This window comes from Brevibacterium sp. OS20, from assembly GCF_056837565.1.
On the sequence record NZ_CM166367.1, the window covers coordinates 1 to 57532 of the forward strand.

Here is a 57532-nt window from a genome sequence, read left to right on the forward strand (position 1 = left end):
GTGTCGAATTCCAAGAATGAGCTCATCAGCCGCTGGCACACGGTGGTCTCAAACCTGGAAAAGGACCCGGGCCTCTCGTCGCACCAGAAGGGTTTCCTCTCCCTCGCCGTGCCGAAGGCCCTCGTCGACAATGCCCTCATCCTTCTCGCCGTGCGCGAAGAACACACCCGCCGCACCATCGAGACTCGACTGCTCGGCCCCCTGACCAGGGAGTTCTCCAAGGTCCTCGGGTTCGAAGTGACGTTCGGATTCGTCGTCGATCCCGAACTCGACGTGCCGATCCGCTTCGAAGAACTCATCGGAGAGCCGACACCGGGAACTCAGGTTCCCATCGATCCGGCCACCTCCTCCTCGGCGACGGAATCGCCGGAACCCATCCCCACCGAGGCGGCCGAACCGGTCCGACCGGTCCCCGCCGATCATTCGACGCCCGAATCCGCCCAGCCGAGTCAGGGCCAGCCGGCCGCGCAGACCTCGGACACCCAGTTGCCGCAGGCGCAGGCATCGGCACCGCCGGCAACGCAGACGCCCGCCTCGCAGCCGCAGGCTCCCGCCGATTCCGGGATGACCGACCGTGAGATGAAGATCGCCGAGGCGACCGCCGCCCCGATGGGCCCGCCCGTCGATGCTCCCGGCGTCGCTCAGCTCAATCCGAAGTACACCTTCGACACATTCGTCATCGGCGCTTCCAACAGGTTCGCCCATGCAGCGGCCTTCGCTGTCGCCGAGGCACCGGCCAAGGCCTACAATCCTCTGTTCATCTATGGGGACTCGGGATTGGGCAAGACCCATCTGCTCCATGCGATCGGCTACTACGCGACTCAGCTGTTCCCGGAGATCCGAGTGAAGTACGTCTCCAGCGAAGAGTTCGTCAACGACTTCATCAATACGATCGGCTCATCGAAAACCTCGAATGCTCTGCGTCCGGCATTCCAGCGCCGCTACCGTGAGGTCGACATCCTCATGATCGACGACATCCAGTTCCTGCAGGGCAAGGATGCGACCGTCGAAGAGTTCTTCCATACGTTCAACGCTCTGCACAATGAGGCCAAACAGGTCGTCATCACCTCCGATCAGCCGCCGAAGATGCTCAAGGGCTTCGAAGAGCGGCTGCGCTCCCGATTCGAATGGGGTCTGCTCACGGACGTGCAGCCGCCGGATATGGAGACTCGGTTCGCGATTCTGCGCCGCAAGGCCGCAGCCGAGCAGCTCGATGTTCCCGACGATGTCCTCGAATACATCGCCTCCCGTGTGTCCTCGAACATCCGCGAACTCGAAGGCGCTCTCATCCGGGTCACGGCATTCGCCAACCTCAACGATCAGCAGATCGACGTCTCCTTGGCCGAGACCGTGCTCAAGGACTTCATCACCCCCGATGACACCCCTGCGGTCACGGCCGCGGACATCATGGGCCAGACCGCTGCCTACTTCAGCCTCACCCTCGATGACCTGTGCGGAACCTCCCGGTCCAGGACGCTGACGACGGCCAGGCAGATCGCCATGTACCTGTGCCGCGAGCTCACCGACCTCTCCCTGCCGAAGATCGGACAGGCGTTCGGTGGACGCGATCACACCACCGTGATGCACGCGAACAAGAAGATTCGAACTCAGATGGCCGAACGACGGGCCGTCTACACCCAGGTCACCGAACTCACAAACCGCATTAAACAACAGCACCGCCTATAGAAGACGTCATACACATCTGTGGATAACCCTGGGGACAATTGCTCACAGCTTGGGGACAGAACGGTGGACAGAACTGCTCCACGGGTGGAAAGATGTGAACTACATGCTTGTGTTTACCCAAGCGCCCACCGACGCCTCGGTCACGGTGCACATGGCATCCACAAGCCCATAATGGCTCAGAACCCTTGATTACTCTGGGGTAAGCGGCACTTGTCCACAGTGTCCACATGTGCTGATACTTCTACCAAGTGAATTCAACTCTTAAGAGGGCGACCGCCACCGACTGCTGCGGTGGATGAGCTTCGAGCTCACGAGCTCGAGGTCGAGAGAGTCATGGACCTGCAGAATATTCGAACACAGGATCTCGGCTGATTCTCGAATGCGAGATTCGCTCGCTGAGCACCCCTGGCATCCCTTTTCGGCCGCCACTCCTGAGGTGGGCACAAATCGGATAGGCTGTGTAAAGTTTTCCGAGCAGTATCGAGCCTGTGACTCGCAACCCGGAATCTCGTGCCAGATGCCCAGTGCAGGTCGGGTGGCCACCCCGAAGGAGTAAAGTGAACGCGGAAGCATCCCCCTTGAAGTTCAAAGTCAATCGCGACGTTCTCGCTGACGCTGTTGCCTGGGCGACCAAGACTCTGCCCAACCGTCCTTCCGCTCCGGTCCTCACCGGCATCCTCATCACCGCCGAAGCCGGCGGCACAGTGCGTCTCGCCGTCTTCGACTACGAAGTCTCATCCCGCGTCGAGATCGTTGCCGACGTCGCCTCCGCAGGAACGGTCCTCGTCTCCGGGCGTCTGCTCGCCGACATCTCCAAGGCTCTGCCGAACCAAGAGGTCACTCTCGAACAGATCGATGCGAAAGTCGACGTGACCTGCGGATCCTCGCGCTTCTCACTCATGACGATGCCTGTGGCCGAATACCCCGCGCTGCCGCAGATCCCCGACGACTCGGGCACCGTTTCGGCCGGTGAGTTCCAGAACGCCGTCTCACAGGTCACGATCGCGACCTCGAAAGACGACACCCTGCCGATCCTCACCAGCGTGAGAGTCGAGATCGAGGGCGAGAAGGTCACGATGCTCGCCACCGACCGCTATCGTCTGGCCGTTCGCGAATTCACCTGGAACCCGGGACGCCCCGACGTCTCGGCCGTGGCTCTGCTGCGCGGACGCACGCTCTCCGATGTCTCGAAGTCCCTCGGCGGCGATGTCACGATCGGCCTGAGCACCGATGCCGGCAAGGACCTCATCTCCTTCACCTCGGCGGGTCGAGTCACCACCTCGCTGCTCATCGAGGGCGAGTACCCGAAGGTCCGGTCGCTGTTCCCGGATTCGGTGCCGATCCATGCCATCGTCGAGACCGCCGTGCTGCGCGAAGCCGTTCGCCGCGTCTCACTCGTGGCAGAACGCAACACACCGCTGCGCTTCGAGGTCACCGACGGCATGCTCACCCTCCACGCCGGCACCGGTGACGACGCTCAGGCCTCCGAAGCCGTCGAAGCCACCCTCCAGGGCGACGAGATCACCGTCGGCTTCAACCCGCACTACATCGCCGAAGGTCTCGCCGCTGTCGAGAGCCCGTACGTGAACTTCTCCTTCACGCAGCCGATGAAGCCGGTCATCATCTCCGGGCAGAAGGAACTCGACGGTCCTGCCGACGAGTCCTATCGCTATCTGCTCATGCCCACGCGCATCTGAATGTGGATATCCCGACTCTCCCTGCGTGACTATCGGTCGTATCCGGAACTCGACCTCGAGTTCTCACCCGGAGTCACCACATTCGTGGCCGACAATGGGACCGGGAAGACCAATATCGTCGAGGCGATCGGGTACCTCGCTCATCAGCGCTCCCATCGGGTGGCCTTCGACGCTCCGCTCGTCCACGAGGGGCGACCGGCTGCGACGGTGTCCGCACTGGTCAACCGGGATCAGCGGCATGCCACCGTCGAGGTGACTATCCAGGCCAAGGGTGCCAACCGGGCCCGGGTCAACCGCAATGCGGTGAAGCTCAAGGACATCCTCGGCCTCGTCTCCTGCGTCGTCTTCGCTCCCGAGGATCTCAGTCTGGTCCGCGGTGAACCGGCCGAACGCCGGTCGTGGATCGACACGCTCGTCGTGGCGCGAAATCCGCGCTTCGCTTCGATCATCACGGACTTCGAACGGGCACTCAAACAGCGCAATGCTCTGCTCAAACGGCTCCGCGAGGACCGCGATCCCGGCCTCGAGGCGACACTCGACATCTGGAATATGGCCTACGCGGACTCCGCTGCCGAACTCGTCTTCGGGCGACAGCGGATCCTCGCCGATATCGTCGAGCCGCTGCAGACGAACTTCGCCTATATCGCAGCCGATGCCCGACTGGAACGGCAAGGCGCCCACATCGCCTACGATTCGCGCATCGACTACTCGCAGGCAGCATCCGCTGCCGACTGCAAGGAGCTGCTGCTGGCGGCCCTCGATCGTCGCCGCACGACTGAGATCGAGCGCGGACTGACCCTGCACGGACCCGGTCGCGATGATCTGTCCCTGATGATCGGAACCCATCCGGCAAAAGGCTATGCCTCTCACGGAGAGACCTGGTCGCTGGCGTTGGCCATGCAGCTGGCAGGGTGGGATCTGCTCTCCGCCGATGCCGGAAGCGCCGCTGAACAGCCGATCCTCGTCCTCGATGACGTCTTCGCCGAACTCGACACCGGTCGGCGTCAGCGTCTGGCGTCCAGAGTGACATCGGCCGAACAGGTCTTCATCACCGCGGCCGTCGACTCCGATCTGCCCGATGGTCTCGAAGGAATCCGGATCGACCAGTCCCGACTTCTGCAGAGCGGCGCATCATGAGCGGCATCGACCGGGACTACTCCACTCCCGTCGCCGCACTCGAAGCTCTCGACCGAGTCCGACGGATGGAGGTCACCGAAGCGAAGTTCGTCCGCAGCCGTCGCCGTTCCCGCCTGCGCGGCGAAGCCGTCTACTCCGGATCGGGTCGTGACGGCCGTGACCCGAAGACCGTGTCATCCGTGCTCGGGTCGCTCATCACGGACCGCGGCTGGTCGTCCTCACTCGACATCGGCAAGGTGCTCGGCCGGTGGCCCGACCTCGTCGGACCCCAGGTGGCCCAGCACGCGACGCCCGTCGACTTCTCTCCTCCCCTGCTCGTCATCGCCGCAGACTCGACGACCTGGGCGACCCAGCTGCGGGTGCTCAAACCGACGATCCTGCGCAGACTCGAGGAAGGGCTGGGTTCGGCGACGATCACCGAGATCGAGATCAAGGGGCCACAGGGACGCAGCTTCAAACGCGGTCGACGATCGGTGGCCGGCCGCGGACCCCGGGACACATTCGGGTGAAGTGGGCAGCCGCCTCGGCGAAATTCCGGGAAGAATCCCTGTATTTCTGAGAAGAACACAGAGGGCCTTAAACGGCCATAGCCGCTACCTCACCTGTCCGGGGGTACATCTGCGGCACGAAAATTCGGGAAATATGCCTTCACAGGCCGCTTACGGGCATTTCAGCGTGCGGCGCGGTAGAATGGGGAGCTGATAGCGACCATCCGAGCAAGGAGTCATATGACGACCGAGGATCAGCCTCATTATGATGCCGGCGACATCACTGTTCTCGAGGGTCTCGAGGCAGTCCGGAAACGGCCCGGCATGTACATCGGTTCGACCTCGGAACGTGGTCTCCACCACCTCGTTCAGGAGATCGTCGACAACTCGGTCGACGAGGCGATGGCCGGCTACTGCGATCATATCGAGGTCACCATCCTCGCCGACGGAGGCGTCCGTGTCGCCGATGACGGCCGTGGAATGCCGGTGGCGATGCACCCGACGGAAGGCAAGCCGACCGTCGAGGTGATCCTCACGATCCTCCACGCCGGCGGTAAGTTCGGCGGCGGCGGATACGCCGTGGCAGGCGGTCTCCACGGCGTGGGTTCGACCGTCGTCAACGCACTGTCCGAACGACTCGAGGTCGAGGTCAGGCGCGACGGCTACGTGTGGACGATGGACTTCGACCGTGGTGTGCCCAACGGCGAACTGCAGCGCGGCGAAGCCACCGATGAGACGGGCACGACCGTGACCTTCTGGCCGGACGGCTCGATCTTCGAGACCACGGACTTCTCCTACGAGTACCTCCGTGCGCGCTTCCAGCAGATGGCCTTCCTCAACAAGGGCCTGAAGATCAGCCTCACCGATGAGCGCCACAACGAAGTCGATGACGACGATGTCCAGATCGACGAGGACGAGGCGACCGAGTGGAAGCCGCGCACCGTCACCTACGAGTACGCGAACGGTCTGCTCGACTATGTCGAGTACCTCAACTCGACGAAGAAGGCCGATCTTGTCCACCCTGATGTCATCGTCTTCGAAGCCGAAGAGGGCGAACAGACTCTCGCGCTCGAGATCGCGATGCAGTGGACGACGTCGTACAACGAGTCCGTCCACACCTATGCAAACGTCATCAACACCCATGAGGGCGGCACTCACGAAGAGGGCTTCCGCACGGCTCTGACCTCGCTGGTCAACGCGTATGCGAAGGAACAGAAGCTGCTGCGCGACAAGGACCCGAACCTCACCGGCGATGACATCCGCGAGGGACTCACGGCCGTCATCTCCGTCAAGCTCGGCGATCCCCAGTTCGAGGGTCAGACGAAGACGAAGCTCGGCAACTCCGAGGTCAAGGGCTTCGTCCAGCGCGTGGTCCGCGACGAACTCGGGCACTGGTTCGAGTCGAACCCGGCCCAGGCCAAGGACGTCGTGCGCAAGGCGCTGCAGGCCTCCCAGGCCCGCTTGGCCGCTCGCAAGGCGCGTGAGGCCACTCGCCGCAAGGGACTGCTCGAGTCCTCGGGCATGCCCGGCAAGCTCAAGGACTGCCAGTCGAAGGATCCGACGATCTCGGAAGTCTTCATCGTCGAGGGTGACTCGGCCGGCGGCTCGGCGACTCAGGGCCGCAATCCGAACACTCAGGCGATCCTGCCGCTGCGCGGAAAGATCCTCAACGTCGAAAAGGCTCGACTCGACCGTGCGCTGGGCAACAACGAGGTCCAGGCGATGATCACGGCCTTCGGCACCGGCATCGGTGAGGAGTTCGATCTCGAGAAGCTGCGCTATCACAAGATCGTCCTCATGGCCGACGCCGATGTCGACGGTCAGCACATCACGACCCTGCTGCTGACGCTGATCTTCCGGTACATGAAGCCGCTCATCGAGCACGGCTACGTCTACCTCGCCACCCCGCCGCTCTATCGCATCAAGTGGTCGAACGCCCCGCACCAGTTCGCCTACACCGATAAGGAACGCGACGGACTGCTCGAGACCGGGCGGGCCGCCGGCAAGCGACTGCCCAAGGATCTCGCGATCCAGCGCTACAAGGGTCTGGGCGAGATGAACTACGAGGAGCTGTGGGAGACGACGATGGATCCCGACCACCGGCTGCTCAAGCAGGTGTCGCTCGACGATGCGATCGTCGCCGACGAGATCTTCACCGTCCTCATGGGCGATGACGTGGATTCGCGTCGCCGCTTCATCCAGGAGAACGCGAAGGACGTCCGCTTCCTCGATATCTGATCGTCCGTCCTCACCGGGGCAGCCGCCTCGGTGAGGGTGGGAGACCGGATGCACCGCCCCCATTCTTTGCACGCACCAATCGCCGCCGCACACGGCTGAGATCCAGCCGGACACGGTTCGAACACAAGGGAAGAGCCCACATTGGCCGACGAGAACGATATCGGAACAGAAATCAACCGGATCGAACAGGTTGATCTCAACCTCGAGATGCAGAGGTCGTACCTCGATTACGCGATGAGCGTGATCGTCGGACGTGCCCTGCCCGACGTCCGTGACGGACTCAAGCCCGTCCACCGCCGCGTGCTCTACGCGATGTTCGACGGCGGGTACCGCCCCGACCGCAACTTCTCCAAGTGCTCGCGCGTCGTCGGCGACGTGATGGGCCAGTACCATCCGCACGGTGACACGGCGATCTACGATGCCATGGTCCGCCTCGTGCAGCCGTGGACGATGCGCTACCCGCTCGTGGCCGGTCAGGGCAACTTCGGCTCCCCGGGCGACGACGGAGCGGCCGCACCGCGTTATACCGAGTGCAAGATGGCGCCCCTGGCCATGGAGATGGTCCGGGACATCGAAGAAGGCACCGTCGACTTCCAGGACAACTACGACGGCCGCAACCAGGAACCCATGGTCCTGCCCTCCAGGTTCCCGAACCTGCTGGTCAACGGCTCGGCAGGCATCGCCGTGGGTATGGCCACGAACATTCCTCCCCACAACCTGCGTGAGGTCGCCCAGGGCGCACAGTGGCTGCTGTCCCACCCGGAGGCGAGCAAGGAAGAGGCGCTCGAGGCCCTCCTCGGCATCGTCAAGGGACCCGACTTCCCGATGGGTGCGACGGTCCTCGGTCGCAAGGGCATCGAGGACACCTACCGCACCGGTCGCGGATCGATCACCCAGCGCGCCGTCGTCGAAGTCGAAGAGATCCAGGGCCGGACCTGCCTCGTCGTCACTCAGCTGCCGTACATGGTCAACCCGGACACCCTGGCTGCGAAGATCGCCTCCTACGTCAAGGACGGCAAGGTCGCCGGCATCGCCGATCTGCGCGACGAGTCCTCGGGCCGCACCGGTCAGCGCCTGGTCATCGTGCTCAAGCGCGATGCCGTGGCCAAGGTCGTGCTCAACAACCTGTACAAGCACACGTCGCTGCAGGAGAACTTCTCCGCGAACATGCTGGCCCTCGTCGACAGCGTGCCGCGCACACTGAGCATCGACTCCTTCCTGCGTCTGTGGGTCAAGCACCAGATCGAAGTGATCGTCCGTCGCACGCAGTTCCGTCTGCGCAAGGCCGAAGAACGCGCGCATATCCTGCGCGGCTACCTCAAGGCCCTCGACGCCCTCGACGAGGTCATCGCCCTGATCCGCCGCTCCCCGTCCTCGGACGAGGCGCGGAGCGGACTGATGGAGCTGCTCGAGGTCGACGAACTCCAGGCCAATGCGATCCTCGACCTGCAGCTGCGCCGACTGGCCGCACTGGAGCGACTGAAGATCCAGGAAGAGGCCGAGAAGATCGAGCAGCAGATCGCCGAGTACAACCACATCCTGGCAACCCCGGCTCGCCAGCGTGAGATCGTGTCCGAGGAACTCGACGAGATCGTCGAGCGCTACGGTGACGATCGCCGGACGAAGATCCTCGCCGGATTCGACGGAGACGTGTCCATGGAGGACCTCATCCCCGAGGAAGAGGTCGTCGTCACGATCACCCGCGGCGGTTACGCGAAGCGGACCCAGACCCACCTCTACCGGGCCCAGCACCGTGGCGGCAAGGGCATCAAGGGCGCGGCACTGCGCGGCGACGACGTCGTCGAACAGTTCTTCGTCACCTCGACCCACAACTGGCTGCTGTTCTTCACGAACACCGGTCGCGTGTACCGGGCGAAGGCCTATGAGCTGCCCGAAGGCTCACGGGACGCCAAGGGCCAGCACGTAGCGAACCTGCTCGCCCTCCAACCAGGTGAGACGATCGCACAGGTGCTGTCGATCCGGGACTACGAAGTAGCCGACTTCCTCATCCTCGCCACCCGTTCCGGTGTGGTGAAGAAGACCCGCCTGAGCGAGTACGACTCGAACCGCACCGGCGGTGTCATCGCCATCAACCTGCGCGAATACAAGGGTCAGCCCGATGAGTTGGTCTCGGCCCGCATCGTCGGTGCCGAGGATCACCTGCTGCTGATCTCGCGCAAGGGCATGTCGATCCGCTTCGCCGCCGATGACGAGTCGATCCGTCCCCTGGGCCGAGTCACTGGTGGCGTCACAGGTATGAAGTTCAAGGACGACGACGAGCTGCTCACGATGGACGTCGTTCGGCCGGACACCTACGTCTTCGTCGTCACGGAAGCCGGGTTCGCCAAGCGCACCCCGGTCGACGAGTACCGCCTGCAGGGGCGCGGCGGTCTGGGAATCCGGGTTGCGAAGATCACCGAACAGCGCGGAGACTTGGTAGGCGGACTCATCGTTGAAGACGGTGAGGAGGTCCTCGTGGTCATGGAGCGCGGTAAGATCGTTCGGTCGAGCATCGATGAAGTTCCGGCGAAGGGACGCAACACCATGGGTGTGGTGTTCGCGAAACCGGATAAGAAAGATCGTATTATCGCAGTGACCCGTGGGCCCGAAGCCGAGGTCGAAGACGAGATCGAAAGCGAAGACGATGCCGAAGTCCCGGAAGGTGAGGTCGCAGAGCCTCAGACCGGCAACGAGGATGTGGAAGAGTGAGCGATAGCAAACAGCCAGGCTCAGGCAAGATCATACGCACGTCGAGCGGCTCGACCCGTCTGACGGCCGGATCGTCGAAGTCGGACGACAAGTCGGCTGCGGCAAGCGGTTCAGGCTCGAACTCCGGGTCGGGAACCGGCGCGAAACAGGGATCCGGCCCCGGTCGCGGCTCTTCGGGACCGAACAGCCAGAACGCCACCGTCGTCGCACCTCCCGCTCCGAAGGCCTCGCCGAAGCCCAACCGGGCACCCTCGGCGGGCTCGACGCCGTCGGCACACACCGGATCTCAGGGATCGGGTGCTCAGACCGGGTCCCAGGGATTAGGCGCACCGACTTCCGGTTCACAGGGAACAGGTTCCCAGGGATCGGGCGGCGGCAACCGCAGCGCCACCTCGGTGATGGGAAATGCCGCGAACACCGTCCGCGCGAGCTCCGGCAGCGTGAAGATGGGTGTGAAGAACATGGTCGACAGCGGGAAGGGCAAGAAGAAGAAAGGCCCCCGCACCGTCCGCCTCACCGTCTCCGCGGTCGATCCGTGGTCGGTCATGAAGATGTCGTTCCTCATGTCCGTGGCGATCGGCATCGCCACGATCGTCGCCTTCATCGTCCTGTGGGTCGTGCTGCAGGCGACCGGTGTGATGAGCGGCCTCGAATCGACGATGAGCGAGCTCGCCGGCGCAGAGTCGGCCGAGCGGATCGTCGGCATCTTCGGCTTCGGCCGAGTCGTCGCGGCCGGCTTCATCATCGCGGTCATCAACATCGTGCTGATGACGGCGCTGTCGACGCTGGCGGCCTTCATCTACAACATCGGCTCCCTCATCGCCGGCGGATTCAGCCTCACCCTCACCGACGACTGATTGCTACCTGACGGCGGCTCAGCAACCTCGCGCGAGGTATCTGGGCCGATCCTTCTATGTCTGTCAAGCCGGCGTGGGAATTGTTTCTAGCCCGTTGAGAATCTTGAAAACTCGACGCGCGAGATACCATTTGAGCTTGCGCTTGAGTTCCCTCTTCGACTTCTTCGTCGGGTCCTCACCAAAGCGCTGGGCAACATAATCCCTGGTTCTCTCATCGTGGATCATCCGGTTCGTGATCACCGTGTGCAGGGCCCGGTTCAACTGCCGATCCCCACCCCTGTTCAACCGGTGTCGTTGCGTGTTGCCCGACGAAGCAGGGATCGGATTCGCCCCTGCCAGGGCTGCGAACGCAGCCGCGTTACGGACTCGTCCCGGATGCGACCAGGCGGTGAAGAACACCGCGGCAGTGAACGTACCGATCCCGGGTTCGGCCAGCAAGACTGCCGCCGGACTGGCCTCAACAAGTTCAGCGAGCTTGTCATGGTTGTCCTGCAGATCGTCATCAAGATCGAGGACGCGTTGAGCTAAACGGACCGCTTCGTCCCGGGACGTGGCCAGGCCGATGTCTTCCTTCCTCGACCGCCACTTCGAGATCTCGACGAACTGGGCATCGGTCAACGAGTTACGGGCATCAATTCCCAGAGCGACAGTGCGCACCAACGCGGTCAGGGAGTTGATCATCCGGGTCCGTTCGGTGGTCATCGCGTCCCGGGCTGCCAACAGCACGCGCAGGCCCTGGCGGACTCCTTCGCCTTGGCGTGGCCACCGCAGCTGGTCGGTGTGTAGCGCCAGCACGGACTTCGCGATCCGGTAGGAGTCGAGCTCATCGCTCTTACCCACGCCGTACCGGGCTTTGGCATCCATGCGTCCAGCTTCGACCACGGGGTATTCGGTCGTGGCGATATGACCGGTCAGCACCGCCCCGTAGGATGCGGTTCCTTCCACGACCCACAGGGTGTCGAGGTCACCTTTCGTCCACCGGCCGGCCCAGGTCAGGGCCCGTTTGATGCCGGCCCGAGATGTCGGGAAGCTGCCGGTAGCCACGAGGATGCCGGTGTTGGTGATGATCGTGTAGACGTGTTTTCTGGCGTGTGTATCGACGCCGATGAAGAAGTTGTATAAGTGCGCGACAATGGACATAGCGGTTCGAAGCTCCCTGTTTGACCGATAGGTTGTGCGGCCGCTTGCGGCCGGTACCGGTCCGGGATGAGGTCACTTCGGAACAACACTGTGATGAGTCACGCCCCGGCAAGGGGCGGACAGCCTTCTGATCAAGTTACCGAGGTGGGCCGAGTCGGTGCCGGCCGCACCACCCATGTGATCGGACAAATCGGCCCGAAGACACCACCAAAAGGGGGTGGGTCACCGCCAGGTTGAGTCACGATCACGGGGTGGAGAGGCCAGCACCTACTCTGCCAGCCGGTCCCAGACCAGCCACTACCAAGACTCACAGCCGTCAGGTAGTTCTGGGAGGGTGTGAGAGGGGTCACTGGGCGTCGATTTGTGTTTAGCTGCGGTCGATGGGTATTGTTTTACTTCGGGTTCACCCGATGAGGGCCTATAGCTCAGGCGGTTAGAGCGCTTCGCTGATAACGAAGAGGTCCCTGGTTCAAGTCCAGGTAGGCCCACGTCCTGTCACAACAGGATTTCCTTTCGAGGAGGATCATGAGAAGATGGATTCTCAGCGGTCTCACGTTAGTGGGACTGGGAGTGTTCTTCGGGTGGCGGCACCAGAACCAGAGTGCCCAAGCCGAATGGTCCGAACACACCGACTCGGTGTGAGGGTGTGAACCCGTTTCGGGGGTATGGCGCAATTGGTAGCGCATCTGCTTTGCAAGCAGAGGGTTAGGGGTTCGAGTCCCCTTACCTCCACTCGAGTAGTTTTGAGACAGCACTCGTAGAACGAAGGCTCCGAACCAATGTGGTTCGGAGCCTTCGTCGTTGCGAAAACCTATCAGGCGCGCCAGTAGCCCAAGTAGCCATCGATGAGGCCGTCATAGGTGTGCAGGCTGCGGTCGCCGTTGAAGTTCTGGTGCCACACCTGGCCTTCGTAGTAGATGCCGATGTGACCGTAGGAGGTGGTGTTGTCGCCGTCGCCCCAGACGAGGATGTCGCCGTTCTTGAACTTCTGGTCGGTGTGCCAGGTGAAGCCGTTCGCCTTCATCTTGTCACCGCCGGAGCCGCCTGCCTGATAGTCGACGGCGTTGCCCCACGCTCCGTGGTCGACGCCGTGGACCTCTTCGAGGGCCCGGGAGATGAGGCTGACGCATTCTCCCTGGTAGCCGCCCTGCGAGTTCGCCAGCGACTGGCCCTTGTAGTGCTTGAGGAAGTCTCCGATGTTCGAGAACTTCTTCTCCGCCTCCGGGCTCGCCGAGGCGGTGCCGGAGTCCGCAGCCGAGTTCTCGGCTGCGGCGGAGGCGGCTCCCGCGGAAGCGGCGGGCGGTGCCGCCGGCTGGGCGGCGGAGGCGATCGAACTGGAGCCGAGCACGGCGGCTCCGGCGATCATCGCAGCTGTCATGGTCTTCGTGGTGACGTTCTTCAGAGTCATTCTCATCCGTTCGTTCCGCTTGACTGTGTGACTGGTAGTGACTTTCCAGGAGACGATCCGCCTCGGTGACGGGTCGTCTCCTCTGCCGACGTTAACAGCGCTTAAGTGAACATCCGATACGTCGAATCGAAGAGAGTGTGAACTCCGTCGCGACATCGATGCCGGCCGCCTCCGTCTACAGTGTTTCCATGAGACCTCTGCTGAGCCCGATTCCACCGCGGTGGATGGCGGCCGCGGTCGCCATCGGCATTGCGGTGGCAATGGGCGGCTGTTCAGCGAACGCTTCGCCGCCATCGACGATGCCGACCTCAGGAGCTCCCTCGCTGCCGACGTCAGGAACCTTCGACTACCAGCTCGGCGGATCCTATGACTCGCTGCCGGATTCGCGGGGCCGCATCGATATCGTCGTCCGCGACGCGGGTGCCGCGCCGCTGACCGGGGCCTACTCCGTCTGCTACGTCAACGGCTTCCAGACCCAACCTGACGAGGCTGCGGACTGGCGCGACCACGCTGACCTGCTGCTCCACGATGCCGTCGGTGACCTGGTCGTCGACCCGGATTGGCCTGACGAACACATCCTCGACCCCTCGACCGCAGACCGACGATCCCAGATCCTCGATGTCATCGGACCCGTCATCGACGGCTGCGCCGAATCCGGATTCGACGCCGTGGAGATCGACAATCTCGACACGGCCGACCGATTCCCCGACATCGACCGAACCGGTGCCCTGGAACTCGCGGCCGCGTATGTCGACCGTGCCCACGCCCATGGTCTGTCGGTCGCACAGAAGAACGCCGCCGAGCTCGCCGACACCGCGCATTCTCAGCTCGGCTTCGACTTCGCCGTGGCCGAGGAATGCGCCGCCTTCGACGAATGCACTGCGTACACCGAGATCTACGGCGATCGTGTCCTCGCCATCGAATATCCCGACACCCTCGCCGAGGCGGGGCTGGACTTCGCCGCCGCCTGCACCGTCCCGGATCGTCCGCCGCTGATGATCCTGCGCGACCGCGATCTCGTCGCCGCAGGCGATCATGGGTACCGATACGACACCTGCTGAGGAGACCGAGCGAGCAGTGACGAAGATCGCCGCGATTTCGGGTTCTCCCCACTGTCGGAGGTATTCGGGAATACGTTAGTCTGAGATGCTGTTGACACTTTCGTCTGCGCGTCGATTCGGCATCTGCGTGCGACCTCCGCCCACATCCCGGGCCCCTCAGACACATCCGAACGGAGCACCGTCTTGTCCAGCGACAGCTCACCCGCACACGCGCAGACACAGCATAACGACACCATCGACCCCGCCGGTATGAAGGTCATCTGGCTGCTGTTGGTGGCTGCCTTCGTGGCCATTCTCAATGAGACGACGATGGCCATCGCCATTCCCGAACTCAACAAGGCCCTCGACATCCCTCCGGAGCTCGGCCAGTGGCTGACCAGCGCTTTCATGCTCACCATGGCCGTCGTCATTCCGACGACCGGTTTCCTCCTGCAGCGTTTCACCACCCGCCAGATCTTCCTGGCCGCGATGATCCTGTTCTCTGCGGGCACGCTCATCTGCCTCGTTTCGCAGGGCTTCCTGCTGCTCCTCATCGGACGGATCGTCCAAGCCGCAGGAACCGGCATCATGATGCCCCTGCTGATGACCACGATGATGAACGTGGTCCCGGCGCATTCGCGCGGTCGGATGATGGGTCGAGTCGGCCTTGTCATCTCGCTGGCCCCGGCCATCGGACCGACGATGTCGGGCATCGTCCTCGATTCGCTGGGCTGGCGCTGGCTCTTCGGCATCATCCTGCCCATCGCGCTCATCGCACTGGCACTCGGCGCGAAGTGGATGACCAACCTCGGCGAGTCGACGCACGCCCCGATCGATGTCATCTCCATCGTTCTGTCCGTCTTCGCCTTCGGCGGCATCGTCTATGGCCTCAGCCAGTTCGGCGGAGGCCACGGCGGTGAGGCGGGCGGCGGATCGACGAGCACCCTGGCCTGGGCGACGATCGGCGGCGGAGTCGTCTTCCTCGCGCTCTTCGTGTGGCGTCAGCTCGTCCTGCAGAAGGGCGAGCGCGCCCTGCTCGACCTGCGTGTGTTCAATTCGCGGAACTACGTCTTCTCGGTCATCATCATGGCCGTCGTCGCCCTGTCCATGTTCGGCACGTTCTCCCTGCTGCCGCTGTACCTGCAGAGCGTCGTCGGACTCGGTGCCACCCAGTCCGGTCTCGTACTTCTGCCCGGTTCGGTGATCATGGGTCTGCTCGGACCGGTGATGGGTCGGATCTACGACGCCCGCGGACCGAAGACGCTCCTCGTGCCCGGCACGATCATGATCGCGTCCTCGATGTTCGCGTATTCGACGGCCGGCGTGGGAACGCCGATCTGGCTGCTCATCATCGTCCAGATCGTCATGTCATTGGGCCTGGCCGCATCGTTCACCCCGCTGTTCTCCGCCTCGCTGGGATCGCTGGAGCGCCACCTGTACTCCCATGGTTCGGCAGCGCTCAACACCCTGCAGCAGGTCGCGGGAGCTGCCGGCACCGCGCTGCTCATCTCGATCTACTCCGCGGCCCTGCACTCGGGTCAGGCGGAGGGCAAGTCCGTCCCCGAGGCGGGTGCCCCCGGCGGTCACGCCGCGTTCCTGTTGGCGACGGTCATCGCGATCGTCCCGATCGTCCTCGCGTTCTTCATCCGCAAGCCGGAGGACCAGGAAGAGTACCCCGCCGAGGTGGTCGAACCGACCGAGGCCAGCCCCGCCGAATGACGGTCGGCCCCGCCGAATAAAGGTCGGCCCATGACAGCGGCCGACTGAGGCACATCGAACCCCTCGTTCCGAATTTCCCGGAACGAGGGGTTCTGTCGTCGGCCACCTCGGTGATCGGAGGTTCCGACCTTGGTACGGTGACCTCATGACCTCCTCTGTGCCCTCGGCTCCGACATCCTCGACCGAGATCCAGCCGGACGTGCGGGTCCGCGGGGCCAGGGAACACAATCTGCGCAACGTCGATCTCACCGTGCCCCGGGATGCGCTCGTCGTGTTCACCGGAGTGTCCGGATCGGGCAAATCCTCCCTGGCCTTCGGCACCCTCTTTGCCGAGTCCCAACGCCGCTACCTCGAATCCGTGGCACCGTATGCCCGCCGGCTCATCGATCAGGCAGGGGTCCCCGACGTCGATTCGATCACGGGAATGCCGCCGGCCGTCGCCCTGCAACAGCAGCGCGGCGGGCGCAGCGCACGCTCGAGCGTCGGCAGCATCACCACGGTGTCCAGCCTCGTGCGCATGCTCTACTCACGGGCGGGATGGTACCCGGAGGGGCAGTCGATGCTGTTGGCCGAGGATTTTTCGACGAACACCGTCGAAGGTGCCTGCCCGGAATGCCACGGAATCGGCCGCGTCTACGAGGTGCCCGAGGACAAGATGGTCCCGGATCCGACGCTGACGATCCGGGAGCGCGCCATCGCTTCCTGGCCGAAGGCCTGGCACGGCCACCAGCTGCGCGATGTGCTCGTCGCTCTCGGCTACGACGTCGATGTCCCCTGGCAGGACCTGCCGCGCGAACACCGCGATTGGATCCTCTACACGGAAGAGACTCCGCACCTTCCCGTCCACTCCCGGCTGACGCTGGACGAGGCGCGCGAAGCGATCGCAGCAGGCGCCGAACCGACCTACTCGGGAACCTTCGTCGGAGCCCGGAAGTACGTGCTCGACACGTTTGCGAACACGAAGAGTGCCGGGATGAAACGGCGCGTCGCCGAATTCCTCAGTGCCGGTCCCTGCCCCGTGTGCCACGGAAAGAAACTCAGACCCGATGCTCTGTCGGTGACGATCGCCGGTCTCGACATCGCCGAATTCTCCGCGCTGCCGCTGCATGAACTCATGTCCGTCCTCCGCGATGAGGTCGCCTCGGCGAAGGCGGCTGCGGAGGCAGACGACCACCCGGCTGCGGACAAGCTCGCCGCGTTCGTCCGCCTCGGCGAGGGTCTCATCGATCGGCTCCGGCCGATCGTCGATCTCGGTCTCGGGTACCTCTCACTCGATCGGACCACACCGACGCTGTCCGGAGGTGAGCTGCAGCGGTTGCGATTGGCCACTCAGCTGACCTCGGACCTCTTCGGCGTCGTCTACGTGCTCGACGAACCCTCCGCCGGCCTTCACCCGCAGGACGTGGATGCCCTGCTGGGCATCCTCGACGGGTTGAAGGACCGCGGGAACAGCCTCTTCGTCGTCGAACACTCCGTGGACATCATGCGCCATGCCGACTGGCTCGTCGACATCGGGCCCGGCGCCGGCGAACGCGGCGGAGACGTCCTCTACAGCGGACCTACGGCCGGACTTGCCGAGATCGACGAATCCGTGACCAGGGGCTATGTCTTCGGCGGACGTGGACTCGAACCCCACGAACCCCGGCAGCCGCGAGGCTGGATGCACCTTGAGAACATCCGCCGCAACAATCTCCACGACATCAGCCTCGATCTGCCGCTGGGCTCGCTGACCGCCGTGACCGGAGTATCGGGTTCGGGCAAGTCCAGCCTCGTCAGCCAGGTGCTCCCGGCTATCGTCGGCGACCGGCTGGGCACCTCCGCGACTGCTGATGAACCCGCGTCCGATGATGACGAGCTCCTGCTCACCGATGAACCCGAGGAACTCGATGGCACCGTCACCGGCGAACTCACCGGGATCCGACGGGTGGTGAGCATCGATCAGAGGCCCATCGGCCGCACGCCCCGGTCCAATGTCGCCACCTATACGGGCCTGTTCGACCATGTGCGTCGCCGCTTCGCCGAGACGCCTGAGGCCAGAGAGCGCGGTTACAAGCCCGGTCGCTTCTCCTTCAACGTCGTCGGTGGACGGTGCCCCACCTGCGAGGGTGAAGGATCGGTCATGGTCGAGCTGCTGTTCCTGCCCTCGGTCTACACCGAATGCCCCGACTGCCACGGCACCCGCTTCCAGTCGAGCACCCTGGAGATCCTGTGGCGCGGACGCAATATCGCTGAGATCCTGGGGATGAGCGTCGAGGAAGCCCACGACTTCTTCACCGGCGAATTCGACATCATGCGGTCCCTGACCGCACTCATCGACGTCGGCCTCGGCTATCTGCGCCTCGGCCAACCCGCCACCGAGCTCTCCGGCGGTGAGGCGCAGCGGGTCAAACTCGCCAGCGAGCTCCAGCGCTCCCAGCGCGGCGACACCCTCTACGTCCTCGACGAACCCACCTCCGGACTGCATTGCGCGGATGCCGACCGGCTCGTCGCACACCTGCAGACCCTCGTCGATGCCGGCAACACGGTCGTCATGGTCGAACTCGATATGCGCGTCGTGGCCGTCGCCGACCACGTCGTCGAACTCGGCCCCGGCGCCGGTGACGACGGCGGCCGGGTCGTGGCGACCGGAACCCCCGCCGACATCGTCGACGCCGGGCAGGGGCCGTCTGCAGAATACCTCGCCGCGGCACTCTCCGAACTCCGGTGATCTGAGGCACACCTACCCGTTTCAACGGGCCGTGTGATCCCCAGAAACAAGCGGATCCCGGGGCCCGCCGCAATTGTTGGAGACGTCTAAGTCTCAGTTGTGCGTAGACACACCCGATTCGCGGCGGGAAGTCTTGAGATATGCCCACCGCAATCATCCGCCGCATCGCGATCTGCCTCGTCATCGCCGCACCCGCCGTGGTGCTGCGCATCACCGGCATCGAACTCGCCTCGGTTCTCGAGCTCCTCGCGTTCGGCGCCGCCATCGTCGCGGCCGCCTTCCTCCTGGCCTGGGCCGCCGAGGCGGCGCAGAAGGACATCTCGGGTGCTCTCGCGATCGCCCTGCTCGCCCTCATCGCGGTCCTCCCGGAATACGCCGTGGACCTCTACTACGCGTTCCGCTCCGGAACGGATCCGGATTACCTGCACTTCGCGGCGGCGAATATGACCGGATCGAACCGACTTCTGCTCGGCTTCGGGTGGCCGCTCGTCGTCATCATCGCCCTCCTCGTCGCCCGCCGCATGGCCAAGCGGACGAAGTCCCCCTTCCAGCATTCCCTGCACATCGACTCGGGCAGCCGGATGGACATCGGCTTCCTCGTCATCCTCGGTGTGATCGCCTTCGCCATTCCGCTGCTCGGCAGCATCCCCATCTGGTTCGGCTCAGCCCTCGTGCTCATCTTCGTCGCTTATCTGTGGCGGGCCGGGCAGGCCGCCGGCGATGACGAAGAGGAGTTCGTCGGCGCCGCGGCTCTCATCGTCGCCATGCCGCAGAAGGCCCGTCGGATCACGGTGGTGACGATGTTCGTCGTCTCGGCAGCGATCATCCTGCTGTCTGCCGAACCGTTCGCCGAGGCGCTCGTGGCCTCGGGTTCGGCGTTGGGCATCGACAGCTACTTCCTCGTCCAGTGGCTGGCCCCGCTGGCCTCGGAGGCCCCCGAGTTCATCATCGCAGCAATGTTCGCCCTGCGCGGCATGGGCGGGGCCGCCATCGGCACACTCATCGCCTCGAAGGTCAACCAATGGAGCCTGCTCGTCGGCTCCCTGCCGATCGCGCATTTCGCGGGTGGGGGTGGTCTCGGGCTGCCTCTGGACGGGCGGCAGATCGAGGAGTTCACGCTCACGGCCACGCAGACCCTCCTCGGTGTGGCGATCATCTTGGCCCTGCGCTTCCACTGGGCACCAGCGCTGGGACTCGCCGCGCTCTTCGGGGTGCAGTTCTTCGTCACGGACACCTCCGGCCGCTATGTCCTCTCCGCGATCCAAGCGGTGCTGGCGATCGTCTTCCTTATCCTCCACCGCAGTGACATCCTCCCCACGCTCGCTGCCCCGTTCCGCAGACCGCAGCGCAGTGACGACGGTGCAGACCCCGCCGAGGCGGCCGATCCGGAGCGCGAACCGCCCGTCACAATGTCCGCCGACCCGAAGTCGACCGGTACCCGCGCGTAGAATGACGATCATGCCGCGCCCCTCTGTCACTCGCATGGTCGAGGACTATGTCACCCTCATCTGGAAGGCCTACGAATGGCCCGGCGGTCGCCCCGCCACCACCGAGATGGCCGAACAGCTGGGAGTGACCGCCTCGACGGTGTCGGCGAACCTCAAGAAGCTCGCTCGCGACGGCTACATCGACTACGAACCCTACGGGCAGATCGTGCTCACCGATGTGGGCCGGCAGATCGCCGTCGAGATCGTCAGACGCCACCGCATCGTCGAGTCCTACCTCGTCGAGGCTCTGGGGCTGACCTGGGATCAGGTCCATGACGAGGCGGATCGACTCGAACATGCCGTCTCCGATCTCGTGCTCGAACGGATGAACGCAGCGTTGGGAAGCCCGCAGCGTGACCCGCACGGCGATCCGATTCCCGATGCCGACGGGCACACAGCCGATTTCCCGAGCCGGCGGCTGCAGGAGACCGCCCCGGGCGTCGAGGTCGAGGTCGTGCGCGTCTCCGACCGGTCGCCTGAACTGCTGCGTTACCTCACCGATCGTGGAATCGTCATCGGCACGAAGCTGCAGGTGAGATCGATCAGCTCGGCCGCCTCGGCGATCGCGGTCAGAGTCGGCGACGAGAACATCGAACTCGCCCTCGACGCCGCCGACGCGATCCGCGTCGGTCCCGGCCTCGGCTGAGGCAGACAGAGCCTCAGACCGACTGCGATTCCCACTCGGGATCCGCGGTGGCCTCGGTGTTTACTGCCTTCTGGCGCAATTCCCCTCCCCGCGCGCGTCCGGCGATGAGGAGGGTGATGAGCCCGCCGACGGTGACGAGCGCACCCGCCCACAGCGGTGAGGTATAGCCGAGGCCCGAGGCGATGGTCAGTCCGCCGACCCACGCCCCGAAGGCATTGCCGACGTTGAAGGCCGCGATGTTCGCTCCCGACCCGAGAGTCTGCGCGTCGCCGGAGTGGCGCATGATGCGCATCTGCATGGCCGGAACCGTGGCGAAGCCGAACCCGCCCATGAACACCAGCGCGATGATCGTGGCGACCTTGTTCTCGGCGATCAGAGAGAACACGGCGAGGATGACGACGAGACCGATGAGCAGGGTGAGCAGGGTCGCCCCGAGGTTCTTATCGGCCGCCCGACCGCCGAGGATGTTGCCGATGAAGAGGCCGACTCCGAAGAGGACGAGCAGCCATGGGACGGCGGCGCTGGAGAAGCCGGTCACTCCGGTGAGCGTGAACGCCATATAGCTGAAGGCTCCGAACATGCCCCCGTAGCCGAGGATCGTGATGAGGATCGACGCCCACACCTGACCGGAGGCGAAGATGCGGAATTCGCCGAGGATGCCCGAGGCCGCGTCCGATCGTGCCGGAATCGAGGGGACGAGGACGGCTATGCCGATGAGGGCGATGATGCCGATGACCGCGATGGTCCAGAAGGTCGACCGCCATCCGGCGGCCTGGCCGAGGAAGGTGCCCAAGGGGACTCCGAGGACGTTTGCCGTGGTCAGACCCGCGAACATCATCGAGATCGCCGCGGCCTGACGGTTCGCGGGCACCAGGGAAGCGGCCACGACCGCGCCGATGCCGAAGAAGGCGCCGTGGCAGAGTGCCGCGACGATGCGACCGACCATCATCATCTCGTAGCTCGGGGCGAGAGCCGAGAGTCCGTTGCCGATGATGAAGAGGACCATGAGGCCGATGAGAGCCGTCTTCCGATTGACCCGGCTCAGCGCCACGGTGATCGCGATGGCTCCGATCGCCACGGCCAGGGCATAGCCGGAGATGAGGTAGCCGGCGACGGTCTCGGAGACCGCGAAGTCTGCGGCCACCTCGGGTAGAAGGCCCATGATGACGAACTCGGTGAGTCCGATTCCGAACCCGCCGATGGCGAGAGCGAGCAGTGCGAGCGGCATGGTGGTGCAGACCTTTCGGTGGGGAGCGGATTCCGCGGTCGCGAAATCACGTGCGTGTGCAATAGGGCGCGTATGCAGTAGTTGCAGACGCAATGAATATAGTTGCACACGCGTCTTATCCGCGCAAGTGGTGTATCCTTGAGAGACGTCGAGAACAAGGAGAATGACGTGGGTATCAGGGACGACGCGGTGGAGATCCGGGCCAAGGGTTGGCGCACGCTCGCTGCTCTGCACGGACTCATCGAGGTCGAGCTCGAACGCAGCCTGCAGCGCGAGCACGACCTCTCCGTGGTCGAATTCACCGTCCTCGATGCGCTGAGCCGGCAGGACGGCTGGCATATGCGCATGCGGCAGCTCGCCCGCGCTGCCGCCTTGTCATCGAGCGCGACGACGCGGCTGGTCACCCGCCTCGAGGACCGCGGGCTGCTCACTCGTGTGCTCTGTGCCGACGACCGTCGCGGCATCTACACCGAACTCACCCCTGCCGGTGAGACGCTGCTCGCCGAGGCGCATCCGACGCATGACAATGTGCTCGAATCCGCTCTCGCCGAAGCTCGTGAGACGCCGGAGCTCGCGCCTCTGGTCTCGGCGCTCTATGCCGAGTCGGTCGTCTGAGCCATTGGGCTCTCCGTCGATACGTCAGCGAACGCAGTCGATATGCCGCTCACGGGCGGACGAAACCTCGACCCGGTCTTAGTCATGATGGACTCCCAGAACATCGGAGCGCCCCACCGGGTGCAGGGAATCGGGAATGATGATGGACGAGCACAGAACACTGTCGACAGAGAAGTCGCCGGAAGCGCACGGCGCAGGTGGTAACGGAGAACGGCCGCGACGGCGTGGCCTCCTCGGTGCCGATATGTCCCTGTGGCTGATGGGATCGCTGGTGGCGCTGACGATTCCGCGCACGGTCCTCACCGATATCGGAGTACTCGAGGCGGACGAATCACTGCTGTACTTCGTGCTCGCGCTCGCCCCGTATGCCGTATGGCTGGCCGCAGCCGTGCTGCGAAGGACTCGGACTCCTCTGCGCGATCACCTGCTCGTCGGCGGACTCTACGGCCTCTCACTCATCCTCGTGCACGAACTGTTCTGGAACTTCGAAACCTCCCAAGGGCAGAATCCGCCCCAAGGGGCGATCGATCTGGCCGCCGGGTTCACGGAGCCTGTGAGCACATTCGTCATCCATGCCAGCGAGTTCGGCATCGCCATGATGATCGGGCTGGGCTCCGGTGTGGTCATGGCCTCGATTGCGTTCATCGGACAACGGATACGGCGAGGTCTCCGTAGTCGGTGACCTCGGAACATCTGACTCCCGGCAGGACCGAATGGCCCGAGTCCGGCCGATCCGCACCGGATGGTTCAGGGTGCGGCCAGACCGGACCGAAAGGCGAAGACGACGAGCTGCGCGCGATCGCGGGCGCCGAGCTTGATCATCGCGCGGCTGACATGCGTGCGGGCCGTCGCCGGGCTGATGGTCAGGCGGCCCGCGATCTCCTGATTGTTCAGTCCCTCGGCCACGAGCGAGACGATCTCTCGTTCCCTGTCGGTGAGCAGGTCCAACTGCGGGTGCGGAGCGTGGGCACGGGGTGTGGGTGAGACGAACTCGGAGATGAGTGTGCGAGTCACCGAGGGAGCCAGCAGGGCCTCGCCGGAGACGACGATGCGGATGGCATCGAGCAGCCGTGCCGGCGCAGTGTCCTTGAGCAGAAACCCGCTGGCCCCGATGCGCAGCGCCTCGAAGACGTACTCATCGTGTTCGAACGCGGTGAGCACGATGACCCGAGTGCCCGCGAGATCCTCGTTGTCGACGATTCGCCGCGTCGCCTCGAGACCGTCGATACCGGGCATGCGAATGTCCATGAGCACCACATCGGGTCTTTCCTGCACCGCTGTCGCCACCGCGGCCAGGCCGTCGGAGGCCTCGCCGGCGAGCGTGAACTCGTCCTCGGCTTCGAGGAGGGCGCGCAGGCCCATCCGCACAAGATCCTGGTCATCGACGAGCATCACGCGGATCATTGCGATCGCGCTCGCCGATCATCTGATGTTCCCGGGGCAGGCATGTGATCGAGTGTAGCCCTCCTTGCGACGCGCCCCCAGGGTCGGAACACCGAGAGCACCATCGCGAAGGACACCGAAGCGGACGAGACGATCGGCGGGAAGAGCGCGGTGCGGTCGACGACCGGGGCACCTCCGGTGTCGAGGGCGCGCAGGCCGCTCGACTCGAGAGCCTCCACCCCGGAGAGCAGCAGGACGGGCACCAGGCCGATGAGGACGATGGTGAGCAGAAGTTTGATGAGCACCCACCAATAGCGGGTGAGTCCATACTTCGAGCCCGTGCCCAACAAGATCCCGGTCGCCAAGGTGACCAGACCGGTGACGATGAGGGGCCACGTGGTGAACGCGGAGATGCTCACCGCGGCAGCGGCGGAGTGCGTCGCCTCGGCGCGGAGGGCGGTGACGGTGAGGATGAAGAGGATGAGATCGAAGCCCAGCCATGTTCCAGCGGCGGCGATATGGCCGAGCAGCAGCAGTCTGCGGGTCTGCTTCGACGGTTTCCAATGAAGTGCGGCCGACATGTCCGGGTTCCCTTCCCTGCGGTGACCGGTCTGCACGGTGGGGACCGATCGGCGGTGTGGGCACCAGTCTGACGGGACCGCCTCGGCGAGGTCATCCGCCCCACGGAGACACTGCGCCTACGTCCGCGGGCGCAGACGGCAGGGCCTCTGCGCTCATGGACGCAGACGAAGATACCTCCGCACACCGGTGACCCTGCCGGGGACGGCGACGAGACTGGCAGACGATTCCTCACAGAAAGGGCTGTCGTCGTGAACGTTCAGCACATCACTGCTCCATCCGGAGCCCGCACACGGTCGGTCACTGCGCTCATCGCAGCGCTCGCCTTCCTCATCTTCTATCTCCTTGTATCGCCCATTGCCGGGGCCATCGCCCCACTGCCCCTGCCCGATGCCCCGACGGACGAGGTCGTCGCCTATTTCACCGAGCACGGCACGGCATCTGTGGTCACCGGCGGCCTGCAGCTGCTCTCTGTGGCAGGATTGGCGGTCTTCCTCTGGGCGATCAGGTGCCATGGCCCGCAGACGCGGGCGCGTGATCTGTGCATGAGCTCCGGCTGGATCGCCATTGCGGCGATGGGCCTCTCCGGCGCCATCGCAATCGGCCTGCCGCTCGTGGTCTCGGTGCTGTCGCCAGGTGGCGTGGAAGTCGCCCGTCAAGCGTCCTTCGTCGCCGGCGGGGTCGTACATGTCGTCGCGCTCGGTGCGGCGGCCCTGACGATCGGGCTCTGGCGGTCCTGGTCCCGGCCGGTGCGGGTGACGGCGTGGATCGCCGCAGTTCCGGCCCTGCTCTCGGTCACCTCGGTGTTCTGGTACTACGCCTCGATCCTGCTGCCTGCTGGACGTCTGCTGACGATGACCGCGTTCATCGTCGCCGGTGTCAGTATCCTGCGTGGCCGCAGTCTTCCGTCGCAGACCTCTGCACTGGGATGATGGGAGGGCATTCGAGCGGAGGACCGTCATGAGCAGGCTGCAGTGAGCGCGCAAGGGCATCGCCGCGTCCTCACCGATGGGCTCGTCGCCGCCGGCCTGCTGACGTTGAGCATCGTCTCGGCCGTGGTGCTGTCCTCCCACGGCGATGCGCCGCGATCCGCCGATGCCTTCGGTTTCGGCCTCGTCGTCCTTGCCTGTGCGCCCCTGGCCGTGCGTCGCCGGTTCCCGGTGCCGGTGTGCGTCGTGACCAGCCTCGCCGTGGCCGTCTACCTGCTGCTCGGATATCCGTACACGGCGATCATGGCGGCCGTGTCGATCGCCGTGTACACCGTGTGCCGGCGGGTTGCGACGATTCCCGCTCTGGTGGCTTCGGCGGTCGTATTCGCGCTGCTCGTCGCGCACATCTTCGTCAATCCTGCGGCCCTTCCCGGGCTTTTCGGACTACTCCCCTCGGCTGCGTGGATCGCCATCCCGGCGACCATCGGAATCTCGCGGCGGCTCATCATGGCCGCTCGCGCCAGGGAACACGCCGAGGCGGCCCGACGTCTGCGTGAAGAAGAACGTCTGCGCATGGCTCAGGAAGTCCACGATGTCGTCGGTCATGGGCTCGCGGCGATTCAGATGCAGGCCGATATCGCCATCCACCTGGCCGAGAGCAGGCCCGAGCAGGGGCTCACCGCGCTGCGGGCAATCAGTTCGGCGAGTCGTTCTGCGCTGGCCGAACTGCGTGAGGCCCTGCGCGATTCCGCCTCGAGCGGTGACGAGTCGGGAGCCCCACGGTCTCCGGCGGCGAGTCTCGCCCGCCTCGACGACCTCTGTGCCAGGATCCGTGCCGCAGGCATCGATCTCACGGTCGTGGTCACGGGTCCGGTGCGCCCCCTCAGCGCCGCTGCCGACCTTGCGGCCTATCGGATCGTGCAGGAAGCCCTGACGAATATCGTCAAGTACGCACCGTCACCGCAGGCATCGATCGCTCTCGACTACGACGCTTCCGGTCTCACCATGAAAGTGAGCAGCCCCTACGACAATTCTCCGATCATCGAAGGGTTCGGTCTGGGCGGCATCCGCCGACGTGCCGCCCACCTCGGCGGAGCCGTGACGATCCGGGCTGACGACGATTTCACGGTGCAGGCGTTCCTGCCAGATCCGGAATGACCGCAGACGTCAGCTCGCCCGCCAGGAATTTGGATACTACTGGTATTGAATACTGAAAGTATTGTAATGTATCGGCATGCACCAGCCGCAGAACGCCCGAGAAGTCGCCAAACGCATCCCGCGGTCCGAAGTCCGACAGCGACTCATCGCCGCGGCCGCGGAGGCATTCGCCGAGTCCGGCTACTCCGCTGCGACCGTAGACGACATCGCGCTGCGAGCCGGATTCACCAAGGGCGCCGTCTATTCGAACTTCGGAAGCAAGCAGGGACTCTTCGCTGCCGTCCTCGAGGATCGCTCCACAAGCGAACGTGACCGACTGCTGCAGGCTCCCGCGAGACCGGCAGACGAAGTCGCGGCCTTCGTGGCGGGTGTCGTCGCAGAGAGCATCACGGAGGACGAGCAGCGGGGTCGGCTCGGCCTCGAATTTGCGGCACGAGCCGCACGGGACCCCGCAGCGAGACGGTCGTGGGGGCCGTTGCGGCGAACACAGCGAGAGGCCGCCGAGCATGCTATCCGTGAGGTCTCCGCACGGAGCGGCCTGGAGCTCGCAATCGATCCCGGTGTGGCGGCACTTGTCCTGCACTGTCTGACGAACGGGCTGTCGATGGAGCATCTGGCGGACCCGGAGCAGGTTGATTCGACTGCGATCAAACGGGCCATTGCCGCCCTGATCGAAGCGATCACACACTCCGAATCCGAACGGCGGAGTTGACGACGATGGTGTCGGTGGCAGGACACGTGACGAGGAGCGAGTCGAAATGAACGTACAGAGATGGTCGAAGGCTATTGCACTGTCGAGCGTGGGGGTTCTCGGCGCTGTCGGACTGAGCTCCTGCGGACCTTCGCCCGACGCAGTCGATCCCGAAAGTCGCTCTTTTCGGATAGGCGGCGATGATCTGGGTATTGTCATGGAGTCCGGGGGTGACATCGCTCTGCGGCCCGGCGATGTCGACGCAGTCGAAGTGACGAGGTGGTTCACCGGGAAGGCGGGGCAGGCGACATGGGCGATCGCAGACGACGAGCTCACCTTGTCCACGGACTGCGGATTCCTCGCCTCGTGCGAAGTGCGCTACCAGGTGGTCATCCCGCAGTCCGCGGCGGTGAGACTGCAAGCCGATAATGCAGAGGTGTCTGTAAAGGATTTCGACAAGCCGGTGTCGATCGGGACGGAGAACGGCGGGATATCGGCGACGGACATTGCCGGCGATCTGACGCTGAGGAGCACGAATGGTGACCAGCACGCCAGCGGTCTGAGCTCAGACAATGTTTCGGCACAGGCCGAGAACGGGAAGGTCGATCTGACGTTCGACGAAGCGCCGTCGAGTCTGAGGGTGACGACCGACAATGGTGCTGTGAGCACCTCGTTGCCCAGTGGGACCTACGCCGTATCACTGAGAACTGATAACGGTGCGGAGTCTAACTCGCTGTCTGAAGATCCCGACAGCCCGCACTCCGTCGAGGTCACCACCGGCAATGGGGATATCTCACTCGAGTGAGATGGTCGGACCACAGAGACGAGGACGAGCCCGCCGAACAGCGATCATGTCGCTGCCCGGCGGACTCGTTTTGTCGTGAAACCGTCCGTTCACCTCGGTGATTGAGTTCTCAGGGGTGAACCTGAGGTCTCATATCAGCTCAGGCGTGGACGCGGATGAGGTGTTCGTTGGTGAACGCCTGGAACGCCCACTGAGCGTTCTCACGTCCGTAGCCGGAGCGGTTGATGCCGCCGAAGGGGTATTCCGGTCCGGATTCCATGTGGCTGTTGATCAGCGTCATGCCGGCGTTGATCTTCTTGCCGAACTCCTGACCCTTCTCCAGATCGTCGGTCCACACCGAGGACATGAGGCCGTACTCGGAATCATTGGCCAGACGCAGAGCATCCTCTTCGTCCTTGGCACGGTAGATCATCACGGCCGGTCCGAAGAGCTCGTTGCAGCCGAGGTCCGAGTGCGGGTCGATGTCCGTGAGCACGGCCGGGGACATGAACCAGCCGGGGCGGTCGAGCTTCTTGCCGCCGGTGTGCAGGGTCGCACCATCGGCCACGGCCTTCTCGATCATCTCGATGATCTCGTCGCGAGCACCTTCGGAGGACACGGGTCCCATGCCGACCTCGGGGTCGTCGAAGTCGGAGATCTTCATGGCTTCGGCGGCCTTGACCGCCTCGGCGACGAATTCGTCGTAGAGCTCATCGACGACGATCATGCGCTTCGGCGAGGTGCAGACCTGGCCGGCGTTCGCCAGACGAATCCCGACGAGCTTCTGCGCCACCGAGGCGACGTCCTTCGAGTCGAGGACGACGGCCGGGTCATTTCCGCCGAGCTCGAGGACCGCGCGCTTGTAGTACTTCGCGGCGATCGCGGCCACCGACGCACCGGCACCCTCGGAACCGGTGAGTGAGAAGCCCTTGACGCGGAAGTCCTTGAGGACCTCCTCGGCGTGGGAGGAATCGAGGTAGATGTTCTGGTACACGCCCCTCGGCAGTCCCGCCTCGGTGAGGAGGTCCTCGAAGTACTGCGAGGACTTCGGACAGATCGACGCCTGCTTCATGATGATCGTGTTGCCGACCATGAGGTTGGGCAGCACGAAGCGGGCGATCTGGTTGTACGGGAAGTTCCACGGCATGATGCCCAGCAACACGCCAAGCGGCTGGTGCTCGACATAGCTGCTGGCCGCACCGGCGGCGGCCAGGTGGGTCGTGGACAGATGGGTGGCGGCGTTGTCGGCCATCCAGCGGGCGGTGCGGGCGACCTTGTCGACCTCGCCGAGGCCCTGCTTCTTGATCTTGCCCATCTCACGACCGATGATGTCGGTCATCTCATCGGCATTCTCATCGACGAGATCGGCGAACTTGCGCAGGATCGCCGCGCGCTCATGCAGCGGCGTCTCCTTCCACGCCAGATGTGCCTCGTGGGCACGATCGATGTAGGAAGGAATCTCCTCTTTGGGAACCGAGGCGAACTCCTCCTCGACTTCGCCGGTGTTGGCATTGGTGACAGCGAACTTGCTCATGGAACGTCCTTTCACGGGTTGACGATCTGTGCCCTGTAACAAACTACAGTCTCCCGACATTCCGCGACACTTGAGTCCATCCCTGGGATTGGGATCGGGCATAGGATTCGGACGTGGAGAGAGTGAATGGAATCGGCGGATACTTCCTGCGGGCGGCCGACCCCGAGGCGATGACGGCCTGGTACCGCGTCGTCCTCGGCGTCGACTTCGGTGATCACGGATTGTGGCAGCAGCCGGCCGGACCGACCGTGATCGGACTCTTCGAGGCCGACACCGACTACTTCGGGACGCGACCGGAAGGTCAGGACCGGCAGCAGACGATGCTGAACTTCCGTGTCGCCGACCTCGACGCGATGATCGCGCAGCTCCGCGTTGCCGGCGCCGAGGTGGACGACGAGACCCAGCAGATGGACGGAATCGGACGCTTCGGTTGGGTGACCGATCCCGAAGGGAATCGGATCGAGCTGTGGGAACCGGAGGAACAGGACTGAATCTCGGTTGAACTGGGACTAGGCGGCCGCCTCGGCGGTGGCGGGTTCCCTGCGATCATCGATCAGACGGCGTCTGACCGCGAACGACAGGACCGCGGCGATGACGCACATGGCCGCCCCGCCCCACCAGGCGTAGGTGTACTCACCGAAGGCGTCACGGACGGCGCCGGCGGCGAAGGCCGCGGCGGCGGCCCCGATCTGATGGGCGGCGAAGACCCAGCCGAAGACGATGGTGCCGTTGTCGCCGAAGATCTCGCGGCACAGAGCGGCCGTCGGCGGGACCGTCGCGACCCAGTCGAGGCCGTAGACGACGATGAAGAGGATCATGCTCGGGTGGACCGTGTCCGAGAGCAGCCAGGGCAGAAGCAGCAGGCCGACCCCGCGGAACGTGTAGTACGCGACGAGGAGGATCCGGGCATCGAATTTGTCGGTCAGCCAACCGGAGAACACGGTGCCCACGATGTCGAAGATCCCGACGACCGCGAGCAGGCCGGCCGCCGTCGACGCGGGCATCCCATGGTCGTGGGCCGAGGGGATGAAGTGGATGCCGATGAGTCCGTTCGTCGTCGCGCCGCAGATCGCGAAGGCGATGGCCAGAGCCCAGAACGAGCGATGACGGGCGGCGAAGAAGAGACCTGCGAAGGCGCGTCGGGCGGCACCGGTGCCGCGGCGTTCGGCGGGCGTGGTCGGGGTGAACTCCGCCGTGGTCGGGGTGTCGCCCTCAGGCTCGGTCTCGTCGTTGAAGTCGGTCGGGCGATCCGTGCTCGCATCAGCCGCACCGTAGGGCAGGACGCCCAGGTCAGTGGGATGATCGCGGAGGACGAACCAGACCAGCGGCACGGCGGCCATCGCCGTGATGCCGATGAGCAGGGATGCCGGCTTCCACCCCGTGGACTCGGCGATCGTCGCGACCGGCGGCAGGAAGATCAGCTGACCGGTGGCCGATCCGGCGGTGAGGATGCCCATGACCAGCCCGCGGCGGGCGACGAACCAGCGATCGGCGATGGTGGCAGCGAAGACAAGGGCCATCGAACCAGTGCCCAGCCCGATGAGCACTCCCCAGAATATGAGCAGCTGCCACGACGCGGTCATGAGCACGCTGCCTCCGGCGCCGAGGGCGACGAGAGCCAGAGCCGCGGCCACGACCTGGCGGATGCCGAAGCGATCCATGAGTGCCGCGGCAAAGGGGGCCGTGAGTCCGTAGAGCAGCAGGTTGACGCTCACGGCCAGGGACATGCTGCTCATCGACCACCCGAAGTCCGCATGGAGCGGGACCATGAGTGCTCCGGGAGCAGCCCGGAATCCGGCGGCGGCGAGCAGGGCGATGAAGGCGACGGCAGCGACCCACCAGGCGGGGTGGATGCGGCGGTGCCGCCGCTGCGCGGGTGGAGTGGTCGACATCGATCCCTCGAACTTTCTTCAAAGAAGTTATACTGGGGGAAGTATAAGCAGACTTCGTCGAAGAAAGGTAGTCGAGATGGCTTTGCGTTCGGATTGGTCGCAGGAGTTCTGTCCGGTGAAGCGGTCCCTCGACGTGCTCGGCGATCCGTGGGTGCTGCTCATCGTCCGCGACGTCCTCCATGGTCGGGGGCGTTTCGATCAGCTGCGTGAGAATCTCGGAATCTCCGAAGCCGTGCTCAGCCGGCGGTTGTCCGGGATGCTCGAGGCCGGGCTGCTGACGAAGGTCGACTACGCCGATGGGGCCCGGATCCGGCAGGGCTATGCGGCCACCGAGGCCGCGGCCGATCTGCTGCCGATCCTGCAGCAGCTGTCGCTGTGGGCAGAGAAGCACACCGAACTGCCTGCCGGCGGAGGCCATATGGGACTCATCCACGAAGCCTGCGGCGCCGAGACGACTCAGGGCGAGGTATGCAGTGCCTGCGGTCAAGTGCTGCTGCCGGAGGACATGTCCTGGGACAAGCCGTGGAAGGACGCGCGCGAACGGCTGCAGCCGGCTGGGACTCTGAGCTGAGCACTGACCGGACTGCACGGTCCGCTGGGACTAGCAGGCCGCCTCGGCGAGGATGGGCTCTGATCGCCGTGCCCACGCCCGTTCGACGCGGATCGCCACGGCCACCACGACGAGTGCAGCGAGCGCGAGGACGATGGCGGCGATGACCGTGGAGGGGAAGCCGAACCCGGCGGCGATGACCCAGGCGCCGACGGCAGGTCCCACCGCATTGCCGACATTGAAGGCCGAAGTGTTGACGCTGGCGGCCAGGGTCGGCGCCTGAGTCGCGATCTGGAAGACGCGGGCATTGAGCGCCCCGGCGATCGAGAAACCGCTGGCGCCGACGAGGACGATCATGATGACGGCAAGGCTCGCATTGTCCGCGACCAGCCACAGGGCGCCGAGGCTGAGCGCCAAAGCCGTGAGGCTGCCGACGATATTGCCGAAGATATTCCTGTCGGCCAAGCGCCCGCCGACGACGACACCGACGAACGCACCGACGCCGAAGGCAGCGAGGACTGCGGGAACGAGGTCCGCGGACAGGCCGGCCACCTGAGTGAGCAGCGGGGAGAAGTAGGAGAAGGACGCGAACACCGAAGCCTGGAACAGCGCCGTCGTGCCCAGAGCCAACCAGATTCGGGGTCCTTTGAACGCAGCGATCTCGGCACGCAGCAGAGTTCGAAGCCTGGGGGCCGCCTCGGCGGGAGCAGGCGATTCTGCTTCGTCTGGATCGGTGGACTTCGCTGAGTCGGTGGACTTTGCGTCCGACCGGGTGGTCACGGCGATGAGAACTGCGGCCAGTGCAGTGACGAGGGCGACCGCCCAGAAGGTCGACCGCCACCCGAACTGGGTGCCGATCCATGTTCCCATCGGCACTCCGACGAGGTTGGCCACGGTGAGTCCGCCGACGAGACTGGCGAGTGCACGGCCCTGTACGGCGGCGGGAGCGATGGCTGAGGTGTGGACGGCGGCGACGGCCCAGAACCCGCCGCAGGCGAAGGCCGACAGCACCCTTGAGGCCATGAGCAGTCCGTAGCTCGGTGACAGCGCTGCAAGGATGTGGAGGGAGGAGAAGCCGATGATCATGACGATCATCGTCGCCCGCCTGGGCAGGGTCAGCGTCAGCAGGGTCATGGCCGGTGCCCCGACGATCATGCCGACGGCGAAACCGGTGATGAGCAGGCCCGCCTGCGGGATCGTCACGCTCAAGTCAGCGCTCAAGGGTTCGAGGATTCCGGCGATCATGAACTCGCTGGTGCCGAGGCAGAAGATCACGGCGGCCAACAGATAGACCTGACCAGGCACCCGAGGCCTGAGGGAAGGCGGTGTCGAAGTGGTCATGGGGTGGGGCTGCCTTTCGTCGAGGCACCTGGGGCACCTTCGGTCTCGAGGGTGGCCCTGCCGGCCGGAGTGCACAGTCCTGCGACGAAGGCTCGGGCTTGGGCGAGGACGTCCTCTGTGGTCATGACGCGGGCGGCGATGCGCAGGCCGGCGAGCACGCTGTGGATGAGTGGGGCATGGATCCGGGGGTCGATGTCAGCGAGGATATGGCCCGCGGTCTGACCGCGCTCGATGATGCCTGAGTAGGTGTCGAGCCACGCGTTGCGGTCGGGGTCGAGGATCGAGCACACGGCATCGACTTCGCGGCCGAGCTCGGCGGCCGTGTTCGCCGACAGGCACCCGGTCCGGTTCTCGTCGTCGCACTGCTTCTTCAGCTCGCCGCGGAGGCGGTGCATGAGCAGGACGGGAGCGGGCTCGAGGCTGCGCTCGAGTTCCTCTCTGAGCGGGATGCCCGTGGCCGTATAGTCACGCAGGGCGCGGAGGAAGACGGCGTCGAGGCTGTCGAAGGTGTTGTAGAAGCTCGAGCGGCCGATGTTCGCACGTTCGCAGACCAGTCCGACATCGGTTCCCGCATAGCCGTGCTCGCTGAACACGGCGATGGCGGCATCGATGACCGACTGCTCGTCGAAACTCTTCTTCCTGCCCACGTAACGAGACTAAAGCATTTTGGACAGTAGTGTCCAATAATTTCAGATCGGCTGTCCCGACCCCCCGGTGTCGGTCGTGTTTTCAGGCCCCGACGTCGCCGAGGTGGTGCCGGACTTCGTGGAGTCCGTAGAGCGTGAGTGAGGCGACGGTGAAGGCGTGACCGTCGGAGCGGAAGCCGCGACGTTCCCATTCCTCCCCGCTGACCTGGGACAGGAGGCCGGCATAGGACTCGGCGGCCGCGCGGAGGGCGGGGGCCACCTCGGCGGGATCGGCGTGGGCGTAATCGGATTCGAGAGCGACCGCATCGCCATCGAAGTTGTCCAAGGTCGGGTCGGACTCGGCCAGCATGCGCTCGGTGCGGCGGCGGAATTCGTCGAGGACATCGCGCATATGGGCGGCGTATTCGACGTCCGACCATCGGTTCGGACTGCGCCGTTCGGTGGCGTCGGCCCTGGTCAGGACCGTCTGCCAGGTGGCGGCCGCCTCGGCGAGGGTGGTCGGGACGCCGGTCGGATCTTCATGGCCGGTGAAGCCGCATTGGGAGCAGCCGCCGACGAGGACATCGGTCCAGTCGCGGGGGTCAGGGGTGATCTCGCTCATTCGCGGTCCTTTTTGGAGCCGGACTTGGTGGTTCCGGTTGTCTTGCCGCTCGATTTCGTGCCACTCGTCTTCTTGCCGTCATTGAGGATCTCGGCGAGCACGGTGGCCTGACTGATGTCGTCGCGCTTGGCCGCGGTGAGCAGGGTGAGAGTCCCCCTCTGCGCGAGCCCGCGCAGCTCCTCGAGGGCCTGCTCGGCATCATCGCTCTTCAGTTCCTCGCGGAAGCGGCGAGCGAACTCGTCGAACTTCTCCGGATCGTGGGAGTACCACTTGCGCAGCTCGGTCGAGGGCGCGACGTCCTTGACCCAGTCGTCGAGTTCGGCCTTGTCCTTGCTCACCCCGCGCGGCCAGACTCGGTCGACGAGGATCCGGGTCCCATCGGACTTCTGCGCTTCGTCGTAGATGCGGCGGACCTGGACCACGTGTGTGGAGCTCTTGGCGGAGCTCTTCTTCTCGGACATCGGCTGACGCTCCTTTCGCTCGCTTCCCTTCGAGTCTACGACGCGGATACAGCGGCGGTTGACGGCAGCGCAGGCACCGTGGCCAATCGCGCCTGGTGAGGCGTAGACTCCGAGACGTAGGTCACCTTGGTGTCCCGAGGTGCACCGCGCCGAAGCCGCGAGCGGAGGAGATGATGCAGTGACCGTCTGGCAACAGGCATTCCCCAATGGGAAGAGTCCGCAACGGGTGCTGGTCCCGCCGTCGCCGTCTGCGATTTTCCTCGTCCTCACGGTCCGCCCCGGATTCGAGAGCAGAGCCAAGGACTTCCTGTCCGAGATCGCAGGGCTGACTCGAACCGTCGGCTTCCGCTCCCGCGAAGCCGATCTCAGCTGTGTCACGGGCATCGGCGCCGACCTCTGGGCCCGCATGTTCACCGCGCCCCGCCCCCGGGGTCTCCACCCCTTCATCGAACAGCGCGGAGACGTCCACACGGCACCGTCCACCCCGGGTGATCTGCTGTTCCACATCCGCGCTCGCCGCATCGACATGTGCTTCGAACTCGCCCGACTCATCGGCGATGCTTTGCAGGGCGCCGTCGACGTAGCCGACGAAGTCCACGGCTTCCGCTACTTCGACGAACGCGACATCCTCGGTTTCGTCGACGGCACCGAGAACCCCGAGGACCAGGGTGCCGTCGACGCCGTGTTCCGCCACCCCGATGACGTCGCCCAGGATTCCGGCCCGGAGTCCATCCTGGATTCCGCCGAGGCAGGTGCCGAGGTGGGAGCCGTTCCCGGCGATGGCGCCCCGGGCTATCCGGGCAGCACCTTTGTGATCGTTCAGAAGTACACACACGACATGGCCGCCTGGGACGCACTCAGCGTCGAGGAGCAGGAAGCGGCCTTCGGGCGGCACAAACTCTCCGACGTCGAATTCGCCGAGGAAGACAAAGCACTGAACTCGCACCTCGTGCTCAATTCGATCGAGGACGAGGACGGCAACGACCGGGAGATCGTGCGCGACAATATGGTCTTCGGATCCGTCGGCTCCGAGGAGTACGGCACTTATTTCATCGCCTATGCCGCAGACGTGACGACGACCGAGCAGATGCTTACGAACATGTTCATCGGAGACCCGGTGGGCACCTACGACCGGATCCTCGACTTCTCGACTGCGGTGACCGGAGGGCTGTTCTTCGTCCCGTCCCAGGATTTCCTCGACGATCCCGATGGGGAACTCGCCGAGGCGGGACTCGGGATCGGCGGAGCCGCCTCGGCGAAGGTCGATGGACCGGACATCGACGACGGATCGGACGACGATCCGGTCGCTGATGAACCGACAGACAGCGACGACCCGACAGATTCGGACCCCTCAGCACCCACGGACGGCAGCCTGGGAATCGGCAGCCTGAATAGGAGACGACAGTGAACAATCTCTATCGCGAACTCGCCCCGATCACCGGCCCGGCCTGGGCGGAGATCGAGGAGGAGGCTCGGCGCACCTTCAAGCGCAATATCGCCGGTCGGCGCATCGTCGACGTCGAGGGGCCGACCGGTTTCGAGACCTCCTCGGTGACCACGGGACATATCAAGGATGTGCAGTCCTATTCGTCGGGTCTGCACATTCGACAGCGCATCGTGCAGGAATTCGTCGAACTGCGCGCCCCCTTCACTGTCACGCGTGAGGCCATCGACGATGTTGCACGCGGCTCCGGCGATTCGGACTGGCAGCCGGTCAAGGACGCAGCGACGACGATCGCCCTGGCCGAGGACCGGGCCATCCTCCACGGACTCGACTCCGCGGGCATCGGCGGAATCGTCCCGAACTCGTCGAACGCGGCCGTGACCCTGCCCGATGCAGTGGAGGACTATGCGGACGCGGTGGCGCAGGCGCTGTCGAGCCTGCGCACGGCCGGTGTCGACGGACCCTACAGCCTGCTGCTGTCCGAGGCCGAATACACGAAGGTCTCCGAGTCGACGGACCACGGCTTCCCGATCCGCGATCACCTCTCCCGCCAGCTCGGCGCCGGGGAGATCGTCTGGGCGCCGGCGCTCGAAGGTGCCCTGCTCGTATCCACCCGCGGCGGCGACTACGAACTCCACCTCGGCCAGGACCTGTCGATCGGCTACAGCGGCCACGACAGCGAGACCGTCGACCTGTACCTGCAGGAGACCTTCGGCTTCCTCGCGCTCACCGACGAATCGAGCGTCCCCCTGCACCCCTGAGCCCGGCTCGGTGAACTGCTGCGCCTGCGGAGTCGCGGCGCAGCCCCCAGGTCGCGCTGCACAGCAGAGGGCCGCAGTTGCCTAGGCATCGGGTTCTGTTCCCTGAAACATCGGGTTCTGTACGGTTGCACATCGAGTTCTGATCCAGTCATCGAGTTATATTGCGATCACTGGATCAGAAGTCGATGACTCCCCACGAGGTGGCCTAGCGGCGGGCAGCCTCGCTGAGGTTGCTCAGCACAAGCGTGCGCACCTGCCGGTCGATATAGGTCTCCAGGTCGAGCCCGATCCGCTGGAAGTACCAGTACTTGAGCGCCCACATATGGGCGATCGACATGAGGTCGTGCCCGAGCACCTGAGCATCGACACCACGCAGGTCGCCTGCTTCGACGGCGGCGGTGACGACGTCGACGAGGGGCTGGAGGGTCTCGAGCTCCTGGTCCTGGATCGACTTCAGTCCGTCCTTCGACAGTGCCCTGGAGACCTGATAGGTGAGCACGACCGCATGTCTCTGTTCACCGACGATGCGGCAGAACTCCGTGAACGCGGCGATGACCTTGTCCACGGGTTCGGCCGCCTCGGCGATGGCGGAAGGGACACGGAGACGGAACTCCTCGAGGACGCGGGTGATCGCGGCGAGCACGATCTGCTCCTTGTCCGAGAAGTACTTGTACAGCAGTCCGACACTGACCCCGCCGGACCTCGCGATCGCCTGCATGGACACCGAATGAGTGCCCTTCTCCTGCATCAGACGCACGGCGGCGTCGACGATCTGCCGCTCTCGGAATTCCGCGCGGGCACCGCGGACGATCGCGTTGAGGTCTTCGGATTCAGCTGACATGCTCGGCGGCGACTTCCTCTCTGAGCTTGAACTTCTGAATCTTACCGCTTGGCGTGCGAGGGAACTCGTCGAGGCACTGCAGGGCCTCGGGCCAGTACTGCTTGGCCACTCCCTTCGCGTCGAAGAACTCCTGCAGCTCGTCCATCGTCAGGCTGTGGCCCTCATTGAGGGTCACGACCGCGCACGCGATCTCCTGCAGCCGGGGATGCGGCACCGCGACTACGGCGACCTGGGAGACCGCGGGATGTTCGTAGAGAACGTTCTCGATATAGGCCACCGGGATGTTCTCGCCGCCGCGGATGATGATGTCCTTCGACCGCCCCGCGATCCGGATGAAGCCTTCGGCATCCATTTCGGCGAGGTCTCCGGTATCGAGCCAAACGCCTGCGAAGGCGTCTGCCGTCTGCTCCGGTTCATCGAGGTAGCCGACGAACAGGAATGGGCCCGTGACCTGGATTTTTCCTTCGACGCCCGCGGGCACGGGTTCCCCGAGGGGATCGACGATGCGGACCTTCATCGAGCCCAGTGCTCGTCCGTCGGTGCTCGTGACCTTCTCCTCCGAATCGCCCGGCGCCGTCATCGTCACCAGCCCGCATTCCGTCTGTCCCCAGCCGCCGAAGACGTTGAGCTCCGGAAGCAGCGTGCGCGCCTCATTGACCATGACGCGTGGAATCGGGGCGCCCATGCAGCAGAAGTGCTTGAGGGAGGACAGGTCGTGCTGCGTCGACTTCGCCACCTCGAGCAGATCGTGGAGGAACGGAGTCGCCCCCGATGTGTGCTGGATTCCGTGCTCGGCGACGAGACGGGCGAACTCCTCGCCGTTCCACACGTCCTGGAACACGCCCGAACCGCCGATGAGCAGAGGCAGACACACTCCGTACATGTAGCCGGTGAGATGGCCGAAGGTCGAGGCCATGTGGATGACCGAATCCTCGTCCAGGCCCAGGTGATCCGGCCACGGCAGCGAGGCCGCGAGCACGTTGTTGTGCGTGTGCATCACACCCTTGGGATTGCCCGTCGTCCCCGAGGTGAAGAGGATGAGTCCGACATCATTGGGGTCCGGGCGCCGGCCGTCCCAAGCGATGGATTCGATCGCCGAGGCGGCCGACCGTGAACCGTCCGAGCTTGAGTCGCGTTCCCCTCGAGCCAGGAAATCCGTCCACCTCTCGAAGCCGTCCCGACCGTCGAAGGTCGCCTCGCCAGGGGTGTCGAGGACGATCGTGTGCTGCAGCTCCGGCAGGTTCGGACGCAGTCGGTCGACCATATCGGGATAGTCGAACTTCCGGAAGCGGTTGGGCACGAAGAGCACGGACACTGAGGCCTTCTTCGCCATATACCCGATCTCGCGGTCCCGATAGATCGGGATGAGGCCGTTGGTCACAGCGCCGGCCTTGATCGCGCCGAGGTGGATGACCAGCCATTCATACCAGTTCGGCAGCTGCACACCCACCACGTCGCCGGGTTCGACCCCGAGGTCGACGAGCGCCTGGGCACAGCGGTCGACATCCGAGCTGAGCTCGGCATAGGTGTGAGCACCGTAGGGATCGCGGGTGACGACCGCGTCCGGTCGTTGTGCACTCCAGTGCTCGAGGTGGTCGAGCAGGGTCTGGTTCTTCCAGTCCCCGGATGAGGTGAATTCCTTGATGAGGGAGTCGGTCAGGATGGTCTCGAATCGGGTGGGCATAGCAGGGCTCCTTTGCTCTGGTGTCGTGCCTGTGACTCGGGTGGTGCTGGTAGTCGTGCTGACAACTGCCGCCGACGGGAGACGGCCGTGATGCTCAGGCCATCGTCAGTCCGCCGGAGACGGAGAGTGTCTGGCCGGTGACATAAGCGGAATCGGGACGGGCGAAGAAGGCCACGGCATTCGCGAGGTCCTCGGGCTGGGCGAGCCGACGCATCGGAATCGCCTTCTCCAGTGCGGTGCGCAGCTTCGGATTGTCCGCGGAGATCTCGGCGAACAGCGGCGTGTCGGCCGGTCCGGGACACACGCAGTTCGCGGAGATCCCGTGACGGGCGACCTCGCGGGCGAAGGTCTTCGTGAACGAGATGATCCCGCCCTTGGCCGCCGAGTACACGGCCTCCCCGCTCGACCCGACCCGGCCGGCGTCCGAGCCGATGCTGATGACGGATCCCGATCCGGCTGCGATCATGTGCTCGGCCGCCGACTGCGTGCAGTTGAGCGTGCCGAGGAGGTTGATCGCGATGACCCGCTGCCAGGTCGCCGGCGTCGACTCCATGAACGGTTCGACCTTGTCCCAGCCGGCGTTGTTGACGAGGACGTCGATGCGTCCGAAGCGCTCGACCACCTCGGCGATCATGGCGTCCACGGCCGCACGGTCGGTGACATCGGCGGCGAGCCCGATCGAATCATGCCCCAGCGCCGAGGCGGTGTCCGCGGCCGTCTGAGCGTCGAGGTCGGCAACGACGACGGTGGCGCCGTCGGCGGCGAGTCGGGTCGCGATTCCCTTGCCGATTCCGGAGGCGGCACCGGTGACGATGATGATGCGATCGGTCAGAGGTGCGGTCTGAGTGGGTGCTGACATGGTGGTGTCCTTCCAGTCGTGTGTCTGATGCTGCGTCGTCAGGTGGGTGTGTTCGCTCCGGTCGGCCCGTGTTCGTCCCGGTCGGCCGGTGTTCCACCCGGTCAGGGGGCGTATTCGCGACCGGCGGAGCTGCGGGCGATGATGAGCTTCATGATCTGGGCGGTGCCGTCGCCGATCTGCATGCCGAGCACGTCGCGCAGTCGCTTCTCGACGTCCAGGTCCTGTTTGTAGCCGTTCTGTCCGTGCAGAAGCAGGCACTGATGGACCGCATGGTAGGCCTCGAGCGGGGCCCACCACTTGCACATGGCAGCCTGAGAGGTGTGCGGGTGGCCCTCGTCGCCGAGGCGCAGAGTGTCCAGGCATAGCAGTCGGGCCGCCGCCATCTTCGTCTCCGCCTCGGCCAGGGGGAAGGAGACCCCTTGGAACTTCGACAGCGGCTGATCGAAGGCCTCACGTCCCTTGACGTAGGCCCAGGCATCCTCGATCGCGCGCGTCGCAGTCCCCGTGCACTGCAGTCCGATGAGAGCTCGGGAGAAGTCGAATCCCTGCATGACCTGGGTGAATGCTCCACCGACCTCGCCGAGGAGGTGGTTGGCGGGCACACGGACATCGGTGAAGTCCACGCTGCCGCGAGCGACGGCCGCCTGACCCATGTCGATGATGGGGTTCCGGGTGACTCCGGGGGCGTCGAGGTCGACGAGGAACGCCGAGATGCCCTTTCCGCGCCCCGCCTCGGGGTCGGTGCGGGCGAAGATCACCGTTGCCGTCGAGGTCATGGCCAGCGACATCGACTTCGTGCCGTTGACGATCCAGTCGTCGCCGTCCCGTCGGGCCGTGGTCGAGGGGTTTCCGGCGTCCGAACCAGCCTCGGGTTCGGAGAGTCCGATGGCCACCGTTTCGTCACCGGTTGTGATGAGACGGCAGTAGTGGGCGGCCACCTCGGTGCTGGCATTGCGGGCGATGACCTGTCCGATGAGGGATCCGACGACCTGGATATAGGCGACGGTGAGGTCTCCACGGGCGATGGCCTCGGTGACGAGACCCGCGGTGACCTTGGTCAGTCCGGCCCCGCCGAGGTGGGTCGGCAGTTCGGGGGCGATGAGACCGGCGTGGCCCATCTCCCGGGTGATATCGGCACCGATGCGGCCGGCGGCTTCGCGTTCGCGGGCCTCGCTGATGAGCCGCTCCTCGAATCCGGCCGCCGCATCGAGCAGGGTCTGGGTATCGGGGGTGAGAGTCGTGTCCACGGGAATCCTCTGTGCTGTCAGGGTCTGTGCGGGTGGGATCTGTGCCGGCGGGGCGCCGGGGGTCAGTACGCGCCGTCGAAGCGACTGAAGTCCGGATCACGCTTCTCCGCGAAGGCGGCCGCTCCTTCGTGTGATTCCGGGGAGTGCGCGTAGAGGTCGAGGGCGCTCATGGCGAGGTTCGTGAAGCCGGTCTGCATCTCGGAATCGGCGTTGAATGACTGCTTGAGGAAGCGCAGCGCCGTCGGTGCCTTGAGACCGAGGGCCCGGGCGCGTTCCTTGGCGCGGGGCATGAGTTCTTCGGCGTCGACGACTTCGTTGGCCAGGCCCCAGGATTCGGCCTTCTGTGCGTCGATGAGTTCGCAGAAGTACCACATCTCACGGGCGCGCTTCTCACCGATGACCCGGGCGAGGAAAGCCGAACCGTAGCCGGCGTCGAAGGATCCGACCTTGGGGCCGGCCTGGCCGAAGCGCGCGTGCGAGGCCGCGATCGTGATGTCACAGAGGGTGGTGAGCACGTTTCCGCCGCCGATGGCGACACCGTTGACCGCGGAGATCACCGGTTTCGGCACCGAGCGGATGACCTTGTGGAGTTCGGAGATGCGGAACATGCCGTAGCGGCCGGGGCCGTAGTCGCCGGTCCGCGCCTTCTGTTTGACGTCGCCGCCGGCGCAGAAGGACTTCTGCCCGGAACCGGTGAGGATGATCGAACGGACGCGGTTGTCGCCCCAGGCGAGAGTGAAGGCTTCGATGAGTTCGTCGACGGTCTGCGACCGGAACGAATTGAAGGAATCGGGCCGGTTGATCGTGATGACCGCGAAGGTCTCTTCCACCACGTAGAGGATGTCTTCGAAATCCGTGGCTGCGGTCTGCTGAGTCGGTCTGGTGGATGTTGGCATCGTTGCCTCCTCGAACGAAAAATGAATCTATGTTCACACCTAGTGAACATCAGTTCATGAACGAGGTCAAGAGTCGCGGTGCCGGAAGATTCTTGTGAGTTCGCCGAGTTTCGTCCGTCCGCATCGGAGCGACGGTGCACTGGTGGAAGAATGTTGCCGGCAAGGGTGCCGACAGAATGCACTGCTCAGGTGTCGGCCGATCCGAACTCCCGGCATTGGGTCGGGAGTGACCGACGATGACGACGAGAGACGGACGATGATGACCGCTGTAGAACCTGGGCCGAACGGCTCGACGTCACCGAGGGGCAGGCAGACAGCTGCCGGTGCGGAGATCGGGGCGCTCATCGGCGCCGGCTTCGGGCTGCTGTTCCTCATCATCAACACCGGCCAGTTCTCGACCCTGGGGCGCACGCTTGTCATCGCGGTCGGCGTCATCGTCTTCGCCGGCATCGCGGTCCTCGCGGTTCGCGGACTGCTGCGGAACCGTGGTGGAGGCGGCCGCCTCGGCGAATCAGGGAAGAGCGGGCGCCGGGAACCGCCGTTCGGTCGCGCCTACTGGATCATCGTGCTCATCGAGGCGGTTCTCCTGTTCGCCGGAGCCCGACTGCTCACGAGCCTCGGCCATCCGGAGCTCGGAGTGGCGTGGGTGGCAGTGGTCGTCGGCACTCATTTCTATGCGCTCGGCCGGGTGTTCGAGCTCAATCGCTTTCATGTGCTCGCCACCGTCGTGACCCTCTGCGGAATCGGCGGGTTCATCGCCTTCTTCGCGGCGGCTCCGGCGTTCATCCCGGTCATCAGCGGCGTCATCTCGGGATTCGTGCTGCTCGCCTTCGCCGTGTGGGCCCTGACCCCGACCGAGCGGTAGAGCCGGCACGCATCGAGTTTCGTTCGGTTCGTCATCGGGTTCTGATCCAGTCATCGAGTTTTCTCCCAATGACTGGATCAAAAGTCGATGAAGCTGCACGAGGTGGCTGGGCCCGTGACCACACTGCGTTCCAGCCATCAGGACGCGAACTGATGGCTGGAACGCAGTGCGGTCGTCGGCAGGTGGCGGGGCCAGGCCCTACCGGCAGGTGGAGGGGTTGGTGGGTCAGTCCTCGGCGGGGGCTTCGGGGACCCCGGTTCCGTCCTTCTTCAGCGGCTGCACGCGCGGCGGTGGGAACTCCGGAGCCTGGGCGGCGGGACGGGCCTCCAGCCCAGCGAACACCTCGGCGATGGCACGGTCGAGCTGCGGATCGTCGGCGGCGAAGAGCTGACCGGGATCGTGCTCGACCTCGATATCGGGGTCGACTCCATAGTTCTCCACACTCCAGCCCTTGCCCTCGATCCAGAAGGCATAGCGCGGCTGCGTCACTCCGGTGCCATCGACGAGATCGTAGCGACCGTCGATGCCGACGACTCCGCCCCACGTGCGCACGCCGATCACCGGGCCGATGCCCTTGGCCTGCACGCGCGCGTTGATGATGTCGCCGTCGGAGCCGGAGAACTCATTGGCCACGAACACAACCGGGCCGCGCGGAGCATCCTCGGGGTCCCGGTCCATCTGGTCATAGCTGCGAGCCGCACCCCAGGCAACCACCTGATCGGCGAAGCGTTCGGCCACCAGAGCACTCGTGTGCCCGCCTCGGTTGAACCGCACATCGGCGATGACGCCCTCGCAGCCCATGGCCTGCCGCAGATCCCGGTGCATCTGCGCCCACCCGTAGGAGGTCATGTCCGGGATATGCACATAGCCGATGCGGCCGGATGACTTCTCGGCCACATACTCCCGGCGGGAGCGCACCCAATCCTGATAGCGCAGCTTCTCCTCGGTGGGCAGTGGAATCACGGCGACCGCGCGGTCCTTGCGACCGCGGCGCAGAGTCAGCTCGACGATTGTGTCCGCGGCCCCCTGCAGATGAGCGGCGGGACCGGCCGCCTCGTCGACGGGCTGACCATTGACAGCAACGATGACATCGCCGGGCTGCGCTCCGACTCCGGCCTGGCGCAACGGCGACCTCGCCCCCGGTTCACTGCTCTCACCGGGAAGGATGCGAGAGATCGTCCAACCCTCAGCGCTCCGCTCAAGATCCGCACCGAGGAATCCCAGCTTCTTCGACCCATCGCCGAGCCCAGACGGCGTGACATAAGCATGCGAGGTGTTGAGCTCGCCTACGGTCTCCCACAGCACGTCGACGAGGTCGTCATGAGTCAGCGCCTTGGCGGCCACAGCACGCCAGCGCAGCGTCACCGACTCCCAATCGACCCCGTTCATGTCCTCGCGCCAGTAGTGGTCGCGCATGATCCGGGAGTTCTCCTCGAACATCTGCAGCCACTCGGCCCGACGGTCGAGCTCGAACCGCAGACGCGAGAGATCGACGGAGATGTTGTCATCATCGTCGGCCTCGACCTTCCGGTTCGCCGGGACCACGCTGATCGCGTCGTCGCTGCGCACGACGAGCAGCTTGCCGTCTCCGGAGATCTCATACTCGTCGGCCTTGTCGACGACGGTGGTGACCTTCCGCTTGGCGAAGTCGAAGTACTGGACCACCTCGGCGGGTTTCTCACCGGCATCTCCGGCCCGTCCGGTGCCGAGCTCACCGGCTTCGACGTCGCCGGTGCGCAGCCATACGAGACCTCCCTCGGCGGATTCGAGATCCCGGAAGACCCCCGAGGCGACCGGGAACGGCACGATGCGCTCCTCGGCTCCCTCGAGCTCGACCTCGACGGTGGCGGCGGGTTTGTCCCCGCGACCGCGCTCGGACTTCGCCTCCTCGGTGACCTCGCTGATCGCCCATCCGCCGGCGCTCGGTCCGAAGGGCGCAGGTTCATCGGCGGCCAAGGGCAGCAGCCACGGTCGGGTGACGCCGTTGAACGACAGATCGAAGGAATGCTGGTTGTACGAGGGATCGAAGGTGCGATCGGAGAGGAAAGCGACGAACTTCCCATCACGGGTGAACGTCGGCGAGAAGTCATTGAACTTGCCCGTCGTCAGCGGCTGGGCCTCGCGATCCGATTTCACCTCGGCGATCATCAGCTGCGCGAGCAGCTCCTCACCCTGCGTCGGCTGGGACCACACGAGGTACTTCCCATCGGGTGAGAACCGCGGATCGCGCGCCTCGCCGTGTCCCGAATGCCCGACCAGACGCGACCGTCCGTTGCCCACCTCGACGGTCCGGATCGACCCGTCGTGGGAGATCGTGGCGAGCATCTTCCCCGCCGGATCCGCCTTCAGGTGCAGGACCCGTCCCAGGGCTCCGGCCCCGATTCGCCGAGGCGGCTTGTCCCCGGTCACGGACGCGACCTCGATCGCGTCCTCCCCTTCGACGTCGGTGATGTACGCGGCAAACCCGGTGTCACCAAGGACGAGAGGTTCGCGGGTGCGGATCGACGAATCCGCGCACAGCGCCCGGGCCGGGCCCTCGCGGTGGGCAAGCCAGAAGGTCTTGCCCCGCCATTCCACCACCGAGGCATTGCCTTCTCTGTCGGGGCTGATGTGGTTGAGCCCGGTCTTCGGGTCGAGACTGAGCGGCTGCACCTGGGTGCCCGGCAGAGCTACTGCGAGGGTGCGGACCTCGGCGTCGAGGCTGTCGAGGATCCTGATCTCCCCACGGGAGTGCCAGACGATGCGGGTGCCGTCGGTCGTGGCGTCACGGACATAACCCTCGGCCTCGGACTGGTGCGTGAGCTGCCGTGGTTCGACCGAGTCATCACCCGAACTCGCCGAGGTGGCCAGTCCGTCGATGATCCACAGGTTCGCCTGTTCATCGGCATGGTGAGGGAAGGTCGCGGCCCGGTCCGAGGTGAACACGAGCGAATCGCCGACCCACAGCGGGTCGGTCAGAGAGGCCTCGTCCTCGCGCAGCAGCCGCTGCCACCGGGCCCCGGATCCATCTCCGATGCCGGCAGCGTTCGTACTGCCGACTCGATCGAGCCACAGCCTCGGCGCAGTCCCACCCCGGTAGCGCTTCCAGTGCGCGGGCGGACGGGAGAACGGCGTCGACAGAGCGGTCACTCCCGTGTGGTGCCGGGCCAGACCCGAGGCACGACCGAACGACAGCCGATCGACCTCGCCGTCGAGGCTCACGGACTTCACGACATGGTTGCGGACCTCGAACTCCCCGGCATTCGCGCCGACGAGGACATGGGCGGCATCGGCCCACCCGAGCATCGTCATCGCGCTCGACCCCAACCAGGTGAGCCGACGCAGGGACCCGGTGGCCACCTCGGCGACCATGAGCTCCGCCTGGCCGGTGCGGAAGGATACGAACGCGACGTGCGCTGCGTCGGGTGAGATCCTCGGTGACCGGACCGGCGCATGATCGGAGGTCAGCCGCCAGGCGCGGCCGCCGGCGGAGGGAACGAGCCAGACATCGTCGTCGGCGGTGAAGGTGATGAGATCGGACTGGATATGGGGATAGCGAAGATAAGTCACGTGACCCACATTACAAGCTCGACAGTGCGGCGACCGCGGGCCGGAACCGATGCCCAGGCAACTTGCACCCGGCAATAGAATGGGCACATGCCATCTCTGACTTCTGTGCTCACGGACCGTTTCGCCGCCGCCCTCACCCAGGCCTTCGGTGAGGACTTCGCCGGACGTGATCCCGTCATCCGCAGCAGCCAGTTCGCAGACTTCCAGGCCAATGTGGCCCTGCCGCTGGCCAAGGAGCTGAAGTCGAAGCCGCGCGACATCGCCGGACAGATCGTCGAGAACCTCGACCTCGAGGGTGTGTGCGAGACTCCGGAGATCTCCGGACCCGGGTTCATCAACCTCACCTTCACCCCGGAGTTCCTCGCCTCCACCCTCGAAGCGGGAGGCGCCGCAGCGGCACCGGCAAACGATGCCCCGCAGAAGATCGCCATCGACTACTCGGCCCCGAATGTGGCCAAGGAGATGCACGTCGGGCACCTGCGCACCACCGTCGTCGGGGACGCCCTGGCCCGCACCCACGAATTCCTCGGCAACACGGTCATCCGCCAGAACCACATCGGCGACTGGGGCACCCCCTTCGGCATGCTCATCGAGCACCTCCTCGACGTGGGAGTCGACTCCGACGAGGCCTCCGAAGTGTCCGAGAACCCGAACGCCTTCTACCAGGCGGCCCGGGCGAAGTTCGACTCCGATGAAGCCTTCGCCACCCGCTCCCGGTCCCGCGTCGTCAAACTCCAGGGCGGCGACGAAGAGACCCTGGGACTGTGGACGACGCTCGTCGGCTACTCCCGCGAGTACTTCAACCGCATCTACTCCCTCCTCGACGTCACCCTCACCGACGCCGACCTCGCCGGAGAGTCCACCTACAACGACATGCTCGCCGAGGTCTGCGACGAGCTCGAGGCCAAGGGCCTGGCCACGATCTCCGATGGAGCGCTGTGCGTGTTCCCCGAAGGCTTCACCGGCCGTGAGGGCGAACCCCTGCCGCTCATCATCCGCAAGTCCGACGGCGGCTACGGCTACGCCACGACCGACCTCGCGGCCGTCCGCAACCGGGCGATCAACCTCGGTGTGAACCGGGCGCTCTACGTCGTCGGCACCCCGCAGGCCATGCACTTCGAAATGGTCTTCACCGTCGCCCGCGCGGCCGGCTGGCTGCCGGAGACCTTCAGCCCCGAACACGTGAAGATCGGCAATGTGCTCGGATCCGACGGCAAGATCCTGCGCACCCGCTCAGGTGCCCCGCTGCGCCTGGCCGAACTCCTCGAAGAGGCCGTGACCCGGGCGAAGACGACTCTGGCAGAATCACACGTGGACTTCGGCCCCGAGGAGGCCGATGAGGTTGCGCGCATCGTCGGCATCGGTGCGGTCAAGTACGCCGACCTCTCCGTCGCCCACGACACCTCGTACACCTTCGACCTCGACCGGATGCTCGCCCCCATCGGCAACACCGCCCCGTACCTCCAGTACGCCGGTGCCCGCATCCGTTCGATCGGCCGCAAAGCCGAGGCCGAAGGCGTCGATGCCTCCCAGGTCGCGAACGCTGCGATCAGCCTCGGCGAGACGGCCGAACGTGAGCTGGCCCTGTCGATCCTCGGCTTCGCCGATGTGGTCACTGAGGTGGCCGCCGGGTCGACGCCCCACCGCCTGTGCACCTACCTGTTCGATCTCGCCCAGGCCTTCACCTCGTTCTACGAGCAGTGCCCGGTGCTCATCGCCGAGACCGAAGAGCTGCGCGACTCCCGTCTGCGGCTCTCGGCGATCGTGCTCGAGGTCCTCCAGGCCGGTCTCGGGGTGCTCGGCATCCGCGTTCCCGAGCGGATGTGAGTTCACCTCACCTGCCCTCCGCGAAGAGGATGCTGCCCTGGATCGTTCTGGGCATCGTCATCCTCGCCCTCAACCTGCGCACCCCGATCATCGCGCCGACGGCGATCCTGCCCGACATCCAGGAAGGCACGGGATTCAGCGCGGCCGGACTCGGTCTCCTCACCGGTCTGCCGGTTCTGCTGTTTGCGCTGGCCACGCCGCTGGCGGGGAAGTTCATCACCCGCCTCGGGGCCGAAGCCACGGTTCTCGCCTGTCTGTCCGGTGTCCTGCTGGGCACCGTGCTGCGGTCGGTCGGTCCGTCCTGGCTCGTGCTCGTGGGCACCGGAATCATCGGCCTCGCGATCACCCTGGGCAATATCGTCGTGCCCGTCCTCATCCGCCGCGAGGTCCCGTGGGAACAGGTGTCGATGGTCACCGGCCTGTACTCGGCGATGATGAACGTCGGTTCGATGGCCACCCTCATCGGCACCGGCCCGCTGGCCGCAGCCTTCGGCTGGCGCTGGGCGCTGGCCACATGGGGCGTTCTCGCCCTCGCTGGGCTCGGTTTCTGGATGGTGCTCATCCGCGTGCGCGTGCGCCGCGAGGGGGAGGCCGCCCGCGCTGCCGCGGAGGCCGTCGATTCGACTGACCCTTCCCTCGCCGAGGCGGCCGCCCCCGCCGCGAATCAGTCGTGGGCCGAGGCTCCCGCCTCCTTCCGAGTGATCATCGCCCTGCTCATCATCACGTTCTCCGGGCAGTCGACCGCCTACTACGTGACGACGACCTGGCTGCCGAGCTACCTCGGCGACACGATCGGGCTCGCCCCGACCGCCGCCGGAGGCACGGCATCCCTGTTCCAGATCGCGGCGATCCTCGGCGCCTTCGGAGTGCCGCTGCTGGCAGTGAAGACGAAACCGTGGGTGCCCGTGGCGATCGTCGCAGTCCTCTGGCTGTCGCTGCCCGTGGGTCTGCTGGCAGCACCCGGTGCGTACTGGCTGTGGGCGACTACTGGCGGCATCGCCCAGGGCGGCGGGTTCACCGCGATCTTCTCGATCATCGCCCGCACCGCCGGCAGCGACGCCCAGACCGCGTCAGCATCGGCGCGCGTGCAGTTCGGCGGCTACCTCGCAGCGACCTTGGCTCCGCCGTTCGCCGGTTGGCTCAACACCGCGACCGGTGGGTGGACGGCACCGCTGCTGCTCATCCTCACCGCAACCCTCGCATTCACGATCACCGGTCTCGTGGCCGCCCGCCGTGCCGGAGGCTTCCCCCGCGGTGGGCGCGAGGTCCTCGACCCCGAATAGGCTCGCCCTCCCTAATTACTACCTGACGGCGGCCCAGCAACCTCGCGCGAGGTTGCTGGGCCGCCGTCAGGTAGCAATAAGGAGTCGGCGCGCACAGAAACACCGAGGCGGCCCACCGTAACGGTGGGCCGCCTCGGTGACGGTCATGCGAATCCGTGGATTCGCCTGGTGACTGAACAGCGTCACTGATCAGTCGTCAGTGACTCAGTGCTTGGCGTCGGAGCCTTCGGCAGGCTTGACTGCCGGCTTCGGTGCGGGGACCTCGTCCGCGGCCTCAGCCTTGGTCGAGGGCACAGCGGTCTGCGAGACCTCGGTGGCCGCGGCCTGGCGCGAAGCCGGGGTCGAACCGACCGGACGGGCATCGGCGGGACGGTTGTTCGGCAGCGGGGTCGACCAGGGATCCTCGACCGGCTGGGCCTTCTTCCACACGTAGTAGCCGATTCCGGCGGCCGAACCGATGACGAGGGTCCACACGAGTGCGGCCTTTCCGCCACCGGACTTGCGGGCGGTGTCCTTCTCGATGCGCTTGCCGGCGTTGGCGAGAGCCTTGCGTGCCTTTTTCATGGCCTTCTTGTCACCGGTGAGGCGGACAGCCAGGTCATCGATGAGCTTCGGGGTCTCGGCAGCGGACAGCGAAGTCGCGGCGTTCGATGCGAACTTGCCGGCGCGTTCGGTGGCCTCTGGACGGTAGGACTCGAGCTTGTCGGCCCAGTCGTGGACCCGATCATTGGCCTTGTCGGCGAGAGCTTCGACCTGCGGACGCGCCTTCTCAGCGAACTCTTCGGCCTTGCCGGCCAGCGCCTCGACCTGGGGGCGAGCCTTGTCTGCGGCCTCACGCAGCTTAGGGGCCGCGTTCTCGCTGGCATCTGCCAGGACTCGGAGCGACGTCTGCTTCGCGGAATCGAGCTTCGAAGTGAGCTGATCTCGAGTGGGCTTCTTCGACATAAACAGTTCCCAATCCTTAGATGTCGGTGGTCAGTTGATCACTGACCAGTCTACGGCCTAGGGGCAAACCTGTGGACAGCGGATGTCATCGAATTGTCTGCGGATCGCCTGACAGGTTGGGCAATGGACTTGGTGCGAAACTGCATTCGCCGCCTCGGCGTGGAAGAATGAAGCCATGACTACAGCTTCGACACATACAGCAGTCCTGCACACCAACCACGGTGACATCACCATCAACCTCTTCGGCAATCATGCTCCGAAGACCGTGGCCAACTTCGTCGAACTCGCCCAGGGCGAGCGTGAGTTCACCGATCCCTCGACCGGCGAACCGACCAAGCGCCCCTTCTTCGACGGACTCGGCTTCCACCGCATCATCTCGAACTTCATGATCCAGGGCGGCTGCCCGCTGGGCACCGGCACCGGCGGACCCGGCTACACCTTCGACGACGAGATCCACCCCGAACTGCAGTTCGACCGCAAGTACCTGCTGGCCATGGCCAACGCCGGCAAGCAGATGGGACGCGGCACCAACGGTTCGCAGTTCTTCATCACCACCGCCGAGACCCCTTGGCTCAACGGCAAGCACACCATCTTCGGTGAGGTTGCCGACGAAGCCTCGCAGCGGGTCGTCGACGAGATCGAGGGTGTGCGCACCGCTGCGATGGACAAGCCGGTCGAGCCGGTCGTCATCGAGAAGGTCGACGTCACCGCGAAGTGAGTCACTGTCCGTAGAGGACCACTGAGTACCATGGTGTGATGGACACACCTGAGGAGGGCTCGGCACGGGAAACCGGCCGGGCCCTCTCTGCATCCCCGCCGCTGATCACCCGCATACTCCTCATCGTCACCATCGTGGCGTTCCTCGCGGAGCTCATTCCCGGCCTCGACCTGCTGCGCCGACTGAGCTTCGTGCCTGCGCTCACGCTCGAACAGCCGTGGCGGGTGCTCACGGTCGCCCTCGTCCACGAGGAACCCTCACCGTTCCATCTGCTGGCGAACATGATCGGACTGTTCTTCTTCGGATCCTTCGTCGAGCGGGCGCTGGGGCATTGGAAGTTCCTGGCCGTCTACATCATCGGCACTGCGGGTGGTTCGGCCATGGTGCTCCTGCTGGCCGATCCCCTCGGCGTCGATTGGGTGACGCATCATATCGGTGCTTCGGGTGCGGTGTTCGCGATCGTCGGTGTCCTCTTGGCCCCGACCCGTCGGCTCGACCGGAACATCGCCGGGGTGCTCGTGTTCGTGGCGCTCAACTTCGGCTATGGATTCCTCGTCGCGGGCGTGTCCTGGGAGTCCCACCTCGGCGGTCTGCTCACCGGGTTCGTGCTCGGGTGTGCGGGGCTGCTCGGGCCACAGCGCTCACGGACGCTCGTGTTCACGTCGACCGCGGTCGGTCTGGTGGTCCTCCTGGCGGCCGGCGGAGCGTGGAAGCTGGCCGGCCTCTCAGCCCTGCCCTGAGCTAGGAGCTCGAATTCCGAACTCGGCTGAGGCCTTGGACTCAGTCGCAGAGTGCGACGTTTTCGTCTGCTGGGCGAAGTCGCACAGGCGCTATCAGGCTTTTACCAGACAAAAGCCGTTTTGTGTGCACTCTGCAGTGGAAAATTCTTTGTCCACAAGCTCTATCCACAACGTGGATAACTTACACCTGTGTGTTTAGCCTGGTCAGAGGCTTAGATTAAGTTTTCCACAAGCGACGCACCCGGCTTGGGTATAACTCGGCGCTTGTGGATTGTTGATGCCGGGGCGCCGCTGCTGGTGCGAGCGGAGCGCCGTTGCCGGTGCGAGCGTGGACCGGTGAATGCAGATTGTCTGGTCGATCCGCGGTGATTCCGAGCTCAGAATCACCGCGGATCGACCAGACCATCGTCAGCGATTGCGGCCGGGGTCGGCTACCGCCAGCGTGTGGACATGATCAGACCCGCCACGAAGAAGGCGAAGCCGATGAGGATGTTCCAGTTGCCCCACGCTTCGACGGGGAGAGCGCCCTGGGTGATGTAGAAGGTGACGAGCCAGATCAGACCGATGAGCAGGAGGCCGATGAGGACCGGCAGGAACCAGCTCGGGTTCGGTTTGATGGTCTGCTGCCCCGAGGTCGAGGTGTAGCTCGCCGTCTTGCGACCTTGCGGGCGCTTGGCGGGATTGCCCGACCGGGCCGTGCGCCTGGCGGCCGCACTCTTCGAGCCGGTTGTCTTGGAGGCTGATGATTTGGAATCAGAGGCCTTCGATCCTGAGGTCTTGGAGTCCGAGGTCTTCGACGACTTCGCATCCTTGGCCGACTTCTCGTCCTTGGCCGAGTCGGACTTCGTGACCGACTTCTCGTCCGTCGACGCCTTGTCCTTCTTCCCGGCGGCCGCGGTCGCTGAGTCCTTCGCGGAAGCTTTTTCGGAGTCCTCTGCGTCGTCATCCGAGGAATCGTCCTTCAGACCATCCGCAGCAGTCTCCGTCACATCCGACTCGGTGTCGGCAGCTTCGGCGACATCGGTGTCGAGCGATTCGGTCTCGAGTTCGTCGACCTCGGTCGCCTCGACCGTTTCTGCGGATTCGGCCTGCTTCGCCTTGGCCGCCGACGAAGTGCGAGAAGTGCGCTGGGGGCGTCCTTTGGACTTGGCCACAAGTACTCCTTTGTCGGCCGACCGTCGTTGGGGTCGCCGAATGAATGGTTGGGGACGATCGCAGACCAGTCTACTCGGGGCGGGGGTCACAGTGAAAAACTCCGACTACCCTGAAAGCGCCCCGAGCGCGCCCCGGACGATGATTCTCATAGGATAAAGTGCATAGGGGTGTCCCCGCCTGTCTTCTTCGACGGCCCCCGACAATGCAGTGACAGTCACGGAGCAGAAGTGGTGAATAGTTCCTCCTCGGGTAACGAGCCGGGCGTGAATCCGCCCTCGCGACCCACTATCCGTCCTGCTCAGAGACGGCAGGCTCCATCTGACTACGGTGACCAGCAGCTCGGTTACTCCGCCGATCAGTCTGCAGGTGGTTCCGGTGCCGGCGGCGATCAGCCGCTGCCCAGCCGACGCGAGCTGCGACGCAGGGAAGCCGAAGCCGCTGCGGCCCAGGGCGAACCGACCGCCGTCTACTCCGACGCCCCGCCCGTCTACGAACAGCCCCACTCGACGCACGCTCAGGCCACCCAGGCCATGCCCGCGGTCCCGCAGAGCGCTCCCAATGCGGCACAGAACGCCGGTGGCGCGGCCGGCAACGGATATGCGGCCGCACCCCAGCAGGGCGGACATGCTGCGCACGGCCATCTCGGCGAGGATCCACGCCAACCTCAGGCCGCACCTCAACCGCAGGCCGCACCCCAACCTCAGGGCCGGCCACAGACCCGCCGCCAGCGACGACGTCAGCCCGTGGAGAAGGAACCGCTGGGCCCGATTCGCGGGACCGTGCGCACCTTCGGCGAACTGTGCATCACGGCCGGTCTCGTCCTCATCCTCTTCGTCGTCTGGCAGCTGTGGTGGACGGACATCCAGGCCAACCGCGACAACGAAGTGCTCGCCGACGAACTCACCCAGGACTGGGCGAACCAGGACCCGAACGAGCTGCCCGACGACCCGGACGAACCCGTGGTCTCCGATCCCGTGGGCAAGAACGAGGCCTTCGGCATCTTCTACATCCCGCGCTTCGGCGACGACTACTACCGCACCGTCGCCGAGGGCGTCGACCTCGAACCCGTGCTCAACCGGATGGGCGTGGGCCGCTACCCGAACTCGGCGATGCCGGGCGAAGTCGGGAACTTCTCCATCGCCGGCCACCGCGTGACCTACGGCAAGCCGCTCAACCAGATCGCGAACCTGCGCCCGGGCGATGAGATCATCGTCCAGACGAAGGACGGCTTCTACACCTACACCTTCCGCAACTTCGACATCATCCTCCCCGACGCCGTCGAAGTGCTCTCGCCCGTGCCCGACGCACCCGACTTCAAGGGCAAGGACCGGATCCTGACGATGACGGCCTGCAACCCGATGTTCTCCGCCCGGGAACGCTACGTCGCCTACGCCGAACTCACGGACTGGACGCCGGCCAGTGACGGAGCACCGGACAATATCAAGGACTCGAAGGCCTATGACAAGGTCAGCAAGAACGGCGGTGCCTGATATGTACGCATTCATCTGGCGGATCCTCCCGGGCAACTGGGTGGTCAAGCTCATCCTCGCCCTCATCCTCATCGCGGCTGTCGTGCTGCTGCTCATGCAGTACGTCTTCCCCGTGATCGCCCCGTACATGCCCTTCAACAACGCCACAGTGACCGAAGGCGGACAATGACAAAGATCCTCGTCATCGACAACTACGACAGCTTCGTCTACACGCTCGTGTCCTATCTGCGTGAGCTCGGCGCGGATGTCGACGTCGTCCGCAACGACGACATCCCCGCCTCCGCGATCGCGGAGTCCGTGAGCGCCTACGACGGCGTGCTCCTGTCCCCGGGCCCCGGCGTGCCCGCAGAATCCGGAGTCTGCCCGCCCCTTCTGTCCTGGGCGGAGACGGCCGGCATGCCCGTGTTCGGCGTCTGCCTGGGCCATCAGGCACTCGGCGAGGTGTTCGGCGCCGAGGTCACCCATTCTCCCGTGCTCATGCACGGCAAGACCTCGGTCATCACCCACGACGGCGAAGGCATCTTCTTCGGCTGCCCGAGCCCGCTGACGGTCACCCGCTACCATTCGCTGGCGATCGTCGACGAGACCCTCGACCTCGAGAAGTTCGCCGTCACCGCCCGCACCGACGACGGCATCGTCATGGCCATCGAACACCGGGAGAAGCCCCTGTTCGGGGTCCAGTTCCACCCCGAATCCGTGCTCACGGAGCGCGGATACCTCATGCTCGGCAACTGGCTCGAGGTGTGCGGTCTCGAAGGCGCTGCGCAGGCGGCGGCGGGCATGTCGCCGCTGGCGACCGCGATCGCCTGAGAATTCCCGCCGATCCCTGTTCTCAGGGTTCTCGCCGAGGCGGCCCATCGTTATGATCGTGAGCACAGTGGTCCCCGTGCTCAGATGATCCGAATCAGCGCCGGGATCCGTGCACGACCTCAAGGGCCGTGCACTGCCGACGAACAGGAGACAGCGACGATGTCAGAACCGACCTATCTGCGCGACGAACCGTTCACCGAACTCACCGTCATCGAGGTCCCTGCCACTCCGGCGGCGGTCGTCGAAGCGCGTGAAGTGCACATGTCAGACCTGCCGGAACTCTTCGATGCCACGTTCTCCGGTCTCTTCCCCGTGCTCTCCGAGGCGGGCCTCGAACCCGCGGGACCGGCCTTCGCCCTCTACACTCGACAGCCGAGCGAAACGGTGGATCTGCAGGTCGGGATCCCCACCTCGGCGGGGCTGACGAATGCGCAGCCGATCGCCGGCGGTCATATCGTCATCCCTGCGGAGCTGCCCGGCGGCTCCATGGCCGTGCGCAGCCACCTCGGCGGATACGACGGCCTCGGGGAGTCATGGGCGCAGCTGCTCAAAGACGCGGTGGCGGCCGGCCACCGTCCGGGACTGCCGTTCATCGAACTCTATGTCACCGAACCCAGCCCCGAGGCGGATCCCGCCGATATGCGCACCGACCTGTTCCTCACCTTGGAGTGAGGAACGGCGTCACCGACGCCCACAGACACACACCGGAGACGACAGCGACCGGGTCAGTCGATGACTGACCCGGCCGCTGTGCGCTGCGAACTCAGTTGCCGATGATGCCTTCGGACCAGTTGTCGAAGAGCCCTCCGCCCATCGAATCTTTGTCCTTCTTGTCCTTATCGCCTTCGTCTCCGTTGTCTCCGCCGTCGTCGCCGGGAGCGGTCGGGATTCCACCGGGGACCGACGGGATCGACGGCGACGGCTCCGGCTCCGGTGGCTTCTTGGCCACCTTCACGGTGATCTCCGAGCCCTGCTTGACGTCGCTTCCGCCGGTCGCGGACTGTTCGAAGACCTTCTTCTCATCGTGGTCAGCGGTCTCGACCTCTTCGGTCTTGCACTTGAGCTG

General features: G+C 65.1%; 51 protein-coding genes and 2 tRNA genes (1 of these 53 cut by a window edge). 33 read left to right on the forward strand and 20 right to left on the reverse strand.

Annotated elements, in window-relative coordinates; translation table 11 throughout:
• From dnaA to ACVZTU_RS00035, 7 genes are all read left to right on the forward strand, one after another.
• Nucleotides 1-1686: a chromosomal replication initiator protein DnaA gene (gene dnaA, locus ACVZTU_RS00005; RefSeq protein ID WP_482401051.1), complete on the forward strand. Its 1686-nt coding sequence runs from the start codon at nucleotides 1-3 to the stop codon at nucleotides 1684-1686.
• Nucleotides 1687-2243: 557 nt separating this feature from the next.
• Nucleotides 2244-3383, forward strand: coding sequence for a DNA polymerase III subunit beta (dnaN, locus tag ACVZTU_RS00010; protein ID WP_172173149.1), 1140 nt, complete (start codon nucleotides 2244-2246; stop codon nucleotides 3381-3383).
• The gene (gene recF / locus ACVZTU_RS00015) at nucleotides 3384-4520 is read left to right on the forward strand and encodes a DNA replication/repair protein RecF (protein ID WP_139909528.1); all 1137 of its coding nucleotides are present in this window, start codon (nucleotides 3384-3386) and stop codon (nucleotides 4518-4520) included.
• Complete coding sequence (locus ACVZTU_RS00020; protein WP_101546518.1) at nucleotides 4517-5029, forward strand: DciA family protein; 513 nt, start codon at nucleotides 4517-4519, stop codon at nucleotides 5027-5029. The genes recF and ACVZTU_RS00020 overlap by 4 nt, the downstream gene beginning before the upstream one ends.
• 219 nt (nucleotides 5030-5248) lie before the next feature.
• Nucleotides 5249-7246 carry a DNA topoisomerase (ATP-hydrolyzing) subunit B gene (gene gyrB / locus ACVZTU_RS00025; RefSeq protein ID WP_370035079.1) on the forward strand — a complete coding sequence of 666 codons (1998 nt, stop codon included), beginning with the start codon at nucleotides 5249-5251 and terminating at the stop codon, nucleotides 7244-7246.
• Between the two features lie 141 nt (nucleotides 7247-7387).
• The gene (gene gyrA / locus ACVZTU_RS00030) at nucleotides 7388-9955 is read left to right on the forward strand and encodes a DNA gyrase subunit A (protein ID WP_139467609.1); all 2568 of its coding nucleotides are present in this window, start codon (nucleotides 7388-7390) and stop codon (nucleotides 9953-9955) included.
• Nucleotides 9952-10812: a DUF3566 domain-containing protein gene (locus ACVZTU_RS00035; RefSeq protein ID WP_482401052.1), complete on the forward strand. Its 861-nt coding sequence runs from the start codon at nucleotides 9952-9954 to the stop codon at nucleotides 10810-10812. The genes gyrA and ACVZTU_RS00035 overlap by 4 nt, the downstream gene beginning before the upstream one ends.
• A 63-nt stretch (nucleotides 10813-10875) precedes the next feature.
• Here the strand turns inward: ACVZTU_RS00035 and ACVZTU_RS00040 are convergent, their stop codons facing one another.
• Nucleotides 10876-11952, reverse strand: coding sequence for an IS110 family RNA-guided transposase (locus ACVZTU_RS00040; RefSeq protein WP_139470449.1), 1077 nt, complete (start codon nucleotides 11950-11952; stop codon nucleotides 10876-10878).
• A 414-nt stretch (nucleotides 11953-12366) separates the two neighbouring features.
• Between ACVZTU_RS00040 and ACVZTU_RS00045 the strand changes: the two genes are divergently transcribed.
• Both ACVZTU_RS00045 and ACVZTU_RS00050 read left to right on the forward strand, forming a co-directional pair.
• A tRNA-Ile gene (locus ACVZTU_RS00045) sits at nucleotides 12367-12440 on the forward strand.
• 171 nt (nucleotides 12441-12611) lie between these two features.
• Nucleotides 12612-12684 (forward strand) — tRNA-Ala (locus ACVZTU_RS00050).
• A gap of 82 nt (nucleotides 12685-12766) precedes the next feature.
• Here the strand turns inward: ACVZTU_RS00050 and ACVZTU_RS00055 are convergent.
• Nucleotides 12767-13360, reverse strand: coding sequence for a CHAP domain-containing protein (locus tag ACVZTU_RS00055; RefSeq protein WP_482401053.1), 594 nt, complete (start codon nucleotides 13358-13360; stop codon nucleotides 12767-12769).
• A 188-nt stretch (nucleotides 13361-13548) separates the two neighbouring features.
• Between ACVZTU_RS00055 and ACVZTU_RS00060 the strand changes: the two genes are divergently transcribed.
• The 5 genes from ACVZTU_RS00060 (at nucleotide 13549) to ACVZTU_RS00080 (ending at nucleotide 20959) form a co-directional block, all read left to right on the forward strand.
• Nucleotides 13549-14421 (forward strand): endo alpha-1,4 polygalactosaminidase, encoded by an 873-nt coding sequence (locus ACVZTU_RS00060; RefSeq protein ID WP_482401054.1) that lies wholly within the window; start codon nucleotides 13549-13551, stop codon nucleotides 14419-14421.
• A 249-nt stretch (nucleotides 14422-14670) separates the two neighbouring features.
• Nucleotides 14671-16119, forward strand: coding sequence for an MDR family MFS transporter (locus ACVZTU_RS00065; protein WP_482401767.1), 1449 nt, complete (start codon nucleotides 14671-14673; stop codon nucleotides 16117-16119).
• A gap of 145 nt (nucleotides 16120-16264) precedes the next feature.
• Entirely contained in the window at nucleotides 16265-18826 is a 2562-nt protein-coding gene (locus tag ACVZTU_RS00070; protein ID WP_482401055.1) for an excinuclease ABC subunit UvrA, read from the forward strand.
• 140 nt (nucleotides 18827-18966) lie between these two features.
• Complete coding sequence (locus ACVZTU_RS00075) at nucleotides 18967-20274, forward strand: sodium:proton exchanger (RefSeq protein WP_434592595.1); 1308 nt, start codon at nucleotides 18967-18969, stop codon at nucleotides 20272-20274.
• Nucleotides 20275-20284: 10 nt separating this feature from the next.
• Nucleotides 20285-20959, forward strand: coding sequence for a metal-dependent transcriptional regulator (locus ACVZTU_RS00080; RefSeq protein WP_139467613.1), 675 nt, complete (start codon nucleotides 20285-20287; stop codon nucleotides 20957-20959).
• Between the two features lie 13 nt (nucleotides 20960-20972).
• Here ACVZTU_RS00080 and ACVZTU_RS00085 read toward each other — a convergent pair whose 3' ends face one another.
• Nucleotides 20973-22187, reverse strand: a complete 1215-nt coding sequence (locus tag ACVZTU_RS00085) for an MFS transporter (RefSeq protein ID WP_139467614.1) — start codon at nucleotides 22185-22187, stop codon at nucleotides 20973-20975.
• 168 nt (nucleotides 22188-22355) lie between these two features.
• On the opposite strand from ACVZTU_RS00085, the gene ACVZTU_RS00090 reads away from it, so the two are divergent.
• On the forward strand, nucleotides 22356-22802 hold the full coding sequence (locus ACVZTU_RS00090; RefSeq protein WP_139467615.1) for a MarR family winged helix-turn-helix transcriptional regulator: 447 nt from the start codon (nucleotides 22356-22358) through the stop codon (nucleotides 22800-22802).
• Nucleotides 22803-22944: 142 nt separating this feature from the next.
• The gene (locus tag ACVZTU_RS00095; RefSeq protein ID WP_482401056.1) at nucleotides 22945-23484 is read left to right on the forward strand and encodes a hypothetical protein; all 540 of its coding nucleotides are present in this window, start codon (nucleotides 22945-22947) and stop codon (nucleotides 23482-23484) included.
• A gap of 65 nt (nucleotides 23485-23549) precedes the next feature.
• Here ACVZTU_RS00095 and ACVZTU_RS00100 read toward each other — a convergent pair whose 3' ends face one another.
• Together ACVZTU_RS00100 and ACVZTU_RS00105 are read right to left on the reverse strand one after the other, a co-directional pair.
• On the reverse strand, nucleotides 23550-24206 hold the full coding sequence (locus tag ACVZTU_RS00100; RefSeq protein WP_139467617.1) for a response regulator: 657 nt from the start codon (nucleotides 24204-24206) through the stop codon (nucleotides 23550-23552).
• On the reverse strand, nucleotides 24203-24766 hold the full coding sequence (locus ACVZTU_RS00105) for a hypothetical protein (protein WP_420095508.1): 564 nt from the start codon (nucleotides 24764-24766) through the stop codon (nucleotides 24203-24205). Before ACVZTU_RS00105 ends, ACVZTU_RS00100 begins: the two co-directional genes overlap by 4 nt.
• 249 nt (nucleotides 24767-25015) lie before the next feature.
• Here ACVZTU_RS00105 and ACVZTU_RS00110 point away from each other — a divergent pair, with 249 nt between their 5' ends.
• From ACVZTU_RS00110 to ACVZTU_RS00125, 4 genes are all read left to right on the forward strand, one after another.
• Nucleotides 25016-25696, forward strand: a complete 681-nt coding sequence (locus ACVZTU_RS00110) for a hypothetical protein (RefSeq protein WP_482401057.1) — start codon at nucleotides 25016-25018, stop codon at nucleotides 25694-25696.
• Nucleotides 25697-25738: 42 nt separating this feature from the next.
• Complete coding sequence (locus ACVZTU_RS00115) at nucleotides 25739-26851, forward strand: sensor histidine kinase (protein WP_482401058.1); 1113 nt, start codon at nucleotides 25739-25741, stop codon at nucleotides 26849-26851.
• Nucleotides 26852-26927: 76 nt separating this feature from the next.
• A complete protein-coding gene (locus tag ACVZTU_RS00120; protein ID WP_482401059.1) occupies nucleotides 26928-27563 on the forward strand; it encodes a TetR/AcrR family transcriptional regulator in 636 nt (211 codons plus the stop codon).
• A 46-nt stretch (nucleotides 27564-27609) separates the two neighbouring features.
• Nucleotides 27610-28347 carry a DUF4097 family beta strand repeat-containing protein gene (locus tag ACVZTU_RS00125; protein WP_139467621.1) on the forward strand — a complete coding sequence of 246 codons (738 nt, stop codon included), beginning with the start codon at nucleotides 27610-27612 and terminating at the stop codon, nucleotides 28345-28347.
• Nucleotides 28348-28486: 139 nt separating this feature from the next.
• Here the strand turns inward: ACVZTU_RS00125 and ACVZTU_RS00130 are convergent, their stop codons facing one another.
• The gene (locus ACVZTU_RS00130; RefSeq protein WP_482401060.1) at nucleotides 28487-29860 is read right to left on the reverse strand and encodes an aldehyde dehydrogenase family protein; all 1374 of its coding nucleotides are present in this window, start codon (nucleotides 29858-29860) and stop codon (nucleotides 28487-28489) included.
• A gap of 113 nt (nucleotides 29861-29973) precedes the next feature.
• On the opposite strand from ACVZTU_RS00130, the gene ACVZTU_RS00135 reads away from it, so the two are divergent.
• Nucleotides 29974-30351, forward strand: a complete 378-nt coding sequence (locus ACVZTU_RS00135) for a VOC family protein (protein ID WP_482401061.1) — start codon at nucleotides 29974-29976, stop codon at nucleotides 30349-30351.
• A gap of 18 nt (nucleotides 30352-30369) precedes the next feature.
• Here ACVZTU_RS00135 and ACVZTU_RS00140 read toward each other — a convergent pair whose 3' ends face one another.
• Complete coding sequence (locus ACVZTU_RS00140) at nucleotides 30370-31752, reverse strand: MFS transporter (protein WP_482401062.1); 1383 nt, start codon at nucleotides 31750-31752, stop codon at nucleotides 30370-30372.
• A 76-nt stretch (nucleotides 31753-31828) separates the two neighbouring features.
• Here ACVZTU_RS00140 and ACVZTU_RS00145 point away from each other — a divergent pair, with 76 nt between their 5' ends.
• Complete coding sequence (locus tag ACVZTU_RS00145) at nucleotides 31829-32323, forward strand: winged helix-turn-helix transcriptional regulator (RefSeq protein WP_139467625.1); 495 nt, start codon at nucleotides 31829-31831, stop codon at nucleotides 32321-32323.
• Nucleotides 32324-32353: 30 nt separating this feature from the next.
• Here the strand turns inward: ACVZTU_RS00145 and ACVZTU_RS00150 are convergent, their stop codons facing one another.
• The 4 genes from ACVZTU_RS00150 to ACVZTU_RS00165 all read right to left on the reverse strand — a co-directional run bounded on the left by ACVZTU_RS00150 (nucleotide 32354) and on the right by ACVZTU_RS00165 (nucleotide 35352).
• Nucleotides 32354-33643 carry an MFS transporter gene (locus ACVZTU_RS00150; protein WP_482401063.1) on the reverse strand — a complete coding sequence of 430 codons (1290 nt, stop codon included), beginning with the start codon at nucleotides 33641-33643 and terminating at the stop codon, nucleotides 32354-32356.
• A complete protein-coding gene (locus tag ACVZTU_RS00155) occupies nucleotides 33640-34290 on the reverse strand; it encodes a TetR/AcrR family transcriptional regulator (protein WP_139467627.1) in 651 nt (216 codons plus the stop codon). The genes ACVZTU_RS00150 and ACVZTU_RS00155 overlap by 4 nt, the downstream gene beginning before the upstream one ends.
• Before the next feature lie 82 nt (nucleotides 34291-34372).
• On the reverse strand, nucleotides 34373-34891 hold the full coding sequence (locus tag ACVZTU_RS00160; RefSeq protein ID WP_482401064.1) for a DinB family protein: 519 nt from the start codon (nucleotides 34889-34891) through the stop codon (nucleotides 34373-34375).
• The gene (locus tag ACVZTU_RS00165) at nucleotides 34888-35352 is read right to left on the reverse strand and encodes a DUF488 domain-containing protein (protein ID WP_482401065.1); all 465 of its coding nucleotides are present in this window, start codon (nucleotides 35350-35352) and stop codon (nucleotides 34888-34890) included. The genes ACVZTU_RS00160 and ACVZTU_RS00165 overlap by 4 nt, the downstream gene beginning before the upstream one ends.
• Nucleotides 35353-35530: 178 nt before the next feature.
• Here ACVZTU_RS00165 and ACVZTU_RS00170 point away from each other — a divergent pair, with 178 nt between their 5' ends.
• Both ACVZTU_RS00170 and ACVZTU_RS00175 read left to right on the forward strand, forming a co-directional pair.
• On the forward strand, nucleotides 35531-36760 hold the full coding sequence (locus ACVZTU_RS00170) for a Dyp-type peroxidase (protein WP_482401066.1): 1230 nt from the start codon (nucleotides 35531-35533) through the stop codon (nucleotides 36758-36760).
• Nucleotides 36757-37557 (forward strand): family 1 encapsulin nanocompartment shell protein, encoded by an 801-nt coding sequence (locus ACVZTU_RS00175; protein WP_139467630.1) that lies wholly within the window; start codon nucleotides 36757-36759, stop codon nucleotides 37555-37557. Before ACVZTU_RS00170 ends, ACVZTU_RS00175 begins: the two co-directional genes overlap by 4 nt.
• A 205-nt stretch (nucleotides 37558-37762) precedes the next feature.
• On the opposite strand, the gene ACVZTU_RS00180 is transcribed toward ACVZTU_RS00175, so the two are convergent.
• The 5 genes from ACVZTU_RS00180 to ACVZTU_RS00200 form a co-directional block, all read right to left on the reverse strand.
• On the reverse strand, nucleotides 37763-38398 hold the full coding sequence (locus ACVZTU_RS00180) for a TetR/AcrR family transcriptional regulator (RefSeq protein ID WP_181271210.1): 636 nt from the start codon (nucleotides 38396-38398) through the stop codon (nucleotides 37763-37765).
• Complete coding sequence (locus tag ACVZTU_RS00185) at nucleotides 38388-40082, reverse strand: AMP-binding protein (RefSeq protein ID WP_482401067.1); 1695 nt, start codon at nucleotides 40080-40082, stop codon at nucleotides 38388-38390. Before ACVZTU_RS00185 ends, ACVZTU_RS00180 begins: the two co-directional genes overlap by 11 nt.
• A 94-nt stretch (nucleotides 40083-40176) precedes the next feature.
• Nucleotides 40177-40941, reverse strand: a complete 765-nt coding sequence (locus ACVZTU_RS00190) for an SDR family NAD(P)-dependent oxidoreductase (RefSeq protein WP_139467633.1) — start codon at nucleotides 40939-40941, stop codon at nucleotides 40177-40179.
• A 101-nt stretch (nucleotides 40942-41042) separates the two neighbouring features.
• Complete coding sequence (locus ACVZTU_RS00195) at nucleotides 41043-42188, reverse strand: acyl-CoA dehydrogenase family protein (protein ID WP_482401068.1); 1146 nt, start codon at nucleotides 42186-42188, stop codon at nucleotides 41043-41045.
• Between the two features lie 62 nt (nucleotides 42189-42250).
• Nucleotides 42251-43084, reverse strand: a complete 834-nt coding sequence (locus ACVZTU_RS00200; RefSeq protein ID WP_482401069.1) for an enoyl-CoA hydratase-related protein — start codon at nucleotides 43082-43084, stop codon at nucleotides 42251-42253.
• 259 nt (nucleotides 43085-43343) lie between these two features.
• Between ACVZTU_RS00200 and ACVZTU_RS00205 the strand changes: the two genes are divergently transcribed.
• Nucleotides 43344-43949: a hypothetical protein gene (locus tag ACVZTU_RS00205; protein ID WP_139467877.1), complete on the forward strand. Its 606-nt coding sequence runs from the start codon at nucleotides 43344-43346 to the stop codon at nucleotides 43947-43949.
• Nucleotides 43950-44174: 225 nt separating this feature from the next.
• Here the strand turns inward: ACVZTU_RS00205 and ACVZTU_RS00210 are convergent, their stop codons facing one another.
• On the reverse strand, nucleotides 44175-47498 hold the full coding sequence (locus ACVZTU_RS00210) for a S41 family peptidase (protein WP_482401070.1): 3324 nt from the start codon (nucleotides 47496-47498) through the stop codon (nucleotides 44175-44177).
• Nucleotides 47499-47585: 87 nt separating this feature from the next.
• Between ACVZTU_RS00210 and argS the strand changes: the two genes are divergently transcribed.
• On the forward strand, nucleotides 47586-49325 hold the full coding sequence (argS, locus tag ACVZTU_RS00215; RefSeq protein ID WP_482401071.1) for an arginine--tRNA ligase: 1740 nt from the start codon (nucleotides 47586-47588) through the stop codon (nucleotides 49323-49325).
• Nucleotides 49322-50608, forward strand: a complete 1287-nt coding sequence (locus ACVZTU_RS00220) for an MFS transporter (protein ID WP_482401072.1) — start codon at nucleotides 49322-49324, stop codon at nucleotides 50606-50608. The genes argS and ACVZTU_RS00220 overlap by 4 nt, the downstream gene beginning before the upstream one ends.
• Before the next feature lie 204 nt (nucleotides 50609-50812).
• Here ACVZTU_RS00220 and ACVZTU_RS00225 read toward each other — a convergent pair whose 3' ends face one another.
• Nucleotides 50813-51553, reverse strand: a complete 741-nt coding sequence (locus tag ACVZTU_RS00225; RefSeq protein WP_229664020.1) for a hypothetical protein — start codon at nucleotides 51551-51553, stop codon at nucleotides 50813-50815.
• A 175-nt stretch (nucleotides 51554-51728) separates the two neighbouring features.
• On the opposite strand from ACVZTU_RS00225, the gene ACVZTU_RS00230 reads away from it, so the two are divergent.
• Entirely contained in the window at nucleotides 51729-52271 is a 543-nt protein-coding gene (locus tag ACVZTU_RS00230) for a peptidylprolyl isomerase (RefSeq protein WP_139467639.1), read from the forward strand.
• Nucleotides 52272-52309: 38 nt separating this feature from the next.
• Complete coding sequence (locus ACVZTU_RS00235; RefSeq protein WP_139467640.1) at nucleotides 52310-53011, forward strand: rhomboid family intramembrane serine protease; 702 nt, start codon at nucleotides 52310-52312, stop codon at nucleotides 53009-53011.
• Between the two features lie 431 nt (nucleotides 53012-53442).
• On the opposite strand, the gene ACVZTU_RS00240 is transcribed toward ACVZTU_RS00235, so the two are convergent.
• Nucleotides 53443-54165 (reverse strand): cell division protein CrgA, encoded by a 723-nt coding sequence (locus tag ACVZTU_RS00240; RefSeq protein WP_482401073.1) that lies wholly within the window; start codon nucleotides 54163-54165, stop codon nucleotides 53443-53445.
• Nucleotides 54166-54429: 264 nt separating this feature from the next.
• Here ACVZTU_RS00240 and ACVZTU_RS00245 point away from each other — a divergent pair, with 264 nt between their 5' ends.
• From ACVZTU_RS00245 to ACVZTU_RS00260, 4 genes are all read left to right on the forward strand, one after another.
• Nucleotides 54430-55656 (forward strand): class E sortase, encoded by a 1227-nt coding sequence (locus tag ACVZTU_RS00245; RefSeq protein WP_482401074.1) that lies wholly within the window; start codon nucleotides 54430-54432, stop codon nucleotides 55654-55656.
• A 1-nt stretch (nucleotide 55657) separates the two neighbouring features.
• The gene (locus tag ACVZTU_RS00250) at nucleotides 55658-55825 is read left to right on the forward strand and encodes a hypothetical protein (protein WP_167443994.1); all 168 of its coding nucleotides are present in this window, start codon (nucleotides 55658-55660) and stop codon (nucleotides 55823-55825) included.
• A complete protein-coding gene (locus ACVZTU_RS00255) occupies nucleotides 55822-56466 on the forward strand; it encodes an anthranilate synthase component II (protein ID WP_482401075.1) in 645 nt (214 codons plus the stop codon). The genes ACVZTU_RS00250 and ACVZTU_RS00255 overlap by 4 nt, the downstream gene beginning before the upstream one ends.
• Before the next feature lie 159 nt (nucleotides 56467-56625).
• Entirely contained in the window at nucleotides 56626-57138 is a 513-nt protein-coding gene (locus ACVZTU_RS00260; RefSeq protein WP_139467643.1) for a GyrI-like domain-containing protein, read from the forward strand.
• 91 nt (nucleotides 57139-57229) lie between these two features.
• Here the strand turns inward: ACVZTU_RS00260 and pknB are convergent, their stop codons facing one another.
• Nucleotides 57230-57532: the final stretch of a Stk1 family PASTA domain-containing Ser/Thr kinase gene (gene pknB, locus ACVZTU_RS00265; protein ID WP_482401076.1), read on the reverse strand. It continues 1587 nt past the right edge of the window; 303 of the gene's 1890 nt are visible here — the last part of the coding sequence; its start codon lies off the right edge, out of view; its stop codon occupies nucleotides 57230-57232.

Bases quoted from the DNA above. Each gene is read 5' to 3' on its own strand.
- ACVZTU_RS00070 (WP_482401055.1), top strand. From the start codon at position 16,265: ATGACCTCCTCTGTGCCCTCGGCTCCGACATCCTCGACCGAGATCCAG.
- ACVZTU_RS00065 (WP_482401767.1), top strand. From the start codon at position 14,671: ATGAAGGTCATCTGGCTGCTGTTGGTGGCTGCCTTCGTGGCCATTCTC.
- ACVZTU_RS00225 (WP_229664020.1), bottom strand. From the start codon at position 51,553: ATGTCGAAGAAGCCCACTCGAGATCAGCTCACTTCGAAGCTCGATTCC.
- ACVZTU_RS00185 (WP_482401067.1), bottom strand. From the start codon at position 40,082: ATGCCCACCCGATTCGAGACCATCCTGACCGACTCCCTCATCAAGGAA.
- ACVZTU_RS00130 (WP_482401060.1), bottom strand. From the start codon at position 29,860: ATGAGCAAGTTCGCTGTCACCAATGCCAACACCGGCGAAGTCGAGGAG.
- ACVZTU_RS00080 (WP_139467613.1), top strand. From the start codon at position 20,285: ATGCCGCGCCCCTCTGTCACTCGCATGGTCGAGGACTATGTCACCCTC.
- ACVZTU_RS00235 (WP_139467640.1), top strand. From the start codon at position 52,310: ATGGACACACCTGAGGAGGGCTCGGCACGGGAAACCGGCCGGGCCCTC.
- gyrB (WP_370035079.1), top strand. From the start codon at position 5,249: ATGACGACCGAGGATCAGCCTCATTATGATGCCGGCGACATCACTGTT.
- ACVZTU_RS00200 (WP_482401069.1), bottom strand. From the start codon at position 43,084: ATGCCAACATCCACCAGACCGACTCAGCAGACCGCAGCCACGGATTTC.
- ACVZTU_RS00165 (WP_482401065.1), bottom strand. From the start codon at position 35,352: ATGTCCGAGAAGAAGAGCTCCGCCAAGAGCTCCACACACGTGGTCCAG.
- ACVZTU_RS00260 (WP_139467643.1), top strand. From the start codon at position 56,626: ATGTCAGAACCGACCTATCTGCGCGACGAACCGTTCACCGAACTCACC.
- ACVZTU_RS00085 (WP_139467614.1), bottom strand. From the start codon at position 22,187: ATGCCGCTCGCACTGCTCGCTCTCGCCATCGGCGGGTTCGGAATCGGA.
- ACVZTU_RS00020 (WP_101546518.1), top strand. From the start codon at position 4,517: ATGAGCGGCATCGACCGGGACTACTCCACTCCCGTCGCCGCACTCGAA.
- ACVZTU_RS00160 (WP_482401064.1), bottom strand. From the start codon at position 34,891: ATGAGCGAGATCACCCCTGACCCCCGCGACTGGACCGATGTCCTCGTC.
- ACVZTU_RS00040 (WP_139470449.1), bottom strand. From the start codon at position 11,952: ATGTCCATTGTCGCGCACTTATACAACTTCTTCATCGGCGTCGATACA.
- ACVZTU_RS00100 (WP_139467617.1), bottom strand. From the start codon at position 24,206: ATGATCCGCGTGATGCTCGTCGATGACCAGGATCTTGTGCGGATGGGC.
- ACVZTU_RS00230 (WP_139467639.1), top strand. From the start codon at position 51,729: ATGACTACAGCTTCGACACATACAGCAGTCCTGCACACCAACCACGGT.
- ACVZTU_RS00145 (WP_139467625.1), top strand. From the start codon at position 31,829: ATGGCTTTGCGTTCGGATTGGTCGCAGGAGTTCTGTCCGGTGAAGCGG.
- ACVZTU_RS00055 (WP_482401053.1), bottom strand. From the start codon at position 13,360: ATGACTCTGAAGAACGTCACCACGAAGACCATGACAGCTGCGATGATC.
- ACVZTU_RS00105 (WP_420095508.1), bottom strand. From the start codon at position 24,766: ATGTCGGCCGCACTTCATTGGAAACCGTCGAAGCAGACCCGCAGACTG.
- ACVZTU_RS00190 (WP_139467633.1), bottom strand. From the start codon at position 40,941: ATGTCAGCACCCACTCAGACCGCACCTCTGACCGATCGCATCATCATC.
- ACVZTU_RS00120 (WP_482401059.1), top strand. From the start codon at position 26,928: ATGCACCAGCCGCAGAACGCCCGAGAAGTCGCCAAACGCATCCCGCGG.
- ACVZTU_RS00205 (WP_139467877.1), top strand. From the start codon at position 43,344: ATGACCGCTGTAGAACCTGGGCCGAACGGCTCGACGTCACCGAGGGGC.
- ACVZTU_RS00255 (WP_482401075.1), top strand. From the start codon at position 55,822: ATGACAAAGATCCTCGTCATCGACAACTACGACAGCTTCGTCTACACG.
- ACVZTU_RS00075 (WP_434592595.1), top strand. From the start codon at position 18,967: ATGCCCACCGCAATCATCCGCCGCATCGCGATCTGCCTCGTCATCGCC.
- ACVZTU_RS00140 (WP_482401062.1), bottom strand. From the start codon at position 31,752: ATGTCGACCACTCCACCCGCGCAGCGGCGGCACCGCCGCATCCACCCC.
- ACVZTU_RS00125 (WP_139467621.1), top strand. From the start codon at position 27,610: ATGAACGTACAGAGATGGTCGAAGGCTATTGCACTGTCGAGCGTGGGG.
- argS (WP_482401071.1), top strand. From the start codon at position 47,586: ATGCCATCTCTGACTTCTGTGCTCACGGACCGTTTCGCCGCCGCCCTC.
- ACVZTU_RS00095 (WP_482401056.1), top strand. From the start codon at position 22,945: ATGGACGAGCACAGAACACTGTCGACAGAGAAGTCGCCGGAAGCGCAC.
- ACVZTU_RS00150 (WP_482401063.1), bottom strand. From the start codon at position 33,643: ATGACCACTTCGACACCGCCTTCCCTCAGGCCTCGGGTGCCTGGTCAG.
- ACVZTU_RS00250 (WP_167443994.1), top strand. From the start codon at position 55,658: ATGTACGCATTCATCTGGCGGATCCTCCCGGGCAACTGGGTGGTCAAG.
- ACVZTU_RS00060 (WP_482401054.1), top strand. From the start codon at position 13,549: ATGAGACCTCTGCTGAGCCCGATTCCACCGCGGTGGATGGCGGCCGCG.
- ACVZTU_RS00180 (WP_181271210.1), bottom strand. From the start codon at position 38,398: ATGTCAGCTGAATCCGAAGACCTCAACGCGATCGTCCGCGGTGCCCGC.
- recF (WP_139909528.1), top strand. From the start codon at position 3,384: ATGTGGATATCCCGACTCTCCCTGCGTGACTATCGGTCGTATCCGGAA.